This window comes from Mycobacterium sp. E3305, assembly GCF_001666785.1.
Taxonomy (GTDB): domain Bacteria; phylum Actinomycetota; class Actinomycetes; order Mycobacteriales; family Mycobacteriaceae; genus Mycobacterium.
This window is the reverse complement of sequence record NZ_LZJA01000244.1, coordinates 1-40,889: the sequence shown is the minus strand read 5'-3', so window position 1 is coordinate 40,889 and position 40,889 is coordinate 1. Positions and strand designations below refer to the sequence as shown.

At 69.2% G+C, this 40,889-nt stretch carries 40 protein-coding genes and 1 pseudogene; 26 read left to right on the top strand and 15 right to left on the bottom strand.

Translation table 11 applies throughout. From position 1 onward, the window contains the following. The 6 genes from A5701_RS28620 to A5701_RS22660 all read left to right on the top strand — a co-directional run. Positions 1 to 272: DUF6295 family protein (locus A5701_RS28620; RefSeq protein ID WP_067759323.1), on the top strand; the 272-nt coding region annotated here is incomplete at its 5' end. Further along, positions 269 to 1,039: a DUF427 domain-containing protein gene (locus A5701_RS22680; protein ID WP_067759315.1), complete on the top strand. Its 771-nt coding sequence runs from the start codon at positions 269 to 271 to the stop codon at positions 1,037 to 1,039. The genes A5701_RS28620 and A5701_RS22680, both read left to right, overlap by 4 nt. A gap of 378 nt (positions 1,040 to 1,417) precedes the next feature. Next, positions 1,418 to 2,473 carry a WD40 repeat domain-containing protein gene (locus tag A5701_RS22675; protein WP_067759307.1) on the top strand — a complete coding sequence of 352 codons (1,056 nt, stop codon included), beginning with the start codon at positions 1,418 to 1,420 and terminating at the stop codon, positions 2,471 to 2,473. A 144-nt stretch (positions 2,474 to 2,617) separates the two neighbouring features. Continuing rightward, positions 2,618 to 4,249, top strand: coding sequence for a long-chain fatty acid--CoA ligase (locus tag A5701_RS22670; protein WP_067759298.1), 1,632 nt, complete (start codon positions 2,618 to 2,620; stop codon positions 4,247 to 4,249). Between the two features lie 33 nt (positions 4,250 to 4,282). Then, the gene (locus tag A5701_RS22665; RefSeq protein WP_067759290.1) at positions 4,283 to 5,167 is read left to right on the top strand and encodes a class II glutamine amidotransferase; all 885 of its coding nucleotides are present in this window, start codon (positions 4,283 to 4,285) and stop codon (positions 5,165 to 5,167) included. A gap of 29 nt (positions 5,168 to 5,196) precedes the next feature. Then, a complete protein-coding gene (locus tag A5701_RS22660; protein WP_067759356.1) occupies positions 5,197 to 6,066 on the top strand; it encodes a patatin-like phospholipase family protein in 870 nt (289 codons plus the stop codon). Between the two features lie 20 nt (positions 6,067 to 6,086). Here A5701_RS22660 and A5701_RS22655 read toward each other — a convergent pair whose 3' ends face one another. Together A5701_RS22655 and A5701_RS22650 are read right to left on the bottom strand one after the other, a co-directional pair. Then, positions 6,087 to 7,166 carry a patatin-like phospholipase family protein gene (locus tag A5701_RS22655; protein WP_156670218.1) on the bottom strand — a complete coding sequence of 360 codons (1,080 nt, stop codon included), beginning with the start codon at positions 7,164 to 7,166 and terminating at the stop codon, positions 6,087 to 6,089. 92 nt (positions 7,167 to 7,258) lie between these two features. Then, complete coding sequence (locus A5701_RS22650) at positions 7,259 to 7,702, bottom strand: lipoprotein LpqV (protein ID WP_231972868.1); 444 nt, start codon at positions 7,700 to 7,702, stop codon at positions 7,259 to 7,261. Between the two features lie 112 nt (positions 7,703 to 7,814). Between A5701_RS22650 and A5701_RS22645 the strand changes: the two genes are divergently transcribed. Beyond that, on the top strand, positions 7,815 to 8,411 hold the full coding sequence (locus tag A5701_RS22645; protein WP_067759283.1) for a cysteine dioxygenase: 597 nt from the start codon (positions 7,815 to 7,817) through the stop codon (positions 8,409 to 8,411). Continuing rightward, positions 8,411 to 8,860 (top strand): rhodanese-like domain-containing protein, encoded by a 450-nt coding sequence (locus tag A5701_RS22640; protein ID WP_067759280.1) that lies wholly within the window; start codon positions 8,411 to 8,413, stop codon positions 8,858 to 8,860. Before A5701_RS22645 ends, A5701_RS22640 begins: the two co-directional genes overlap by 1 nt. Here the strand turns inward: A5701_RS22640 and A5701_RS22635 are convergent. From A5701_RS22635 to A5701_RS22625, 3 genes are read right to left on the bottom strand one after another with little or no spacing between them, the layout of a single operon-like run. Then, complete coding sequence (locus A5701_RS22635) at positions 8,857 to 10,602, bottom strand: alpha/beta-hydrolase family protein (RefSeq protein ID WP_067759277.1); 1,746 nt, start codon at positions 10,600 to 10,602, stop codon at positions 8,857 to 8,859. The two genes, A5701_RS22640 and A5701_RS22635, sit on opposite strands and share 4 nt — an antisense overlap. 7 nt (positions 10,603 to 10,609) lie before the next feature. Next, positions 10,610 to 11,401 (bottom strand): enoyl-CoA hydratase, encoded by a 792-nt coding sequence (locus tag A5701_RS22630; RefSeq protein ID WP_067759274.1) that lies wholly within the window; start codon positions 11,399 to 11,401, stop codon positions 10,610 to 10,612. A 13-nt stretch (positions 11,402 to 11,414) separates the two neighbouring features. Further along, positions 11,415 to 12,449: an enoyl-CoA hydratase/isomerase family protein gene (locus A5701_RS22625; RefSeq protein ID WP_067759340.1), complete on the bottom strand. Its 1,035-nt coding sequence runs from the start codon at positions 12,447 to 12,449 to the stop codon at positions 11,415 to 11,417. Between the two features lie 212 nt (positions 12,450 to 12,661). Here A5701_RS22625 and A5701_RS22620 point away from each other — a divergent pair, with 212 nt between their 5' ends. Further along, positions 12,662 to 13,519, top strand: coding sequence for a Bax inhibitor-1/YccA family protein (locus tag A5701_RS22620; RefSeq protein WP_067759335.1), 858 nt, complete (start codon positions 12,662 to 12,664; stop codon positions 13,517 to 13,519). Positions 13,520 to 13,671: 152 nt separating this feature from the next. Here A5701_RS22620 and A5701_RS22615 read toward each other — a convergent pair whose 3' ends face one another. Both A5701_RS22615 and A5701_RS22610 read right to left on the bottom strand, forming a co-directional pair. After that, entirely contained in the window at positions 13,672 to 14,889 is a 1,218-nt protein-coding gene (locus tag A5701_RS22615; RefSeq protein ID WP_067759271.1) for an acetyl-CoA C-acetyltransferase, read from the bottom strand. 83 nt (positions 14,890 to 14,972) lie between these two features. Further along, the gene (locus A5701_RS22610; RefSeq protein ID WP_156670219.1) at positions 14,973 to 15,935 is read right to left on the bottom strand and encodes an SGNH/GDSL hydrolase family protein; all 963 of its coding nucleotides are present in this window, start codon (positions 15,933 to 15,935) and stop codon (positions 14,973 to 14,975) included. Between the two features lie 243 nt (positions 15,936 to 16,178). Here A5701_RS22610 and A5701_RS22605 point away from each other — a divergent pair, with 243 nt between their 5' ends. The 4 genes from A5701_RS22605 (at position 16,179) to A5701_RS22590 (ending at position 20,658) form a co-directional block, all read left to right on the top strand. Beyond that, positions 16,179 to 17,246 carry an alpha/beta hydrolase gene (locus tag A5701_RS22605; protein WP_067759265.1) on the top strand — a complete coding sequence of 356 codons (1,068 nt, stop codon included), beginning with the start codon at positions 16,179 to 16,181 and terminating at the stop codon, positions 17,244 to 17,246. 67 nt (positions 17,247 to 17,313) lie between these two features. Next, positions 17,314 to 18,708 carry a cystathionine beta-synthase gene (locus A5701_RS22600; protein WP_067759260.1) on the top strand — a complete coding sequence of 465 codons (1,395 nt, stop codon included), beginning with the start codon at positions 17,314 to 17,316 and terminating at the stop codon, positions 18,706 to 18,708. Positions 18,709 to 18,810: 102 nt separating this feature from the next. Continuing rightward, the gene (locus A5701_RS22595) at positions 18,811 to 19,449 is read left to right on the top strand and encodes an RDD family protein (RefSeq protein WP_067759329.1); all 639 of its coding nucleotides are present in this window, start codon (positions 18,811 to 18,813) and stop codon (positions 19,447 to 19,449) included. 48 nt (positions 19,450 to 19,497) lie between these two features. Continuing rightward, complete coding sequence (locus tag A5701_RS22590) at positions 19,498 to 20,658, top strand: cystathionine gamma-synthase (protein ID WP_067759254.1); 1,161 nt, start codon at positions 19,498 to 19,500, stop codon at positions 20,656 to 20,658. Positions 20,659 to 20,730: 72 nt separating this feature from the next. On the opposite strand, the gene greA is transcribed toward A5701_RS22590, so the two are convergent. Beyond that, the gene (greA, locus tag A5701_RS22585) at positions 20,731 to 21,225 is read right to left on the bottom strand and encodes a transcription elongation factor GreA (protein WP_065442111.1); all 495 of its coding nucleotides are present in this window, start codon (positions 21,223 to 21,225) and stop codon (positions 20,731 to 20,733) included. A 222-nt stretch (positions 21,226 to 21,447) separates the two neighbouring features. Beyond that, a complete protein-coding gene (locus A5701_RS22580) occupies positions 21,448 to 21,873 on the bottom strand; it encodes a DUF4307 domain-containing protein (RefSeq protein WP_067759247.1) in 426 nt (141 codons plus the stop codon). Between the two features lie 115 nt (positions 21,874 to 21,988). Here A5701_RS22580 and mca point away from each other — a divergent pair, with 115 nt between their 5' ends. The 4 genes from mca to A5701_RS22560 are packed head-to-tail and all read left to right on the top strand — an operon-like array spanning position 21,989 to position 25,539. Next, on the top strand, positions 21,989 to 22,861 hold the full coding sequence (gene mca, locus A5701_RS22575) for a mycothiol conjugate amidase Mca (protein WP_067759231.1): 873 nt from the start codon (positions 21,989 to 21,991) through the stop codon (positions 22,859 to 22,861). After that, positions 22,858 to 23,157 carry a hypothetical protein gene (locus A5701_RS22570; protein ID WP_067759223.1) on the top strand — a complete coding sequence of 100 codons (300 nt, stop codon included), beginning with the start codon at positions 22,858 to 22,860 and terminating at the stop codon, positions 23,155 to 23,157. The genes mca and A5701_RS22570 overlap by 4 nt, the downstream gene beginning before the upstream one ends. After that, positions 23,144 to 25,156 carry a thioredoxin domain-containing protein gene (locus tag A5701_RS22565; protein ID WP_067759214.1) on the top strand — a complete coding sequence of 671 codons (2,013 nt, stop codon included), beginning with the start codon at positions 23,144 to 23,146 and terminating at the stop codon, positions 25,154 to 25,156. Before A5701_RS22570 ends, A5701_RS22565 begins: the two co-directional genes overlap by 14 nt. A gap of 11 nt (positions 25,157 to 25,167) precedes the next feature. Then, the gene (locus tag A5701_RS22560) at positions 25,168 to 25,539 is read left to right on the top strand and encodes a nuclear transport factor 2 family protein (RefSeq protein WP_067759205.1); all 372 of its coding nucleotides are present in this window, start codon (positions 25,168 to 25,170) and stop codon (positions 25,537 to 25,539) included. A 4-nt stretch (positions 25,540 to 25,543) separates the two neighbouring features. On the opposite strand, the gene A5701_RS22555 is transcribed toward A5701_RS22560, so the two are convergent. After that, positions 25,544 to 26,311, bottom strand: a complete 768-nt coding sequence (locus tag A5701_RS22555) for a hemolysin III family protein (protein ID WP_067759198.1) — start codon at positions 26,309 to 26,311, stop codon at positions 25,544 to 25,546. A gap of 156 nt (positions 26,312 to 26,467) precedes the next feature. Here A5701_RS22555 and A5701_RS22550 point away from each other — a divergent pair, with 156 nt between their 5' ends. From A5701_RS22550 to A5701_RS22540, 3 genes are all read left to right on the top strand, one after another. After that, entirely contained in the window at positions 26,468 to 27,256 is a 789-nt protein-coding gene (locus A5701_RS22550; RefSeq protein WP_067302187.1) for a (2Z,6E)-farnesyl diphosphate synthase, read from the top strand. Between the two features lie 44 nt (positions 27,257 to 27,300). After that, positions 27,301 to 28,671 (top strand): hypothetical protein, encoded by a 1,371-nt coding sequence (locus tag A5701_RS22545; RefSeq protein ID WP_067759195.1) that lies wholly within the window; start codon positions 27,301 to 27,303, stop codon positions 28,669 to 28,671. Between the two features lie 340 nt (positions 28,672 to 29,011). Continuing rightward, positions 29,012 to 29,437, top strand: coding sequence for a hypothetical protein (locus A5701_RS22540; RefSeq protein ID WP_067759191.1), 426 nt, complete (start codon positions 29,012 to 29,014; stop codon positions 29,435 to 29,437). 3 nt (positions 29,438 to 29,440) lie between these two features. On the opposite strand, the gene coaA is transcribed toward A5701_RS22540, so the two are convergent. Next, on the bottom strand, positions 29,441 to 30,379 hold the full coding sequence (gene coaA, locus A5701_RS22535; protein ID WP_067759188.1) for a type I pantothenate kinase: 939 nt from the start codon (positions 30,377 to 30,379) through the stop codon (positions 29,441 to 29,443). 113 nt (positions 30,380 to 30,492) lie between these two features. Here coaA and glyA point away from each other — a divergent pair, with 113 nt between their 5' ends. The 5 genes from glyA (at position 30,493) to A5701_RS22510 (ending at position 36,664) form a co-directional block, all read left to right on the top strand. Beyond that, positions 30,493 to 31,773, top strand: coding sequence for a serine hydroxymethyltransferase (gene glyA, locus A5701_RS22530; protein ID WP_067759186.1), 1,281 nt, complete (start codon positions 30,493 to 30,495; stop codon positions 31,771 to 31,773). A gap of 85 nt (positions 31,774 to 31,858) precedes the next feature. Next, positions 31,859 to 32,686, top strand: coding sequence for an acyl-ACP desaturase (locus tag A5701_RS22525; protein WP_067759183.1), 828 nt, complete (start codon positions 31,859 to 31,861; stop codon positions 32,684 to 32,686). Between the two features lie 219 nt (positions 32,687 to 32,905). Then, positions 32,906 to 34,207: a PhoH family protein gene (locus A5701_RS22520; RefSeq protein ID WP_067759180.1), complete on the top strand. Its 1,302-nt coding sequence runs from the start codon at positions 32,906 to 32,908 to the stop codon at positions 34,205 to 34,207. Positions 34,208 to 34,248: 41 nt separating this feature from the next. Continuing rightward, a complete protein-coding gene (locus tag A5701_RS22515) occupies positions 34,249 to 35,124 on the top strand; it encodes a polysaccharide deacetylase family protein (RefSeq protein ID WP_067759167.1) in 876 nt (291 codons plus the stop codon). A gap of 100 nt (positions 35,125 to 35,224) precedes the next feature. Further along, a complete protein-coding gene (locus tag A5701_RS22510; RefSeq protein WP_231972867.1) occupies positions 35,225 to 36,664 on the top strand; it encodes an adenylate/guanylate cyclase domain-containing protein in 1,440 nt (479 codons plus the stop codon). A 15-nt stretch (positions 36,665 to 36,679) separates the two neighbouring features. On the opposite strand, the gene A5701_RS22505 is transcribed toward A5701_RS22510, so the two are convergent. From A5701_RS22505 to glpX, 3 genes are read right to left on the bottom strand one after another with little or no spacing between them, the layout of a single operon-like run. Beyond that, positions 36,680 to 37,606 carry a hypothetical protein gene (locus tag A5701_RS22505; RefSeq protein WP_067759151.1) on the bottom strand — a complete coding sequence of 309 codons (927 nt, stop codon included), beginning with the start codon at positions 37,604 to 37,606 and terminating at the stop codon, positions 36,680 to 36,682. Positions 37,607 to 37,621: 15 nt separating this feature from the next. Further along, entirely contained in the window at positions 37,622 to 39,034 is a 1,413-nt protein-coding gene (locus A5701_RS22500; protein WP_067759143.1) for a class II fumarate hydratase, read from the bottom strand. A gap of 26 nt (positions 39,035 to 39,060) precedes the next feature. Beyond that, the gene (gene glpX / locus A5701_RS22495) at positions 39,061 to 40,113 is read right to left on the bottom strand and encodes a class II fructose-bisphosphatase (RefSeq protein ID WP_067759136.1); all 1,053 of its coding nucleotides are present in this window, start codon (positions 40,111 to 40,113) and stop codon (positions 39,061 to 39,063) included. A 55-nt stretch (positions 40,114 to 40,168) separates the two neighbouring features. Here glpX and A5701_RS22490 point away from each other — a divergent pair, with 55 nt between their 5' ends. Further along, the gene (locus A5701_RS22490) at positions 40,169 to 40,795 is read left to right on the top strand and encodes a DUF4245 domain-containing protein (RefSeq protein ID WP_082969811.1); all 627 of its coding nucleotides are present in this window, start codon (positions 40,169 to 40,171) and stop codon (positions 40,793 to 40,795) included. Here the strand turns inward: A5701_RS22490 and A5701_RS28355 are convergent. After that, positions 40,779 to 40,889: pseudogene (locus tag A5701_RS28355) on the bottom strand (DUF4245 domain-containing protein); the annotation flags it as partial. The gene A5701_RS22490 and the pseudogene A5701_RS28355 overlap by 17 nt on opposite strands.

Sequence of the window (40,889 nt, the reverse complement as noted above, 5' to 3'; positions counted from 1 at the left end):
TCACCTATCTCACCGAACACGTCGGAATCGACGGCAGCGGCAAGGGCGCCACGGGGTGGTTCGGCGCCAGCCGCGCGACGGTGTATGTCGATCACCCCGTGCACGCCCCCTACGGCCACACGGTCAACATCGACGTGATCAATCCGGAGCTCGGGCCGTCGGCGCGGGTGGCGCTGGAGCTCACCGAGGAGAGCGCCCTGGCGCTCGCCGATGCCATCCGTAGGGCGATCGCCCACGCGCCCGCCGGGCTGGCCGCCAAGGATCAGACATGACAGTCGAGCGTGATTACCCCGAAATGGCCGTCGCGCGCGGCAGGGTCGAGCCTGCACCGCGCCGGGTGCGGGGCTATCTTTCAGACGCGTTGGTCTTCGACACCACCGCGGCGCTCTACGTGTGGGAGGTTCCGTACTACCCGCAGTACTACATACCGCTGGCCGACGTCCGCCCGGAGTTCCTGCGTGACGAGAACCATTCGCAGAAGGTGCAATTCGGCGCATCGCGGCTGTACTCCCTGGAGGGCTCCGGTCACACTCATCCGTCCGCCGCGCGGGTGTTCGACGCCGACGGCGACGGCCCGGTGGCCGGGACCGTGCGATTCGAATGGAATTCGTTGCGCTGGTTCGAGGAAGACGAGCCGATCTACGGCCACCCGCGGAACCCCTATTCGCGCGTGGACGCGCTGCGGTCGCATCGGCATGTCCGTGTCGAGCTGGATGGAATTGTGCTGGCCGACACCAGGTCTCCCGTCCTGCTCTTTGAAACCGGTTTACCGACAAGGTATTACATCGACCCCACCGATATCTCTTTTGAGCATCTGGAATCCAGCGCGACACAGACGCTGTGTCCGTACAAAGGGGTGACGTCGGGATACTGGTCGGTGCGCTCCGGCGGTGCGCTGCATCCGGACCTGGCCTGGACCTATCACTACCCGTTGCCCGCGGTCGGCCAGATCGCCGGTCTGGTGGCCTTTTACAACGAAAAGCTCGATATCGTCGTCGACGGTGCCGCCTTGCCCCGGCCCAGAACCCAATTCAGCTAGTCGATAAGGTGTGATCTTTCCCTCTTCGCGGGATTGAGCCTGAGAATTTCTTAACTTGGACAATGCTGGGGCGCTGACCGGGCGCGTTAGCGGCTAAAGCGAAATCCGCCGGATGCGCGTTTGCGTCTCTTTCGCTGAGGGTAAGCGACTGCGGTACAGCGTTATTGCGAGCCTGAGCAGAACCTGAGCGCGGGGAGTGACGTAGCTAACGTCGGGGGAATTTGGCGCTCTTCGACGCGAATTTTGGCCGGTAAGATCGAAAAACCAGTCGGGTCAGTGCCTTTCGGTGCTGAGATCCTCCTGGGTCCGGAGACCTAATTGTCGCGCAATTTCCGACGATTTTGTCTCCGCGCCGACGACCAGCAAAGGCGGTGCAACGTGAGCGGTGTGAACGGCCGCAAGGCCTTCCCGGACGACCGAGAAGAGCCAAACTTCCGACTCGACGAGGGCTCGGTGGTCCGGATTCCGGTGCGATACGGTCCGATCAGCGATGCCTGCGTAAGCCCCGACGGCAGCCGGCTGATAGTCGCCAACCACGCCCGCGCATCGGTTTCGATCGTCGACACCGATGCGCGCCGGGTGGTGCAGACCGTCACCGGCCTCGGCGAGCCCTCCACGATCGCCCTCAGCGGTGCGACCAACCCGCGCGCCTATGTCAGCACGGCCACCACGGCGTACGACTCCGTCGACGTCGTCGACCTGGTCACCAACGCGTGGGTGGCGACGCATCCGCTGGCCAACACCGTCAGCGACCTTGCCGTGAGTGCCGACGGCAGGTTCGTCTACGTCGGCCGGAACGGCGTCTGCGGAGCCGACGTCACGGTCCTGGACACCACCACCGACGACTTCGAGGTGATCGACCTCGCCACCGCACCGGGGACCACCGTGGACTGTGTCCGCATCGCCCCGGACGGGCGTCACCTCTACGCCGCCACCAACGGCCCGTCGGGCGGCCAACTGGTCGAAGTCGACACTCGGCGCTTGCACATCGCCGGCGCCTACGAGCTCGGGTTACCCATCCGCGACGTCGCACTGAGCGACGCCGGCGGTACGGCCTACGTAGCCAGCTGCGGCCCCATTGTGGGCGCGGTGCTCGATGTCATCGACATCCGCACCCGCAAGATCACCGGCACGCGCAAGCTCAGCGAGGTCGCCGGTCCGCTGACCCGCCTCGCGCTCAGCCGCGACGGCCGCCGTGCCTATCTGGTCGGCGACGACCATGTCGCGGTGGTCTGCACGCGCACCCACGACGTCATCGGTGAGATCACGGCGGTCAAGGACCCGTCCTGCGTGGTGGAAAGCCCGGATGGCAGGTACCTCTACATCGGCGACTACTCCGGCGCGGTCACCGTGGCGCCGATCGCCGCGGGGCCGGCCGACGAGTCGACCACCGGGCTGCTCGCGCCGGCGCAGCGGGAACCCGTACTGGCTTAGGGTGATTGCCGACGCCGGCGCCGAACTCGGGCTTAGGGTGGAGGCTGCCGGCGGCCCCTCGCCTCCGGCGCGGCACCCGGCCACCCCGCATCCCGAGGGTTGACATCGGGCGCCGCTGCGCCGAGATCCAAGGGCGGTACCTCAATGGACAGCACCATGCAGGACTTTCCGTTGACGATCACCGCGATCATGCGGCACGGCTGCGGCGTGCACGGCGCTCGCACGGTTGCCACCGCCACCGGCGACGGCTACCGGCGAACCAGCTACCGGGAACTGGGCCGGGACGCCGCGCGGCTGGCGAACGGACTGCGCCGCCTCGGCGTCACCGGGGATCAACGGGTGGCGACGTTCATGTGGAACAACGCCGAACACCTGGCGACCTACCTGGCGGTGCCGTCGATGGGCGCCGTGCTGCACACCCTCAACATCCGCCTCTTCGCCGAGCAGATCGTCTACGTCGCCAACGAGGCCGAAGACCAGGTGGTGCTGGTCGACGCGTCGCTGGCCAAGCTGCTCGCGCCGGTGCTGGGCGACCTCAAGACCGTGCACACCGCGATCGTCGTCGGGGAGGGTGACACCGCGCCGTTCGAGGGTTCGGGCAAGACCGTGCTGCGGTACGCCGACGTGCTCGCTGGCGAGTCCACCGAGTTCGACTGGCCCGACATCGACGAGAAGTCCGCGGCCGCCATGTGCTACACCAGCGGCACCACCGGCAACCCCAAAGGCGTGGTGTACAGCCATCGTTCGAGCTACCTGCACACCATGGCGGCCTGCAGCACCAACGGCATCGGCGTGGGTTCGGTCGACAGCGTGCTGCCGATCGTGCCGATGTTCCACGCCAATGCGTGGGGCCTGCCTTATGCGGCGCTGATGGCCGGCGCCGACCTGGTGTTGCCCGACTGCCATCTGGACGCGCGGTCGCTGATCGGCATGGTGGAACACGAGCGACCGACCGTCGCCGGTGCGGTGCCCACCATCTGGAACGACGTGTTGCATCGCCTGGAGGACGAACCGGACCACGACATGTCGTCGCTGCGGTTGGTGGTCTGTGGGGGATCGGCCGTTCCGCTGTCGTTGATGCGCACGTTCGAGGAGAAGCACGGCGTGCAGATCCGGCAGCTGTGGGGCATGACGGAAACCTCGCCGATGGCCACCATGGCATGGCCGCCGCCGGGCACCCCCGAGGATCAGCACTGGACGTACCGCGCCACCCAGGGGCAACCGGTCTGCGGGGTCGAGATGCGGATCGTCGACGACGACGGCCAGGTGCTGCCCAACGACGGCGAGGCCGTGGGCGAGGTGGAAGTCCGCGGCCCGTGGATCGCCGGCTCCTACTACCTGACGGCCGACGACTCGAAGTTCGATTCCGGTTGGTTGCGCACGGGTGACGTGGGGCGGATCGACGAGCGCGGTTTCGTCACCCTGACCGACCGGGCCAAGGACGTCATCAAGTCCGGCGGCGAGTGGATCTCCTCGGTCGAGCTGGAGAACAGCTTGATCGGGCACCCGCATGTGGTGGAGGCAGCGGTGGTCGGCGTGCCCGACGAGCGTTGGCAGGAACGGCCGCTGGCGGTCGTGGTGGCCAAGGAAGGCGCGACGGTCAGCGCCGAGGACCTGCGAAAGTTCCTCGCGGAGAAAGTGGCTCGTTGGTGGCTGCCCGAGAGGTGGGCGTTCGTCGAGGAGATTCCGCGCACCAGTGTGGGCAAGTACGACAAGAAGGCGATCCGCGCGCGCTACGCCGAGCACGGCTATTGGGTGGTCGAGGCCCGCGACTGAGCCCGCCGGCTGGCGCTCGGTACCGTCGAGAACATGTGCCGACTATTCGGGCTCCACGCCGGGACGGACGTTTGCACCGCGACGTTCTGGTTGTTGGACGCCCCCGACAGCCTCGCCGAACAGAGCAGGAGAAACCCGGACGGCACGGGCGTGGGCGTCTTCGACGAGCGCGGCCGGCCGCAGCTGGACAAGCAGCCCATGGCGGCCTGGGAGGACGCGGCGTTCGCTACCGAGGCCCATGACCTGACCGGCACCACGTTCATCGCGCACGTGCGTTACGCGACGACCGGTTCCCTCGACGTCCGTAACACCCACCCGTTCCTGCAGGACGGCCGGATCTTCGCGCACAACGGCGTGGTCGAGGGGCTCGACGTTCTCGACGACCGGCTGCGCGAGGTCGGCACCGGGGATCTGGTTCTCGGCGACACCGACTCCGAGCGGGTGTTCGCATTGATCACCGCCTCGATCCGAGCGCTCGACGGCGACGTCACCGCGGGCCTGACCGTTGCCATGAGGTGGCTCGCGGCCAATGCGCCGATCTATGCGGTGAACGTGCTGCTGAGCACGGCCACCGACATGTGGGCGCTGCGCTACCCCGACACGCACGAGCTCTACATCCTGGACCGCTCCGACGATGCCGCCACCCAGACCCCGGCATTCGACATGCGCACCAACCGCATTCATGCGCGCTCGGAACATCTGTGCACCCGATCGTCGGTGGTGTTCGCCACCGAACGCATGGATGACGACCCCCGCTGGCGCCTGCTCGAGCCGGGCGAGCTGGTCCACGTGGACGCCACGCTGCGCGTCGACCGCCGGCTGATCCTGCCCAGCCCGCCCGCACACCTGCTGCGCCGGGCGGAGCTGAGCGCACCGGTCCAGGAGGCGCAACACGCGTTGCCGGGCGCCCCGCGCTAGCCGACGGCGGCCTGGCAGAGTGGGTGGGCGTGACAACCAGACGAGCCCTAGTCCTGGCCGGTGGGGGGATAGCGGGAATCGCCTGGGAGACAGGCATTTTGCGCGGCATCGCCGACGAGTCACCGGCTGCGGCCGGGCTGCTACTGGATTCCGACGTTCTGGTGGGCACCTCAGCGGGGTCGACGGTCGCCGCGCAAATCGGGAGTGGCGCCCCGCTCGATGAGCTGTTCGACCGGCAGGTCGCCGAGGTGTCCGCCGAGATCGATTCCGGGGTCGACGTCGAAACGATCACCAAAATGTTCCTCAGCGCCTTGGCCGAGCCCTATTCCGACCCGTCGGACCGGACCCGGCAGCAGATGCAGCGGATCGGCGCCGTGGCACTCGCGACCGAAACCGTTGCACCGCCGGTGCGCCGGCGGGTCATCGCGCAGCGCTTGCCATCCCACGACTGGCCCGACCGGGCGCTGCGGATCACCGCAATCGACGTTGACACAGGCGAATTGGCCGTTTTCGATCGCGAGTCCGGCGTCGACCTCGTCGACGCGGTCGCGGCCAGTTGCGCGGTGCCCGGGGCCTGGCCGCCGGTGGCGATCGCCGGCCGGCGCTACATGGACGGCGGGGTGGCCAGCTCGGTCAACCTCGGTGTGGCCGCCGATTGCGGCGCGGCGGTGGTGCTGGTGCCCTCGGGTGCGGACACGCCGTCGCCGTTCGGCGCCGGCCCGGCCGCGGAGATCTCCGCCTTCAGCGGCGCGACGGTCGCGGTGTTCGCCGACTCCGGCTCGCTGGCGGCGTTTGGGCCCAATCCGTTGGATCCCGCCTGCCGCGTCGCGTCGGCGCTGGCCGGCCGCGAGCAGGGCCGCCGCGAAGCCGAAGCCGTCGCGCGCTTCCTCGGGGCCTAACCCGTTGCGGCAGAGCGGTTTCAGTCCTCGATCGGGGGCGGCGCGGCGCGGTCGTTTTCGAAGGCGTCCAACGCCTCATCCGCCAGCGCACGCCCGACGGCGATCACCTCCGCCGCCCGGTGGAACTCCAGGCCCCGGCAGATCGAGCGCGGAACTTCGATCAGCAAGTCGGGCGGGTAGACGGCCAGCGTATGGCGCGCCAGCGCGGCCTGGGCGATGTCGATCGTGCGGTTCATCACCTCGAAGCTGCCCAGTTTCGGGATATCCGGTGCGGCGCCGGCCAATTCACCGGCCACCTCGTCCTCGGCCGCGTTCTCCTCGACGTCCGGGTCGTCCGGCCAGCTTTCGGCGTCGGCGGTGGACCCGCCGAACCTGCCGAGAACGGCCCGCGCGGTCGGCCGGTCGAGCAGCGAGCGGGCGGCCGTGGTGTCGAGCAGCGCCGAGGTGCTGCGCACCATGCGGTTCAGCCATTCGGCGGTGACTCCCGACTCCGCGTCGCGGTTGGCGATCGCCTCGCTGCCGGACAGGCTCACCGCGATGGTCACGTCGGCGTTGACCGCCGAAAGCGGCGCCATCGGCAGCGGGTCCAGGATGCCCCCGTCGGCCAGCAGACGCCCGTCGACCTCGTGCGGGGCGATCACGCCGGGGATGGCGATGGAGGCGCGGATCGCGGTGTCGACCGGCCCGCGCTGAAACCACACCGACTTGCCGGCCACCAGGTCGGTGGCCACCGCGGTGAACGGGATGGGCAGCTGCTCGATGGCGACCGGGCCGAGGATGTCACGCACCGCGTCGAGGATCTTCTCGGCGCGCATCACCCCCGCCGCGCTGATCGAGAAGTCCAGCAGCCGCAGGATGGTGCGCTGCGTGAGGGACTTCGCCCAGTCGGCGAACTCGTCGCGGCGCCCGGCCGCCTCGAGGCCGCCGACCAGCGCGCCCATCGACGAGCCCGCGATCCCCACGATCTCGTACTCGCGGGCGCGCAGCGCCTCGATCACCCCGATGTGGGCGTAGCCGCGCGCCCCGCCACTGCCCAGCGCCAACGCCACCCGGGTCGGTGACGATCGGCGCGCAACCGCTGCGGCGGGTTCGTCCGGCATCCTTTCATTTTGCGCGGCGGCGCCCGGCCGCACCGGCCGGGTCGGCAGTTTTTTCTAGCCGTGAATTCAATTGCCCGGGGGTTGAAAAAGCGCTAGCCGCATTCGTCGTTGGCGGCTGCGCGCGCGGCGGTGAGCACGGCCGCCTGCCGGGCCGGCGTCAGGTCCGCCCACCGGGCGTTCCAGCTGCCCGGGGTGCCCGACGGCGCGGCCTGCAGCATCGCCAAGTAGGGCTCGAACAGCGACTGACCGGTCCTGGGCTGGGCATCCATCCACACTTTCGCGGCGTGACAGGCCTGGTAATACTCTTCCTCGGTCGAATCCGCGGGCACGTCGACCCTGGTCGTCACGCCCCCCGGCGACAGCCCGACGGCGCCCGGGGGCGCCGTCCCGGGGCCACTGGGAATGCCGGCCGGACGCGTCGACGAGGACGCGGGCCTGCCGCTGGGGTGGTCAGCGGAGCATCCCGTTACGGCCAACAAACCGGCCGCCACGGCGAGCGTGCCGCACAGCAGGAGTCGACGAGCGCACCGGCGCACCCTCCCAATCTATGCAACACTGGCGGCCGTGATGGAGCGCTTCGGATTTTGCGAGTGTTGTCGGCCGTAACACGCCGCCGCCCGTCCGATCCGTTTTCTCTGGAGCTCCCCGATGTCTGTGCCCCTCGCCGCCCCGGCTGCGTTGCGCCCGCGCCACGTCTCGTCCCCATCGTCGGGACCGACCCGCCTGCGGGTGCCCGACCTCATGCACGCCACCGACCAGGCCGCCGACGACGTGCTGAGCGGGCGTTGCGACCACCTGCTGCCCCCGGGCGGGATACCGGAGACGCGGCGCTGGTTCACCCGCATCCACGGTGACGAGGAGCTGGACGTCTGGCTGATCAGCTGGGTGCCCGGCCATCACACCGAACTGCACGACCACGGCGGATCGCTGGGCGCGCTGACCGTGGTGTCCGGCTCGCTCAACGAATTCCGCTGGGACGGCCGCGCCCTGCGGCAGCGGCGGCTGGACGCCGGCGACCAGGCCGGGTTCCCGCTGGGCTGGGTGCACGACGTGGTGTGGGCCCCCCGGCCCGTGGCGGTGGCTGTCTCGGGCTTCGCGGGCGCCGGAGGCGGGGCGGTGCGTCCGTCGCTCAGCGTGCACGCCTATTCGCCGCCGCTGACCGCGATGTCCTACTACGAGGTCACCGGCCGTAATCGCCTGCGCCGCCAGCGCACCGAGCTGACCGATCAACCGGAGGGACCCTGATGAGCCGCATCGACGTTGTGTTGAGATCCGCCCGGCGCCGTTTCCGTCGCCTTCCCGCCGCCGAAGTGCCCGACGCGCTGCGGCGCGGGGCGGTGCTCGTCGACATCCGTCCGCAGGCCCAGCGGTTCCGCGAGGGTGAGATCCCCGGTGCGCTGGTGATCGAGCGCAACGTCTTGGAGTGGCGCTGCGACCCCACCAGCGACGCCAGGCTGCCCGAGGCGGTCGGCGACGACGTCGAATGGGTGATCGTCTGCTCGGAGGGTTATACCTCGAGCCTCGCGGCCGCCGCGCTGCTCGACATCGGCCTGCACCGCGCCACCGACGTCATCGGCGGGTATCACGCCCTCGCGGGTTCGGGTGTGCTGGAACAGCTTTCCGGTGCCGCGCCGGTGGACGCCGGCCCGGGGCTGCTCGCCAACTCCGGCACGCCGGGTCGCCGCTGGCTCTAGCCGGTGGAGGTCGCGTCCGAATGCAGCAGCGGCCGCAGCTTGTCGGTCTTCTCCTGCGACCAGCCGGGCGGTGACAGCACGGCGGCCCAGCCGTCGGCAGCGTCGGCGACGTAGTGGTGGCCGTGTCCCTCGGGCACGTCGACCGCCACTGCCATGTCCGCCGAAACCTGTAGGAACGTCACCACCGGGATCCAGCGCGTCTCGGGCAGCACGTCATAGCCCCGCCGCTCCCGCAGCCAGTCCGGTTCGCTGAACAGCAGGTCGGGCGACCACCAGGCGATCGGATCCGAGGCGTGCTGTAGGTAGACCACCCGCGGGTGGTCCCACGGCGAGTTCGGGCGGCCCAAGTTGGTTGGGCGAGCGACGAATCGGACGTTCTTGCCGTCGTTGTAAATCGGCAGCCACTCCGGGGAGCCGGCGTCGCGCGTCGACGTCAGGTCGGTCCAAATGGTGTTCTGGAATGTCGGTCCGCTGAACAGCGCGCCGTCGGTGCGGGCGAGGACGTTGTTGAGGCTCATGAACGGCGCCTCGCCGCCGAACGATCCCAGGCTCTCGCCGAACACGACGAGCTTGGGGCGTTGCGCCTCGGGCATCTGGCGGATGAGTCGGTCGACGGCCTCGAACAACGCCTGCCCGGCGTGGCGGGCGTTCTCCTTGTCCACCAGGAAGGACAGCCAGCTCGGCAGGAACGAATACTGCATGCTGACGATCGCGGTGTTGCCGTTGTACATGTACTCGAGCGCGTCGGCTTCGGCCTCGTTGATCCAGCCGGTGCCGGTGGTTGTCGCCACGGCGACGACGGCGCGTTGCAGCCCGCCGGTGCGCTGCAGCTCGCGGGCGGCGAGCTCGGCGGTCGCCGTGATGCCGTCCGCGGAGTTCAGCCCCGCGTAGGCCCGGATCGGTTCGGTGGCCGGCGCGCCGTTGAAGGCGGCGAGCTGGTCGACTCTGGGCCCGGCTTCGACGAAGATGCGGCCTTGGTGCCCAAGGGATTCCCATGACACCAGCGACTCGGGCCCGCCGGAACGCAGCGGCGTCTTGGGCGGCGCCGTGTCGGGGTTCATCTCGTTGTTCGCCGACGCGAAGGTGTTGTTCATGGTGCGCATGGCGAACTTGAGCACCACGCCGTTGAGCAGGGTGATGGTGAGCACCACGAGCAACGCCACCACGATGGTCGCCGACAGCCGAAACGGCGCGATGCGGTCGACCTCACCCACCAGGAAGCGGACCAGCCACCGGATGAACTGGCCGATTTCGACCAAGGTGAACAGCACCACGATCGACAGGCCCGCGGCGACCGGGTAGTCGTACCACTGCAGGTGCGCGACGCCCATCAGGTCACGCACGTTGTCCTGCCAGACGTGAAACCAGATGGCCATCAACACCATTCCGAGCGCGCCGATCGGGATCAGGACCATCCACGCCCACCGCGGCGGCGGGGGACTGTGGTCCTTGGCACGCATGTAGCGGACCAGCCACACGGCGAAGACGCCCAGCCCGTAGCCGATGGCGCCGGAGATCCCGCTGACCAGGCCCTGGAACAGCGCGCCCCGCGGCAGCAGCGACGGCGTCATGGAGAACCAGATGAAGATCAGCCCGACGGTGGTGCCGGTGAATGTGTAATGGCGCACCCACCAGGGCTTTTGGCTCCACCGTAGCCGGCGAGTCGCCGGACCGGCTTCCGGTTCGGCTGCCGGCTCGGCCTCGTCTTCCGGCGCGGTCGTCGCAGAACCCGGCTCGGTCATCGCAGGCCTACCGGTGGGTGAAGTTGGGAGCGCGCTTCTCGATGAACGCCGTCATTCCCTCCGACTGGTCGTCGGTCGCGAAGGTGGAGTGGAAGAGCCGACGTTCGTAGAGAAGTCCCTCGGACAAGGTGGATTCGAACGCGCGGTTGACGGCCTCCTTGGCCATCCGGGTCGCCGAGCGTGACATCTGCGAAATGGTGGTGGCGACGGCCTTGGCCTCGTCGAGCAGGTCGTCGGCCGGCACCACGCGCGAAACCAGGCCGCTGCGTTCGGCTTCGGCGGCGTCGATGGTGCGCCCGGTCAGGATGAGGTCCATGGCCTTGGCCTTGCCGATGGCGCGGGTCAGGCGCTGCGAACCGCCCATGCCGGGCAGCACCCCGAGTTTGATCTCGGGCTGGCCGAACTTCGCCGTGTCGGCGGCGATCAACACGTCGCACATCATGGCGAGCTCGCAGCCGCCGCCCAGCGCATGCCCGGCGACCGCGGCGATCGTCGGGGTGCGCACGGCGGCGAGTTTGGCCCAGGGGGCGAAGAAGTCGGCGCCGAACGCGTCGGCGAACGTCAGGGCGGCCATTTCCTTGATGTCGGCACCGGCGGCGAACGCCTTGGCCGAACCGGTGATGATGATCGCCCCGATGCCGGGATCGTTGTCGAGTTCCGCTGCGGCGCTGGTGACTTCGTTCATCACCTGGGTGTTCAGCGCATTGAGCGCCTTGGGCCGGTTCAGGGTGATGGTGCCGACGCGCCCGTCGCGTTCGACCAGGATGGTTTCGTAGCTCTTGGAGGTGGGGTCTGTCATCCAAATCGCCTTTCTAGAAACTCAAGTCGTCGTCGACCGGGGTGAAATACGCCTCGACGTCGGCGGCGGTCACCGCGCCCAGCGTCGCCGGCGACCACTTCGGGTTGCGGTCTTTGTCGATCAGCTGCGCCCGGATGCCTTCCACCAGGTCGTGCGACCGCAGCGACGCCGACGACACCCGATAGTCCTGAACCAGAACGTCTTTCACCGTCTCGAGTTTGGCGGCGCGCCGAACGGCCTCCAGCGTCACCGACAACGAGATCGGCGAGCGGGTGGAGATCAGGTCGGCCGCCTCCGCGGCCGGGCCGCCGTGTCCGCGCAGATTGGCGACGATGTCTTCGACCGTCTCAGCCGCATAGCAGTCGTCGATCCAATGACGTTGGGCCGCAAGCTCGCTCGGTGGCGGCTCGACGGCGTGCTTGGCCAGGGCGCCCTGCACCCCATCGGCGACGATCGACCGGGTGAACGCCTCGAGATCCGGGTGGGGCACGTAGTGGTCGGCGAACCCCATGGCGATGGCGTCGGCGCCGGAAAACGGCGCCCCGGTCAGCGCCGCGTGCAGCCCCAGCCCGCCGGGCGCCCTCGACAGCAGGAACGCCCCACCCACGTCGGGAACGAAGCCGATGCCGACCTCGGGCATCGCGACCTTCGAGGTGTCGGTCACCACGCGGATGTTCGCGTGCGCGCTGACGCCGACGCCGCCGCCCATCACGATGCCGTCCATCAGCGCCACGTATGGCTTGGAGAAGTCGGCGATCTGGGCGTTGAGCAGATACTCGTCGCGCCAGAACCGCCGCGCCTCGACGCCGTCCTTGCGCGCGCTGTGGTAGATGGAGACCACGTCGCCGCCGGCGCACAACCCGCGCTCACCGGCGCCGGAGAGCACGACCGCGCGCACCGCGTCGTCGTCCGCCCAGTCGGTGAGGATCGCGCCGAGCGCGTCCACCATCTGCTGATTGAGCGAGTTGATGGCCTTGGGGCGGTTGAGCGTGATCAGACCGACGTCGCCGTCGATGCGGGTGAGAACCTCGTCGGATTCGTCGGTCACGCCCAAACCTCCCATCGCCGGGTCACCCTCGACGAAAAATCTAGATCGTGACGACCGGCGCCCTACCCGCGGGTAAGGGTTATCTTTAACCCGACGCCAGCAGCAAAGGCTCTGGGCGCCGGAAAATGCCCAGTTCGGCTGGGAACCCGGACGGCACGCTGCTCGTTGAGATTGTGTTCGCACAGCTCGAAGCCAATAGAGAGGATCCGACGGTGCGGGAGACAAGCAACCCGGTATTTCGTTCGCTGCCCAAGCAGCAGGGCGGATACGCGCAATTCGGCACGGGCGCGCCCCCGATGCAGGGCTACGGCTACGGAGCCGACCCCTACGCGGCGCCCTACCCAGCTCCGTACCAGGAGGCCAGGGCTTCGCGTCCGCTGACCATCGACGACGTCGTCACCAAGACCGGCATCACGCTGGCCGTGCTGGCGGTGTCCGCCGTGGTCTCCTACTTCCTGGTGGCGTCCAACCTGGCGCTGGCGATGCCGCTGACAATGATCGGCGCGCTGGGCGGCCTGGGGCTGGTGCTGGTCGCGACGTTCGGCCGCAAGCAGGACAGCCCGGCCATCGTGCTCAGCTACGCCGTGCTCGAGGGGCTCTTCCTGGGCGCCATCTCGTTCGTGTTCGCCAACTTCTCCGTCTCGCACGCCAATGCCGGCGCATTGATCGGGGAGGCCGTACTGGGCACCTTCGGGGTGTTCTTCGGCATGCTCGTCGTCTACAAGACGGGGGCCATCCGGGTCACGCCCAAGTTCACCCGGATGCTGGTCGCCGCGATGTTCGGCGTGCTGTTCCTGATGCTCGGCAATTTCGTGCTCGCGATGTTCCACGTCGGCGGCGGTACCGGCCTGGGCCTGCGCAGCGGCGGACCGATCGCCATCATCTTCTCGCTGGTGTGCATCGGGATCGCGGCGTTCAGCTTCCTGATCGACTTCGACGCCGCCGACCAGATGGTGCGCGCCGGGGCGCCGGACAAGGCGGCCTGGGGCATCGCGCTGGGCCTGACCGTGACGCTGGTCTGGCTGTACATCGAGATCCTGCGTCTGCTCAGTTATCTGCAGAACGACTAACCCTCGTCGACGAAAAGACCGGCACGCCAAAGGCGTGCCGGTCTTTTCGTGCCGGGCGTCGAATGTGAACTGACGCCGCCGAGCGTGCGCTCATGGCGGGCCTTCCCGGCGTGTCGCCGCCCTGGGCGCACGCTTGACCTAGTGAAGAGCGGTCAGCTGAGCCGCTCGATGATCATCGCCATGCCCTGGCCGCCACCGACACACATGGTCTCCAGGCCGAACGTCTTGTCGTGCGTCTGCAGGTTGTTGATCAACGTGGTCGCGATCCGCGCGCCGGTCATGCCGAAGGGGTGGCCCAGCGCGATCGCCCCGCCGGACACGTTCAGCTTGTCCTCGTCCATGCCCAGCTCGCGGGCCGAGCCCAGCACCTGGACCGCGAAGGCCTCGTTGATCTCGTAGAGGTCGATGTCGTTGATCGACATGCCCGCCCGCGCCAGCGCCTTCTTGGACGCCTCGATCGGACCCAGCCCCATGATCTCCGGCGACAGGCCGCTGACGCCGGTGGACACGATGCGCGCCAGCGGGGTCAGGCCGAGTTCCTTGGCCTTGGTGTCGCTGGTGATCACCAGCGCGGCGGCGCCGTCGTTCAGCGGGCAGGCGTTGCCCGCCGTCACGGTGCCGTTGGGCCGGAACACCGGCTTGAGCTCGCTGACCTTCTCATACGTGGTACCGGGACGGGGGCCGTCGTCGGTGCTGACGGTGGTGCCGTCGGGCAGGGTCACCGGAACGATCTCGCGCTCGAAGAACCCACTCTTGATCGCTTCCTCGGCGCGGTTCTGGCTGCGCACGCCCCAGCGGTCCTGCTCCTCCCGGCTGACGCCGGTGAGGATGGCGACGTTCTCGGCGGTCTGACCCATCGCGATGTAGACGTCGGGCACGTTCCCGTCGGCCCGCGGGTCGTGCCATTCGTCGGCGCCGCCCGCCGCGGCGGCGGTGCGCTCCTGGGCCTCGTCGAACAACGGGTTCCTGGTGTCCGGCCATGAGTCGGAGTTGCCCTTGCCGAACCGGGACACGGTCTCCACGCCGGCCGAGATGAACGCGTCGCCCTCGCCGGCCTTGATGGCGTGGAACGCCATCCGGGTGGTCTGCAGCGACGAGGAGCAGTACCGGTTGACGGTGGTGCCGGGCAGGAAGTCATAGCCGAGCTCGACGGCGACCACCCGCGCCATGTTGAAGCCGGACTCGCCGCCGGGCAGGCCGCAGCCCAGGATCAGGTCGTCGATCTGGTGGGGGTTGAGCGCGGGCACCTTGTCCAGCGCCGCGCGCACCATCTGGGCGGCCAGGTCGTCGGGTCGCATGGAGACCAGCGACCCCTTCATCGCGCGGCCGATCGGCGAGCGGGCGGCGGAGACAATAACGGCTTCAGGCATGACGGTTCCCTTCAAATCCCTTCCGGATTCCGGCGAGCTCGCTTCACAAACCGTTGACTGGACGCCGACGGACTAGGACAAATCTAGTCGTTGCCAACCGGTGGGTACGAGGACGGGGCGGGTCCCGGCGCCGGGCGCCGCCACAGTCGCGACATCACGCTGGTTCGGGTGTGCCGCTGTCCGAGCACCGGCGGGGTCGTCGACGCCGCCAATTCCAGCGGCGGGATGTCGACCTCCTCGCCCAGCGCCTCGCACAGCGCGCGCAGCAGCGCGTCGGCCGCGATCGCGTACGCCGGGGCGGACGGGTGGAAGCCGTCGGGGGAGAACATCACGTGCGGCGTCGACCGGAATTGGGGTGTCAGCAACTGCCCGAGCGGTACCGGCATGCCGCCCGCGGCCCGGACCGCCGCGGCCTGGGCGCGCGCGAGCTGCGAGCAGCGCTCGTGCGCCAGCGACCGAAGCGGTTGCGGGATGGCGGTGATGACACCCAGGTCGGGACAGGTGCCGGCGACCACCACCGCGCCGCGGGCGCGGAGCTTGCGAACGCTGAGCCCCAGCCGCTGCGCCGACTGGCTCACGCCGTTGAGGGCCGTCACGTCGTTGGCGCCCACCATGATCACCGCCGCGTCCGGCGGCGCCCCGGCCACGAACATCGCATCCACCTGGCCGCACACCCCCTTCGACGTGGCGCCGACGATGGCCTTTGTGCTCAGCCGGATCCGCTTGCCGGTCTGCTCGGCGAGGCCCCGGGCGATCCGGACCCCCGGCACCTCCTCGGGGCTCACGCACCCGTACCCGGCGGCGGTGGAATCGCCGAAGATCATCAAATGCAGGTCGACGGGCATGCCGCGGTGCCAACGCTCCACCGGCCCGCCGCCGCGGGTGTACACCCCGTCGGCGCGCGGCGGGATGTCCCATGACTTGGGGATGACGGTGCGCGCGTGCGTCGCCTGACCGACGAGCAGGTTGCGCGCGCCCAGATAGGCAGTTCCTGTCGAGGCGAGGGCGCCTGCGGTGGCCAGGGCGATCGCCGAACGACGGGGCACCCGCATGGTCACGCAACCTATTTTAGATGGGCTTGCATGTTTGCGGGGTCGGGCGACGAACAATGTGGTCACGGGAGGAATCAAATTGGTAACGAATCAGACTTTTTAAATGTTCTCTTAAGAAGTGCCTGTCAAGCTGAGTCGGCGGGGTTGGCTGAGTGCCTTGGATGAGCGGCTGAACCAGACGCTTAGCTGCCTCGTCACATGCTGTATCGCACTACAACGGCGTAGGAAGTGTTGAGCATGAGCGCACCCGGTCAGGTATCCGGTTCCCCCCGGACTGCCCTTCGTCCTTATCAAATTCTCAAGGCGCGTCGCGCGGAAACGCGCCGGTACGCGATGAGCGACGGCGCGCCGGTCGAGGTCCTCGAGTCCGGGCCCAGCGTTGCTGCGCGGCTGGCCAACCTGACGTCGCGGGTGACCATCCGGCCGGTGCTGTCCGTCGGTAGCCACGTCCCCAACTTCCCCTGGCCCTGGGGGCTGATCGACCTGGCGGCCCGGGCGGTGCTGCCGGTGTCGGCCACCGTGCGCGAGACGGTGAAGCTGCCCAACGCCTCGGCGCAGCTGGTGCGCGCGCCCGGCGTGCTGCCCGCCGACGGCACCCGCCGGGTGGTCGTCTACTTCCACGGCGGCGCGTTCCTGACGTGCGGGGCCAATTCGCACGGCCGGCTGGTCGAGACGTTGTCGCAGTCCGCCGACGCGCCGATCTTGGTGGTCAACTACCGGCTGCTGCCCAAGCACTCGATCGGGATGGCCCTCGACGACTGCCACGACGGCTACCAGTGGTTGCGGCTGCGCGGATATCAGCCGGATCAGATCGTGCTGGCAGGCGACTCCGCCGGCGGCTACCTGGCGCTCGCGCTGGCGCAACGCCTCCAGGAGGAGGGCGAGGAGCCCGCGGCGCTGGTGATGATCTCGCCGCTGCTGCAGCTGGCGAAGGAAGACAAGCAGGCCCATCCCAACATCAACACCGACGCGATGTTCTCGCACCGGGCGTTCGACGCGCTGGCCGAGCTGGTCGCCAGCGCGGCCACCAAGCACAAGGTCGCGGGGAGGCCCGAGGAGATCTACGAGCCGATCGAGCACATCAAGCCCGGCCTGCCGCGGACGCTGATCCACGTCTCGGGATCCGAGGTGTTGCTGCACGACGCGCGGCTGGCGGCGAGCCGGTTGGCCTCGGTCGGGGTGCCGGCCGAGGTGCGGGTGTGGCCCGGCCAGATTCACGACTTCCAGTTGGCCGCGCCGATGGTCCCCGAGGCGGTCCGGTCGCTGCGCCAGATCGGCGACTACATCCGCGAGGCCACCGGCTAGCGCAACGCCGCGGGCGTCAGGGGGAAGCCGTCGTGCACCGCGGGAACGTGCCTGACACGATGAACGCATGCGGATCGCCCAGCACATCAGTGAGCTCATCGGCGGCACGCCGCTCGTGCGCCTGAATTCCGTCGTCCCCCAGGGCGCCGGCACCGTGGCGGCCAAGGTCGAGTACCTCAACCCCGGGGGCAGCTCGAAGGACCGGATCGCGGTCCGCATGATCGACGCCGCCGAGGCGAGCGGGCTCCTGAAGCCCGGCGGCACCATCGTCGAACCCACCTCCGGCAACACCGGCGTCGGCCTGGCGCTGGTCGCCCAGCAGCGCGGGTACAAGTGCGTGTTCGTCTGCCCCGACAAGGTCGGCGAGGACAAGCGCAACGTGCTGCTCGCCTACGGCGCCGAGGTGGTGGTCTGCCCGACGGCCGTGCCGCCCGAGCACCCGGACAGCTACTACAGCGTCTCCGACCGGCTGACCCGGGAGATCGACGGCGCCTGGAAGCCCGACCAGTACGCCAACCCCGAGGGCCCGGCCAGTCACTACGCCAGCACCGGCCCGGAGATCTGGGCGGACACCGACGGCAAGGTCACCCATTTCGTCGCCGGCATCGGCACCGGCGGCACGATCACCGGCGCGGGCCGCTACCTCAAGGAGGTGTCGGGCGGCGCCGTGCGGATCATCGGCGCGGACCCCGAGGGGTCGGTGTACTCCGGGGGCACCGGCCGGCCCTACCTGGTCGAGGGCGTGGGCGAGGACTTCTGGCCCGCCGCCTACGACCCGACCGTGCCCGACCAGATCATCGCGGTGTCCGACTCCGACTCGTTCGACATGACCCGGCGGTTGGCCCGCGAGGAGGCGATGCTGGTCGGGGGGTCGTGCGGGATGGCGGTGGTGGCCGCGCTGAAGGTCGCCGAGGAGGCCGGCCCCGACGCTCTGGTGGTCGTGCTGCTGCCCGACGGCGGCCGCGGCTACATGGCGAAGATCTTCAACGACGCCTGGATGTCGTCGTACGGGTTCCTGCGCAGCCGCCTCGACGGTTCCACCGAGGAGTCCACGGTGGGCGACGTGCTGCGCGGCAAGTCCGGCGCCCTGCCCGACCTGGTGCACACCCATCCGTCCGAAACCGTGCGCGACGCCATCGGCATCCTGCGCGAGTACGAGGTGTCCCAGATGCCCGTGGTCGGCGCCGAGCCGCCGGTGATGGCCGGCGAGGTCGCGGGCAGCGTCTCCGAGCGCGAGCTGCTGTCGGCCGTCTTCGAGGGCCGGGCCAAGTTGGCCGACGCCGTCGCGCTGCACATGAGCCCGCCGCTGCCGATGATCGGCGCGGGGGAGTTGGTCAGCGCGGCGGGCAAGGCCCTGCGCGACTGGGATGCGTTGATGGTGGTCGAGGAGGGCAAACCCGTCGGGGTGATCACCCGATATGACCTGCTCGGCTTCCTTTCGGACGGGCCGCGGCGACGCTGACGACGCGCCCGTCCGGCGCGTGACGATGTCTCGCCCGGCCGCTGTGCGCTCGGGTACTGTAATGGCGCCTGGTTCAGCTGGTCCGCAGTGGAAGGGGTGCTCGTGACCGATCAACCGCCGCCCGGCGGCGCCTACCCGCCGCCGCCGCCCGGATCACCCGGCGGTCAGCAGACCCCGCCCGCGTCGTCGACACCGGCCGGCGGTTCCTATCCGCCGCCCCCCGGACCGGCGATCCGCACGTTGCCGACGGAGTCCTACACGCCGTGGCTCAGCCGGTTCCTGGCGTTCGTCATCGACATCCTCCCGTACGCCGTCGTCCACGGCATCGGCACCGGGATCCTCGTCGCCACGCAGCAGACGGCGTGCGTCACCGACGTGACGCAGTACGCCGTCAACCAGTACTGCGCGACGCAAAACTCGACCATCGGCCTGGCCGCGCAGTGGCTGGCCTCGCTGGTGGGTCTGTTCTATCTGATCTGGAACTACGGCTACCGCCAGGGCACCACCGGGTCGAGCGTCGGCAAGTCGGTGATGAAGTTCAAGGTGGTCAGCGAGGTCACCGGCCAGCCCATCGGTTTCGGGATGTCGGTCGTGCGTTCCCTGGCGCACTTCGTCGACGCGATCATCTGCTTCATCGGTTTCCTTTTCCCGCTGTGGGATTCGAAGCGGCAAACGCTGGCGGACAAGATCATGACGACCGTCTGCCTGCCGTCCGACGGAACCGAGCAGCTGCCGGGCTAGTCGTGCGGGCGCGGTAGCCGGGGCGGCCGTCGCCTAGGCTGATCGTCGATGAGCGCCGACCGCACCGGACACTTCACCGGACTCGCCACCAAAGCGATTCACGCCGGCTACCGGCCGGACCCGGCGACCGGGGCGGTCAACGCCCCGATCTACGCCAGCAGCACCTTCGCCCAGGACGGCGTCGGCACGCTGCGCGGAGGATTCGAATACGCGCGCACCGGAAACCCGACGCGCGCCGCGCTGGAGGCCTCGCTCGCGGCGGTCGAAGAAGGCGGCCACGGGCGGGCGTTCGCCTCGGGCATGGCCGCCACCGATTGCGCCCTGCGGGCGATCCTGCGGCCCGGCGACCACGTGATCATCCCCAACGACGCCTACGGCGGCACCTTCCGGCTGATCGACAAGGTGTTCACGCAGTGGGGCGTTCACTACACGCCGGTCGCGCTGTCCGACCTCGACGCCGTCCGCGCGGCCATCACGCCGCAGACCCGCCTGATCTGGGTGGAGACGCCGACCAACCCCCTGCTGTCCATCGCCGACATCGCGGCCCTCGCCGAAGTCGGTCAGGAGTCCTCGTCAAAGGTGTTGGTGGACAACACTTTTGCCTCACCTGCGCTGCAGCAGCCGCTGACGCTGGGCGCCGACGTGGTGCTGCATTCGACCACCAAGTACATCGGTGGCCACTCCGACGTGGTGGGCGGCGCGCTGATCACCAACGACGCCGAGCTGGACGTGGCTTTCGCGTTCCTGCAGAACGGAGCCGGGGCGGTGCCCGGCCCGTTCGACGCCTACCTGACCATGCGCGGGCTGAAGACCTTGGTGCTGCGGATGCAGCGGCACAGCGAAAACGCCTCGGCCGTAGCCGAATACCTCGCCGGGCACCCGGCGGTGAGCGCCGTGCTGTATCCCGGCCTGCCGGGCCATCCCGGGCACGAGGTCGCCGCCCGGCAGATGCGCGGGTTCGGCGGCATGGTGTCGGTGCGCATGCGGGGCGGCCGGCAGGCCGCGCGGGATCTGTGCGCCCGCACCGAGGTGTTCATCCTGGCCGAATCGCTCGGGGGGGTCGAGTCGCTGATCGAGCACCCCAGCGCCATGACGCACGCGTCGACGGCCGGTTCCCAACTGGAAGTGCCCGACGACCTGGTGCGGCTGTCGGTCGGCATCGAAGACGAGGCGGACCTGCTGGCCGACCTCGAGCAGGCCCTCGGCTGACCAGCGCGAGCAGACGCAGAATTGCACGCGCAAGGCGCGTTGGATGCGATTGTGCGTCTGCTCGCGGTTGGGTTACGAGTGGTACGGCTCCGCGCTGACGAGCGTGACCTCGACGGTGTTGCCGTTGGGCACCACGTAGCTGCGGGTCTCGCCCACCTTGGCGTCGATCAGGGCTCCGCCCAGCGGTGAGTTGGGCGAGTACACCTCGAGCTTGCCGTCGTTGACGCCCTCCTGGCGGGTGGCGATCAGGAAGGTCTCGCTGTCCGACTTGTCGCCGTTGTAGTAGACCTTCACCACCGAACCGGGCAATGCGACACCGGACTGCTTGGGCGCTTCGCCGACCTTGGCGTTGTTGAGCAGGTCCTGCAGCTGACGGATGCGGGCCTCCTGCTGGCCCTGCTCCTCGCGGGCGGCGTGGTAGCCGCCGTTCTCGCGCAGGTCGCCTTCTTCCCGGCGGTCGTTGATCTCCGCGGCGATGACCGGACGATTCGCGATCAATTGATCGAGCTCCGCCTTCAGCCGGTCATGTGACTCCTGGGTCAGCCACGTCACCGAAGTGTCCGTCATCTCGTCGTGCTCCTCGTGTTGTCGTTCCGCGAAACCGCGTAAGCCTGTTAAACCCCACCGCCGGAGGTATCCGGGTTCTCTCCCCGAGTGCTGCCGATCCGTTGTGCTCACGGCCTTAATGCAGCAATACACGGTCCCATCAGGAACCGTGCATTCACCCATGTTACCACCGCGCAAACAATTGATGACCCCAAATTCGCAGTTCGGCTGTTGTCCGGGGGCTCACGCCGGCCGCAGATAGGCGGGCACGTCCGTTCCGCACCCGTAGATGTCGGCCATCACCGGCGGTTTGCTGGACTTCACCGTGGTGGTCAGCTGCACCGTGGCCGCCTCGGACGGTGGCACCAGCACCTCCCGGCGGCCCGTCTCGCTGCCGTCCTTGGCCCGGACCCGCACGATGCAGTCCACCGGTCGCGACGGATCGGATCGCGTCACGCTGATCGTTACCGACGCGGTCTGGTCGTCGACCAGCCGATAGCCGGCCAGCGTGCCCGTCACGGCGCTGGTGCCCAGCCGGTGGTAGCCGACGACCGCGATGACCAGGCCGGCGGCGACCACCAGCGCGCCGAGGCCGACGATGACCCAGCGCCGGGGCACCCGGGAGCGGCCGTAGCGGCTCTCCGGGCGGGAGGCGGAAGTTTCGGTCATCTGGTGGGTATGCCTGGATGGTCGGCTGCCGGGCGGTGGCCGGCAGCATGCAACGATCTGAAGAACTGGAATTATAGGTTCGCAACCGGCGACCAGTTGACCGACAAGGGGGCACGTGAGCGAGCTGCGGTTGATGGCGGTGCACGCCCACCCCGACGACGAGTCCAGCAAGGGCGCGGCCACCCTCGCCCGGTACGCCGACGAGGGGCACCGGGTGCTGGTGGTGACGCTGACCGGTGGTGAACGCGGCGACATTCTCAACCCGGCGATGGACCTGCCCGAGGTGCACGGCCACATCGCCGAGATCCGCCGTGACGAGATGGCGAAAGCCGCCGAGATCCTCGGTGTCGAGCACACCTGGCTCGGCTTCGTGGATTCCGGCTTGCCGCAGGGGGACCCGCCGCCCCCGCTGCCGGAAGGATGCTTCGCGCTGGTGCCGCTGGAGGAGTCGGTCGAGGCGTTGGTCCGCGTGGTACGCGAGTTCCGCCCGCACGTGATCACCACCTACGACGAGAACGGCGGCTACCCGCACCCCGATCACATTCGCTGCCACCAGGTTTCGGTCGGCGCCTTCGAGGCGGCCGGCGACTATCGGCGTTTTCCCGATGCGGGCGAGCCGTGGACGGTGTCCAAGCTCTACTACATCCACGGGTTCCTGCGGGCCCGGATGCAGTTGCTGCACGACGAAGCCGTCAAGCACGGCCAGGAACCCCCGTTCAAGAAGTGGCTCGAGCATTGGGACGCCGCGCACGACCCCTTCGAGTCCCGGGTGACGACGCGCGTCGAGTGCTCGAAGTACTTCAGCCAGCGTGATGACGCGCTGCGGGCCCACACCACCCAGATCGACCCCGAGCACGACTTCTTCGCCGCGCCCATCGAATGGCAGCAGCGGCTGTGGCCGACGGAGGAATTCGAGCTCGCGCGCTCGCGGGTCCCCGTCCGGCTGCCCGAGCACGACCTGTTCGCCGGAATCGAGAGTGACGGGTGAACCACGTTCTTCTGATGGCGAGCGCGCTGGCGGACGGCGCGCCGCAGCACACCGGGCCCGATTTCGGCAAGGCCAGCCCGATCGGGCTGCTGATCGTCGTGCTGCTGCTGATCGCCACGCTGTTGCTGCTGCGGTCGATGAACCGGCAGCTCAAGAAGGTGCCCAAGTCGTTTGAGCCCGAGCCCGACCAGGCCGCCGACGAGAGGACCGAAGGGGTCGACGGCGCCGACGGACAGCCGCCGGGCCAGGCCAAGGGATCGCAGCGGCCCCCGGGACCCGGCGATGAGCCGGGCTGACGCCGCTACGACCAACACCCTCGGGCTGGCCACCAGCCCATATTTGCGCCAGCACGCCGACAACCCGGTGCACTGGCAGCAGTGGACTCCGCAGGCCCTGGCGGCCGCGGCCGAGCGCGACGTGCCGATCCTGCTTTCCATCGGCTACGCGGCCTGCCACTGGTGTCACGTCATGGCCCACGAATCGTTCGAGGACGACGAGGTGGCCGCCGCCATGAACTCCGGATTCGTCTGCATCAAAGTCGATCGGGAGGAGCGCCCGGATCTCGACGCCGTCTACATGAACGCCACCGTCGCGCTGACCGGGCACGGCGGTTGGCCGATGACGTGTTTCCTGACGCCGGACGGCCGGCCGTTCTTCTGCGGCACTTACTACCCGAAAGAGGGCTTTCTGCAACTTCTTTCGGCCGTATCCGCCACCTGGCGCCAGCGCCGCGGCGAGGTGGAGGAGGCGTCCGACGCCATCGCCGGCGAGCTGCGTGCGATGTCGGCGGGCCTGCCCTCCGGCGGCCCGGACGTCGCGCCCGCGCTGTGTGACCACGCGGTGGCCGCGGTGCTCCACGACCAGGACACCGCACGCGGCGGCTTCGGCGGCGCACCCAAATTCCCGCCGTCGGCGATTCTCGAGGCGCTGCTGCGCAACTACGAACGCACCGGATCCCAGGCGGCGTTGGATGCGGTCGCGCGCACCTGTACCGCGATGGCCCGCGGCGGCATCTACGACCAGCTCGCCGGCGGCTTCGCCCGCTACAGCGTCGACAACGCCTGGGTGGTACCGCATTTCGAGAAGATGCTGTACGACAACGCGTTGCTGCTGCGCGCCTACGCGCACTGGGCCCGGCGCACCGGGGACCCGTTGGCGTGCCGGGTCGCCGCCCAGACGGCGCGGTTTCTGCTCGACGACCTGGCCGACGGCGCCGTATTCACGTCGTCGCTGGACGCCGACGCCGACGGCCGCGAGGGCTCGACGTACGTGTGGACGCCCGAGCAGCTGACCGAGGCGCTCGGCCCCGACGATGGCCCTTGGGCCGCAACGTTTTTCGCGGTCAACGCGACCGGCACGTTCGAACACGGAACCTCGGTGCTGCAAGCCCCCGCCGATCCTGACGACCCGCAACGGCTGGAGCGGGTGCGGGCCGCCCTGCTGACCGCCCGCCTGGCCCGACCCCAACCCGGGCGTGACGACAAGGTCGTCACGTCCTGGAACGGCCTGGCGATCACCGCGCTGGCCGAAGCCGCCGTCGCGTTGGACGACCCCGACCTCGCCCGCGCCGCGCGGAACTGCGCGACCGCGCTGCTGGGCTGGCACCTCGTCGACGGGCGGCTGCGGCGGGCCAGCCTCGGCGGCGTGGTCGGCGACAGCGCCGCCATCCTCGAGGATCACGCGACGCTGGCCACCGGCCTGCTCGCGCTCCATCAGCTGGACGCCGACGCCGGGTGGCTGACCGCCGCGACCGAGCTGCTCGACACCGCGCTGCGGCACTTCGCCGACCCGGAGCAACCGGGTCGCTGGTTCGACACCGCCGACGACGCCGAGCGGCTGATGGTGCGGCCCGCCGACCCGCTGGACGGCGCGACCCCGTCCGGCGCGTCCTCGATCACCGAGGCGCTGCTGACCGCGGCGCACCTGGTTGAGGGGCAGCGCGCGGAGCGGTACCTGCGGGCGGCGGGCGAGGCGCTCGGCGCGCATTCGCTGTTGCTCGAGCGCGCGCCGCGCTCGGCGGGCCACTGGCTGGCGGTCGCCGAAGCCGCCATCCGGGGGCCGCTGCAGATCGCCGTCGCCTGCGATCCGTCGCGGTCGCCGCTGCTGGCCGAGGCGCGACGGTTGGCGCCCGGCGGGGCGATCGTCGTGGGCGGCGAAAAGGACTCGTCGGCGCTGCTGGCCGGCCGCGACCGGGTGGCCGCCGCCGACGCCGCCTACGTGTGCCGCGGCCGGGTGTGCGACCTGCCGGTCACCACCGCCGAAGACCTCGCGGAGGCGCTGGCGGCGCCACGGTAGCGTGACGTTTCATGCCGAGCGCCGAACAGATCACCGACACGGTCAACCGCTACATCGAACTGGTCGCCAAGGGCGGCGCCGACGAACTGGTCGAGCTCTACGCCGATGACGCCACGGTCGAGGATCCCGTCGGTGGCGAGGTGCACATCGGGCGCCAGGCGATCCACGGCTTCTACTCCGCGGTCAACGACGTCCAGCGCGAGTGCGAGTTGGTTACGCTGCGGGTGGCCGGCAACGAGGCGGCCTTCCATTTCCGCCTCACGATCACCGCCGGGGAGCACCGCATGGTGATCGAGCCGATCGACGTGATGGCGTTCGACGAGGACGGCAAGGTCGCCCACATGAAGGCCTACTGGTCAGCGGCCGACGTCACCCACTCCTAGCCGCTCAGTGCAGCCACGCCTGGTTGCCGACGTAGAACACCGCGAACCACATGGCGATGTAGTGCAGGATCGCCGCTACGGCGGTGAAAGCGTGGAAGAACTCGTGGTAGCCGAACGTGCTGGGCCACGGGTCGGGCCAGCGCAGCGCGTAGAAGATGCCGCCGACGCTGTAGAAGACGCCGCCGACGGCCAGCAGCACCATCGCGGCCACCCCGGCCTTGTGCAGGATGGTCGGGCAGTACCACACGGCCACCCAGCCCAGCACGATGTACAGCGGCACGCCCAGCCAGCGCGGCGCCGACGGCCAGCACACCTTGAGCAGGATGCCCGCCACCGCGCCGCCCCAGACGATCCACAGCACCTCCATCCCGGTTTGCTGCGGCATGGCCAGGCGGGCGAACGGTGTGTAGCTGCCGGCGATGAACACGAAGATCATCGAGTGGTCGAGCCGCTTCATCAGGTTGCGGGCGGCCGCCGACTTCCACTGCACCCGGTGGTAGGTGGCGCTGACGGCGAACATCGCCACCGTGGCCGCCGCGTAGACCAGCGTCGAGTGCCCTGCGCGCGGCGAGGACGCGGCCCACGACACCGAGACCAGGGTGGCACCGGTGATGATCGCCAGCCAGGCGGAGACGAAGTGGATCCAGCCGCGCATGCGGGGCTTGGTGAGGACGCTGGCCGCGCCTTCGACAAGCTGTTCGACCGTATTGCCCGGCGTGATCGCCTCGGCTCCGCGCTCTGGGGTGGCGGGTGTGCTCGTCTGGCTACTCATATCTCCTGGGGCCTCGTCGTGCAGGTCGGGAAACTGCCAGTGGCTGCTTACCCGCCACAGTAATCGGCAACCGCCGCGGAGGGGTGTTCGCATCGCGGTGAGATCGCCGGATCAGCAGGGGGGAATTTGGTGTAGCTCACAGTAGGCTGAGTCTCCGTGGAAATTATCCCGCCGCGTCTCAAAGAGCCGCTGTATCGCGTCTACGAGCTGCGGCTGCGGCAGGGTCTGGCGTCGTCCAAATCCGACCTGCCCCGCCACATCGCGGTCCTGTGCGACGGCAACCGGCGGTGGGCCCGCGACGCCGGCTACGCCGACGTCAGCTACGGCTACCGCATGGGCGCCGCGAAGATCGCCGAGATGCTGCGCTGGTGCCAGGAGGCCGGCATCGAGATGACCACGGTCTACCTGCTGTCCACGGAGAACCTGCAGCGCGATCCCGAGGAACTGGCCGGTCTGATCGAGATCATCACCGATGTCGTCGAGGAGATCTGCGCGCCGGCCAACCGCTGGAGCGTGCGCACCGTCGGCGATCTGGAGTTGCTCGGCGAGGAACCGGCCCGGCGGCTGCGCGGCGCGGTGGAGTCGACGCCCGTCGTGGCGCCGTTCCACGTCAACGTCGCGGTGGGTTACGGCGGCCGTCGCGAGATCGTCGACGCGGTGCGGGCGCTGCTGAGCAAGGAGCTCGCCAACGGTGCGTCCGCCGAGGAGCTCATCGACGCGGTGACCGTCGACGGCATCTCCGAAAACCTGTACACCTCCGGGCAACCCGATCCCGACCTGGTCATCCGAACGTCGGGGGAACAACGCCTCTCCGGGTTCCTGCTGTGGCAGAGCGCGTATTCGGAGATGTGGTTCACGGAGGCGCACTGGCCCGCATTCCGCCGGGTCGATTTCCTGCGTGCGCTGCGCGACTACAGCCAGCGGCACCGCCGGTACGGCAAGTAGCCGAGGGGCTCAGCGGTCGTTCGACTCCGTGACAAACTAGGTTCATGGCTGCGCTGTCGGCGGTGGTGTTCACGCTGAGCGGCTGGCTCGGGTTGTACCTGCTGGCTCGCGATCCACGTAAGCCGGTTCTGGTGTTGGCGGCGATCGGGCTCTGCGGCTTCGCGTTCGTGGTGGGGCTGGACGGCGTGCGGACCGTCAGCCCGGCGTCCGCGCACCTGCTCGCCCGCGTCGAGATCTACCTGGTGGCGATCCCCGGTGTGGCGTGGTTCGCGGTGCTCGTCGAGCTGTGCCGGCCCAGCGACGGTTCGAGGGCGCGCACCCGAGAGGTGCTGCTGGTCGCCGGGGTCGCGGCGCTCACGCTGGTCGGGGCAATGCTGGCCGGCAGTGTCGACGGGCCGCTGCGCACGGGCCACTGGGTGATGTTCGCGGTGATCTCGGTGTCCACCTTCGGCGCGATGGCGGTCGCGTTGCGGCAGCCCCGCCGGCCGCGGTCGGCCGTCGGGCTCGCCGTCGTCGCGACCCTGTTCTTCGCGCTGGGCAACGCCATCCTGATCATTCCGCTGGGCCTGGTGCCCAGCTGGGTTGCGCTCGCATCGACGAGCCTCGACGTCCTCTCCCTCGGGATCGCCGTGGCCCTGTGGGACGCGTTCGACGAGGGCCAGGCGTTGCGCGCCGACATGCTCCGCTCGTTCGCCGGCTCGGTGGCGGTGGCGGTGCTCTTCGGCGCCCAGGCGCTGATCGGCCTGGCGCTGACGCGCGACGACCGCGCCGCGCAGACCGCGCTCACCGTGCTGCTGTTCACCAGCCTGGCCGTCGCGATCGCCGTGCAGGTGCTCGCGGATCCGCTGGCAGGGGTTCTCGACCGGCTGGCGTTCTCGAAATCGCCTGCGCTGCGCGAGGATCGGGCGGCGCTGCGCAACACCGGCGCGGCGCTGCCGCTGCGGTCGGTGGATCCGCTCAACCACGTCGACGACGCCACGTTCGCCAGGCTCACCCGCCGGGCCCTGACGCACTACGCCGACCTGAGCAAACTGGTCGCCAGCCCGTTGACCGCGCTGCCCGTCATCGACGAGCGGCTCGCCGCGCGGGGCGCACCCGACCATCCGCTGGAGCGGGCCAACGAGCTCAAGGCGGTTCTCGCCGAGGCGATCGGGCGGCTCAAACCGCGCGACGCCGGCGACTTCGGGACCACCGAGCAGTGGCGGCACTACAACTCGCTGTACTTCCCCTACGTCGTCGGGGTGCGCGCCTACGCGCAGAATGCCACCGCCGCGGGACTGGATCCGATCGCCCGGCAGGCCTGGCAGTGGTTGGTGACCGACGTGCCGCAACGCTCGCTGCACAACTGGCAGAACGCCGCCGCCCGGTTGATCGCCGCGGACCTGCGGGCCCGGGTCCCCGTGACCAGCGACTAGCCGCTCGACCCCGGCGTCCGTCACTTCCGTCACCGGCGCGGGCGGCGTCGTGCCCGACTCGCAGCGACACCGCGGTCGGACACCCGCCGGAGGCGCGACTGTCGCGCTGAGGCGGGCACACCGCGTGTCCCCGAAAATGTGTGACTGCTGGGGCTGCTGAGCGCCAGGCTGGCGTCTGTCGAATAACAATCGGGATTCGGGACCGCAAACGGGAATAGCCGAGTGAACTCGCTGGTCTGTGTATGCGTGGCAGTAGTTGGCAGTGCCACGAGTCGATATGGCAGTGGGCCGGCGGCACGCTGATGTTCGACCCCCAATCGCCATCGCGAGGAGTAATCACATGATGTATGCATCTGGCGCACCCGGTCTGGCGACCCGACCCCTGTACGACGCGACCGACTCGCTGCTGCGTTTCGCCATGCGCGCCGACGCCACCCTCACGGGACTGTGCGGTTTGGCCATCGCCTTTCTCGCCGACCCACTTTCATCGCTGACGGGCCTGACGTCGTTGCAGGAGTACAGCCTCGGCGCCCTGTTCGTGTTCAGCGGCTTGGCCGTGTTCCTCGTTGCGGCGGCGCCGAACCTGCGCCGCGTCGGCATCGGCGTCATCGTGGCCAACGTCGTGTTCACGCTGGCAGCGATCGTGGCCGCGGGCGTGTTTCCGCTGTCCGCCACCGGGATCGCTGCCACGCTGGCCGTCGGCGTGTACACCGCGGCGTTCGCCGGGCTGCAGTACCTGGGGGTGCGCCGCCTCGAAACGGCGTGACCGCTAGAGCTTGCGCAACCGGAGCCGGTTGATGGAATGGTCGGCGTCCTTGCGCAGCACCAGGGTGGCCCGGGGCCGCGTGGGCAGGATGTTCTCGACCAGGTTCGGACGGTTGATGGATCGCCAGATCTCGCGCGCCGCGGCGACGGCCTTGGTGTCGTTGAGCGCGGAGTAGTGGTGGAAGTGCGATTCGGGGTCGGCGAAGGCGGTGCCCCGCAACGACAGGAACCGCGACACGTACCACTGCTCGATGTCCTCGATCCGGGCGTCCACGTACAGCGAGAAGTCGAACAGGTCCGACACCATCAAGGTCGGCCCGGTCTGCAGCACGTTGAGGCCCTCCAGGATCAAGATGTCGGGATGGCGGACCACGTGCTTGGCCCCGGGAATGATGTCGTATTTCAGGTGCGAGTAGACCGGCGCGCACGCGTAGTCCGAGCCGGACTTGACCGACGTCACGAACCGCATCAGCGCCCTGCGGTTGTAGCTCTCCGGAAAACCTTTGCGGTGCATCAGGTTTCGCCGGCCGAGTTCGGCGTTCGGGTACAGGAAGCCGTCGGTGGTCACCAGGTCGACCCTCGGGTGGTGATCCCAGCGGGCGAGCAGGGCCTGCAGCACGCGGGCGGTGGTGGATTTGCCCACCGCGACACTGCCGGCCACGCCGATCACGAACGGCACCGGCCGGTCCGGATTTTGCTGCGGCTCACCGAGGAACTCCGCGGTGGCGGCAAACAACCGCTGGCGGGCGGCGACCTGAAGGTGAATGAGCCGGGCCAGCGGCAGGTAGACCTCTTCCACTTCGAGGAGGTCAAGCTGCTCGCCGAGACCGCGCAGGCCAACCAATTCCTCTTCGGTGAGGGCCAGCGGCGTCGACATGCGAAGCGCGCGCCATTGCTTTCGGTCGAACTCCACATAGGGGCTCGGCTCGCTAAGCCGCGGCATGGTGCAAGTGTTGCAGGGGCGGACGCGCGCCCGACGGCTGGGCTGGCTAAACCGTCGCTGGATAGACTGGCGCCGTGACTGCTGCACCCGACGCCCGGCCCTCGACCTCTGTGATGTCCTCCCCGCTCGCCGAGGTCGACCCCGACATCGCCGAGCTGCTCGGCAAGGAGCTGGGCCGCCAGCGCGACACGCTGGAGATGATCGCCTCGGAGAACTTCGTGCCGCGCTCGGTGCTGCAGGCCCAGGGCAGCGTGCTCACGAACAAATACGCCGAGGGGCTGCCCGGCCGGCGGTACTACGGCGGCTGCGAGTACGTCGACGTCGTGGAGAACATCGCCCGCGACCGGGCCAAGGCGCTGTTCGGGGCCGACTTCGCCAACGTGCAGCCGCATTCGGGCGCGCAGGCCAACGCCGCCGTCCTGCACGCGCTGATGACCCCGGGGGACCGCCTGCTGGGCCTCGACCTGGCCAACGGTGGTCACCTGACACACGGGATGAAGCTGAACTTCTCCGGCAAGCTCTACGAAACCGGCTTCTACGGTGTGGATCCCACGACCCACCTGGTCGACATGGACGCGGTGCGGGCCAAGGCGCTCGAGTTCCGCCCCGCGGTCATCATCGCCGGATGGTCCGCCTACCCGCGGATCCTGGACTTCGCGGCGTTCCGCTCGATCGCCGACGAGGTCGGCGCCAAGCTGTGGGTGGACATGGCGCACTTCGCCGGCCTGGTCGCCGTCGGACTGCACCCCTCGCCGGTGCCGCACGCGGACGTGGTGTCCACGACGGTGCACAAGACGCTCGGCGGCCCACGTTCCGGCCTGATCCTCGGCAAGCAGGAATACGCGAAGTCCATCAACTCCGCGGTCTTCCCCGGCCAGCAGGGCGGACCGCTGATGCACGTCATCGCGGGCAAGGCCGTCGCGCTCAAGATCGCCGGCACCCCCGAGTTCGCCGACCGCCAGCAGCGCACCCTGTCGGGCGCCCGCATCATCGCGGACCGGCTGACGGCCCCCGACGTCACCAAGGCCGGCGTGTCGGTGGTCAGCGGCGGCACCGACGTCCACCTCGTGCTGGTCGACCTGCGCAACTCCCCGCTCGACGGCAAGGCCGCCGAGGACCTGCTGCACGAGATCGGCATCACGGTCAACCGCAACGCGGTTCCCAACGACCCCCGGCCGCCGATGGTGACCTCGGGCCTGCGGGTGGGGACGCCCGCGCTGGCGACCCGCGGCTTCGGGGATGCGGAGTTCACCGAGGTCGCCGACGTCATCGCCACGGCGCTGGCGGCGGGCACCGCGGCCGACCTGACGGCCCTGCGCCAGCGGGTGACCCGCCTCGCCCGTGACTTTCCGCTGTACGACGGCCTCGAGGAGTGGACGCTGGTCGACCGCTGAGGCGGATCAGGGACCAAAGTCACCAGTTGTCACGACACGGGCCGGGCGATTTCACGAACCTGTGTATGCGAGTTACAGTAACCGCATGGCACAGAAACCTGTAGCTAACGCGCTGACCCTGGAACTCGAGCCGGTGTGCGAGGCCAACATGGACCGCCACCTCAACACCGAGGAAATCTGGTTCGCCCACGACTACGTGCCGTTCGACCGCGGCGAAAACTTCGCCTTCCTCGGTGGACGGGACTGGCAGCCGTCCGACGCGACGCTTCCCCGCGAGTACACGGACGCCTGCGAGATCCTGCTGCTGCTCAAGGACAACCTGGCCGGACACCACCGCGAACTCGTCGAGCACTTCATCCTCGAAGACTGGTGGGGTCGCTGGCTGGGCCGGTGGACCGCCGAGGAGCACCTGCACGCCATCGCGCTGCGCGAATACCTGGTGGTCACCCGTGAGGTCGACCCGACCGCCAACGAGGAGGCCCGGGTCGAGTACGTCATGAAGGGCTACCGTGCGGACACCTACACGCAGGTCGAGACCCTGGTGCACATGGCTTTCTCCGAGCGCACCTACGCCATCTTCTGCGAGAACCTGGCCGCGAAGCTCGAAGAGCCCATCCTGGCCGGGCTCATCGACCGCATCGCACGCGACGAGCGTCGGCACGAACTGTTCTTCTCCAACCTCGTCGAGCACTGCCTGCAGTACACCCGCGACGAGACGATTGCCGCCATCGCGGCCCGCGCCGCCGACCTGCAGGTGCCCGGCGCGGACATCGACTCCTATCAGGACAAGCTGCGCAATGTCGCCGATGCGGGCATCTTCGACCAACAGCAGCTGCGGCAGGCGATCTCGGATCGCATCACCGCATGGGGTGTCGCCGACGAGCCCGCCCTCAAGCAGTTCGTCATCAGCTAGCCGATTCTCGCGCGTGAGCGCTTAGACCTCGGCGCGCCTGCGCTGCTGCAAAGCGGCGACGAGAGTAGCGTCGTTCTCGATGGTCAGCGTCATGCTCAGCTGCCAGGGCGGCACCTCCCGTCATCACAACGGAAGGACCGGCCCCGGTCCTGGTGCCGCAGTTCCCGCCGACATGCCTGTGCGGGTCCGCGCGGGCTTACCCCGCTCGAGGAGCGCTACGTGACCGAAATCCGGACCTACGTGATCGACACCTCCGTGCTGCTGTCCGACCCCTGGGCGTGTAGCCGGTTCGCCGAGCACGAGGTGGTGGTCCCGCTGGTGGTGATCAGCGAACTGGAGGCCAAACGGCATCACCACGAGTTGGGGTGGTTCGCCCGTCAGGCGTTGCGTTTGTTCGACGATCTCCGGCTCGTGCACGGACGGCTTGATCAGCCTATTCCCGTTGGGGCGCAAGGCGGTACGCTGCACGTCGAGCTCAACCACACCGATCCCGCGGTGCTGCCCGCCGGGTTCCGAAGCGACAACAACGACTGCCGGATCTTGAGTTGCGCCGCCAACCTCGCCGCCGAGGGCAGGCGAGTCACGTTGGTGAGCAAGGACATTCCCCTTCGCGTCAAGGCCGCCGCGGTCGGCCTGGCCGCCGACGAGTATCACGCGCAGGATGTGGTGGCCTCCGGATGGTCGGGGATGCGCGAGATCGAGACCGCGACCGAGGACATCGACGCGCTGTTCGCCGAGGGTGAGATAGACCTGGCCGAGGCGCGGGACCTGCCCTGCCACACCGGCATTCGGCTTCTCGGCGGGAGCTCGCACGCGCTGGGCCGGGTGAACGCGGACAAGCGCGTCCAGTTGGTGCGCGGCGACCGCGAGGCGTTCGGCCTGCGCGGCCGGTCCGCCGAGCAGCGCGTGGCGCTCGACCTGCTGCTCGACGAGTCCGTCGGCATCGTGTCGCTGGGCGGCAAGGCGGGCACCGGCAAGTCGGCGCTGGCGCTGTGCGCCGGCCTGGAGGCGGTGCTGGAACGGCGGACCCAGCGCAAGGTGGTGGTCTTCCGCCCGCTCTACGCCGTCGGCGGCCAGGAGCTGGGCTACCTGCCGGGCAGCGAGAGCGAGAAGATGGGCCCCTGGGCGCAGGCGGTCTTCGACACGCTCGAGGGCCTGGCCAGCCCGGCGGTGCTGGAGGAGGTGCTCTCCCGGGGCATGCTCGAGGTGCTGCCGCTGACCCACATCCGGGGCCGCTCACTGCACGACTCGTTCGTGATCGTCGACGAGGCGCAGTCGCTGGAGCGCAACGTCCTGCTGACGGTGCTGTCCAGGCTGGGCGCCGGTTCGCGGGTGGTGCTGACGCACGACATCGCCCAGCGGGACAACCTGCGGGTCGGCCGGCACGACGGGGTCGCCGCGGTGATCGAGAAGCTCAAGGGGCACCCGCTGTTCGCCCACATCACGCTGCTGCGCAGCGAGCGGTCGCCGATCGCCGCGCTGGTCACCGAGATGCTCGAGGAGATCGCCGGCCCGCAGTGACGGCGCATTTCGCCTGGCCACGCGTTCGATAAACTTCGACGGTGCCGAAACGACCCGACAACCAGGCCTGGCGCTATGGGCGCATGGTGGTCGGTGTCGTCGCGGCCGTCGCCGTGCTGGTCATCGGCGGGCTGACCGGCCATGTGACCCGCGCCGACAACCTGAGCTGCTCGGTGGTCAAGTGCGTCGCGCTGACGTTCGACGACGGGCCCGGGCCCTTCGACGAGCGGCTGCTGCAAATCCTGAAGGACAACGACGCGAAGGCGACCTTCTTCCTGATCGGCAACAAGGTCGCCGCCAACCCGGTGGGCGCCAAGCGGATCGCCGATGCGGGGATGGAGATCGGCAGCCACACGTGGGAGCACCCCAACATGGCGACCATCCCGCCGGAAGACATCGCCCCCCAGTTCGCCAAGGCCAACGACGCGATCACCGCCGCGACGGGGCGCACGCCGACGTTGTATCGCCCCGCGGGCGGCTTGTCCAGCGACGCGGTGCGGCAGACCGCGGCGAAGTTCGGCCTCGCCGAAATCCTCTGGGATGTCATCCCGTTCGATTGGGCCAACGACTCGAACACGGCCGCGACGCGCTACATGCTGATGACGTACATCAAGCCGGGTTCGGTGGTGTTGTTCCACAACACCTACTCGAGCACCGTCGATCTGGTCTACCAATTCCTTCCGGTGCTCAAGGCCAACGGCTACCGGATGGTGACGGTCAGCGAACTGCTCGGCCCGCGGACGCCCGGTAGCAGCTACGGCAGCCGCGAGAACGGGCCGCCCGCCAACGAGTTGCACGACATCCCGGCGAGCGACATCCCCACCCTGCCGAACACGCCGTCGCCCAAGCCGATGCCCAATTTCCCGATCACCGACATCCCGGGCCAGAACTCGGGCGGACCCAACAACGGTGCCTAGCACAAGCGTTGGGACGCGTACGGCCGCCTGGCTTCGGAACGCCGGCCCCCACACGGCATTGCAGCGAAAGTCCCTCCGCCGGTTAGCCATTCAATACGGGTTGGATCTTTCCCTGTCCTACTTTCTGGCCGTCATCGAGGCGGCCGCCATCTTGATCCCGTTGCGGGGCCACACCTCCATCGGCGAGAATGCGGACTTCGCGAAGAACAACACGGCGGCAGTGTTGGTGCTCGTCACGCTCGGCGTCGCCGGCGTCGCGGCGGCGGGCGTCGTGAGCGCGACCCCGACGCTGCGCTGGTTTGTCGCCGGGGCCGAGCCCACCCAGGAGCAGCGGGAAGCGGCACTGAAGCTGCCAGGTCGCCAATCGACGATCCTGTTCGGGGCCTGGGCCGTCACCGGCACCATCTTCATGTTGCTCAATCTTCGCGGCGGGGCGCAGCTGTTGTTGCCCATCGCCCTGGGCGCGCTGCTGGGCGGACCCGCGGCCGCCGGCACGGCGATGCTGCTGGCGCAGCGCGTCCTGCGGCCGATCATGCGCGCCGCCACGCTCGGCTGCGAACCGCGGATGACCGTGCCGGGCGTGTATGCGCGGCTGGTGCTGCTGTGGTTCCTGTGCAGCGCCTTCCCGATCGGGGTAATCGCGACGCTGGTCGTGCTCCGTTCGTACGGCTGGCTGATCGAGAAGTCGACGTCGCTGGATATACCGATCCTGGTGGTCGCGCTGGCGGCGCTGGTGCTGGGACTGCCGACCATGATCCTGACGTCACGATCCATCTCTGATCCGCTCGGCGAGGTCGTCGACGCGATGGCGGAGGTCGAGCATGGCCACATGGAAACCTACGTCGGGGCCTACGAACGCTCCCAGATCGGGCGACTGCAAACGGGTTTCAACCGCATGGTGGCCGGGCTGGCGGAGCGAGACCGGTTGCGCGACCTGTTCGGGCGCCACGTCGGGGCCGACGTCGCCCAGCGCGCCATCAACCAGGGCGCCTCGCTGTCGGGAGACGTGGTCGAGGCGGCGGTTCTCTACATCGACCTGGTGGGATCGACGCAGCTGGCGGAAAACCTTCCGCCCCAAGAGGTTGCCGAAATCCTCAACGATTTCTTCCGCATCGTCGTCGACGCCGTCGACGAACACCACGGGCTGATCAACAAATTCGCGGGGGATGCCGCGCTGGCCGTCTTCGGAGTGCCGTTGGCCACCAGCGAGCCTGCGTCCGCCGCACTGGCGACCGCCCGCGCCCTGGGTACCCAATTGCGGCGCCTGCCCGTCGATTTCGGCATCGGCGTCTCGGCGGGCCGGGTCTTCGCCGGCAACATCGGCGCGGAGAACCGTTACGAGTACACGGTGATCGGCGACGCGGTCAACGAGGCCGCGCGGTTGGCCGATCTGGCCAAGACCGCCGACCGGCGGATTCTGTGTGCGGCGGGAGCAATCGAGCGGGCCGGCGAGGCCGAGCAAACGCATTGGGCCGAGTGCTATTCCACCGTCCTGCGGGGACGCTCGGAAGCTACCCAGGTCTCGGCGCCGACGAGGTAGGGCGCCGGAACCGCGTCAGGACTTGTTCACCTTGAGCGCGGCGATGATCTTGCCGATGATGCCCGCCGACGCGGCGTCACCGATCGGGGTGCTGCCGATGAAGGCGGTGACCGGCTTGGTGTCGACGGTGATCACCGTGACCGAGTCGCCCTTGACGTTGCGGGTGGGGTCGGCGATCGTGATGTCGGCGTCGGCGCGGGCGGCCTTGGTTCCGTCGACCGTGATCGACGACGACTTCACCGGGCCGAGTGTGGGCTGCGCGTTCGCGTAGCCGGGTCCGTTGGCGATGCACTGCAACAGCTTCGACGCCTGCGCGGTGACGTCCATGCTGGCGACGAAGTTGGTGACGCCGACCTCGGCCGTCATCATCCACTGGCTGGCCCCGGGCACTTCCTGGGCGACGCCGACGGCGCCGATCAGGTTCGGGTTCTGGTCGTCGGAGAACACGGTCCAGTTGGGCGGCACCGAGCTCGCCGGGAACGAGAGCTTGCCGGCCGTGATCGAGTCGGTCCGCGGCATCTCACCGCCGGAGACGTTCGGGGTGCAATCGGTGGCGGTCTGCTGGCCCCTCGGTTGGCTGCTGGTGCTGGTGGACGTCGAGGGCGCAGCGGTCGGGGACTTGCCGTGGCTGCCGCCCCGCATCACGATCAGGGTCGCCACCAGTGCGATGACGGCCAGGATGACGAGGCCACCGACGATCAGCCAGGGCAGCTTCGAGCCAGGTCCGCGCGGTGGCGGCCCCGGCGGATACGGCCCGGGCGGGAATGGCTGTCCCGGTTGCGGATAGCCCTGGGGCGGGTACGGGTAGGGACCGGTCGGCGGGTACGGTTGCGGGCCGCCCTGCGGCGGGCCGCCCTGCGGCGGGCCGCCCCAATAGGGTTGCTGCCCATAGGGGTTTCCGTAGGGTCCCTGACCGTAGGGGCCGCCGGGCGGAGTCGTCATCGCTGCAACACCCGCCTACTTCGCCGGCTTGACCTTGGCCATCGCCAAGACGTCGAGGCGGCGGTCGAGTTCTTCCTCCGAAAGCTTGTCGCCGATCAGCCCGCGGTCGATCACGGTCTGGCGGATCGTCTTGCGCTCCTTGAGCGCCTGCTTGGCCACCGCGGCGGCCTCCTCGTAGCCGATCGCCGAGTTCAACGGCGTCACGATAGAAGGCGACGACTCGGCCAGCTCCCGCAGGTGGTCGACGTTGGCCTTGAGCCCGACGATGCAGCGCTCCGCGAACAGCCTCGATACGTTGGTCAGCAGCTTGAACGATTCCAAGATGTTGCGGGCCATCATCGGGATGTAGACGTTGAGCTCGAAGGCGCCCGACAGACCGCCGACGGCGACGGCCGCGTCGTTGCCGATCACCTGCGCGGCCACCTGCGTAACCGCCTCGGGCAGAACGGGATTCACCTTGCCCGGCATGATCGAACTACCAGGCTGCAGGTCCGGCAGCTGGATCTCGGCCAGGCCGGTCAGCGGGCCCGAGCCCATCCAGCGGATGTCGTTGGCGATCTTGGTCAAGGACACCGCGATGGTGCGCAGCGCGCCGGACGCCTCGACCAGGCCGTCGCGCGCGGCCTGTGCCTCGAAAGAATTTGTGGCCGTGCGCAATTCGTTGAGGCCCGTGGAGGCGATCAACGTCTCGACCACCTTGGCGCCGAAACCGTCGGGGGCGTTGAGGCCGGTGCCCACCGCGGTGCCACCGATCGCCAGCTCGCCCAGCCGCGGCAGCGTGGCGCGCACCCGCTCGATGCCGGCTTCGATCTGGCGGGCGTAGCCGCTGAACTCCTGGCCGAGCGTCACCGGGACGGCGTCCATCAGGTGCGTGCGGCCCGACTTGACCACCGTCTGCCACTCGCGGGCCTTGCTCTCCAGCGCCTCGTGCAGCACCTCGAGCGCCGGGATCAGGTGGCGCACCGCGGCCTCGGTCGCCGCGATGTGAGTCGCGGTCGGGAAGGTGTCGTTGGACGACTGCGACATGTTCACGTCGTCGTTGGGGTGCACCGTGACACCGTTGGCCGCCGCGATGCTCGCGATCACCTCGTTGGTGTTCATGTTCGAGCTGGTGCCCGAACCGGTCTGGAAGACGTCGATGGGGAATTGGTCGTCGTGCCGGCCGTCGGCGATCTCGGCCGCCGCGGCGATGATCGCGTCCGCCTTCTCCGGTGCCAGCAGCCCGAGGTCCTTGTTGACCTGCGCGCAGGCGCCCTTCAACAGGCCCAGCGCGCGGATCTGGGTGCGCTCCAGTCCGCGGCCCGAAATGGGGAAGTTCTCCACCGCACGCTGGGTCTGCGCGCGCCACAACGCCTTTGCGGGCACCCGGACCTCGCCCATGGTGTCGTGCTCGATGCGGTATTCGGTGTCGGTGGCGCTATCGGCCATAGGTTGCAGTCCTCGCTGGTTTTCGGTCAGGGCAGGGGATAGGCGGCAGTGCTGTCGCCGGTGAAGTCGATGGCGGAGTACTCGTTGAGTTTCGAGAGCCGGTGGTAGGCCTCGATCATGCGCACGGTGCCCGACTTCGACCGCATCACGATCGACTGCGTGGTGCAGCCGCCGGGGTAGTACTGCACGCCCTTGAGCAGGTCGCCGCTGGTGACGCCGGTGGCGCAGAAGAAGACGTTCTCCCCGGACACCAGGTCCTCGGTGGTCAGCACCCGATCGACGTCGTGGCCGGCGTTGATCGCCTTCTGGCGCTCCTCGTCGTCCTTCGGCGCCAGCTGCGCCTGGATGGCGCCCCCCATGCACCGGATCGCGGCGGCGGCGATGATGCCTTCCGGGGTGCCGCCGATCCCGGCCAGCATGTCGGTGCCCGAGTCGGGCCGGCAGGCCGAGATCGCGCCCGCGACATCCCCGTCGGTGATCAGCCGGATGCGGGCGCCGGTCAGCCGGACGTCTTCGATCAGCTGCGCGTGCCGCGGCCGGTCCAGGATGCACACGGTCATGTCCCGCACCGACAGCGCCTTCACCTTGGCGACGGCCTTGATGTTCTCGGCGATCGGCGCGGTGATGTCCAGCACGTTGGCGGCCTCGGGCCCGACCGCGATCTTGTTCATGTAGAACACCGCCGACGGGTCGAACATCGCGCCGCGGTCGGCGACCGCAAGCACCGAGATGGCGTTGGGCATGCCCTTGCTCATCAGGGTGGTGCCGTCGATCGGGTCGACGGCGAAGTCGCAGTCCGGCCCGTCGCCGTTGCCGACCTCCTCGCCGTTGTAGAGCATCGGCGCGTGGTCCTTCTCGCCCTCGCCGATGACCACCACGCCGCGCATCGACACGGTGTTGACCAGCTCACGCATGGCGTCGACGGCCGCGCCGTCGCCGCCCTCTTTGTCACCGCGGCCCACCCAGCGGCCCGCGGCCATGGCCCCGGCCTCGGTGACGCGCACCAGTTCCAGTGCCAGGTTGCGGTCCGGGGCTTCACCACGTGGCCGCCCGGCCGGGCGGTCGCCCTCAACTGTCATGGTTGGTGATTGTCCCAGAAGCGGATCGGTCTGCTGGAACTGGGATACTCGGGGGATGACCGAAGAGCTGCCGCCGAATGCCGAGGTAGCCGGCGAGCCGGCCCCGGTGGCCGGACCTGCTGCCAGGCCGGCCAAACCGCGGTTGCTGCAGGACGGCCGCGATATGTTCTGGTCGCTGATGCCGTTGGTCCTCGGCTGTATCTTGCTGGCCGGCCTGGTGGGCATGTGCTCCTTCCAGCTCGGCAGTCACCAGGGCGCGGTCCCGTCCTACGACGCGTCGGGCGCCCTGCGTGCCGACGCCGCGACGCTGGGCTTCCCGATCCGGCAGCCCAAGCTGCCCGCCGGCTGGCAGGCCAACTCCGGCAGCCGGGGCGGGATCCAGGGCGGCCGCGCCGACCCCGCGACCGGCCAGCGGGTGAACGCGGCCACCTCGACCGTCGGCTACATCAGCCCGACCGGGATGTATCTGAGCCTGACCCAGAGCAACGCCGACGAGGACAAACTGGTGGGCTCGATCCACCGGTCGGCCTATCCCGCCGGAACGGTCGACGTCGCCGGGACCACCTGGGTCGTCTACAACGGCGGCGGCCAAAGCGGGGCGGACGCCGAGCCAGCGTACGGAATTGATCGGTGTCACCGGCACCGGTTATCGCAATCTGGGTGGCTCCGGACGGGCCGGTGAGCCGGGTGGTCCACACCGGCTCGGCGTCCGCCCCGCTTTGGCCGCCGCCGTTGTAGACGACCCAGGTGGTCCCGGCGACGTCGACCGTTCCGGC

What these genes read in the sequence shown, in the direction of transcription:
- glpX (WP_067759136.1), bottom strand. Translation starts at nt 40,113, where the DNA reads ATGACAGTTGAGGGCGACCGCCCGGCCGGGCGGCCACGTGGTGAAGCC.
- A5701_RS22580 (WP_067759247.1), bottom strand. Translation starts at nt 21,873, where the DNA reads ATGACCGAAACTTCCGCCTCCCGCCCGGAGAGCCGCTACGGCCGCTCC.
- A5701_RS22525 (WP_067759183.1), top strand. Translation starts at nt 31,859, where the DNA reads ATGGCACAGAAACCTGTAGCTAACGCGCTGACCCTGGAACTCGAGCCG.
- A5701_RS22490 (WP_082969811.1), top strand. Translation starts at nt 40,169, where the DNA reads ATGACCGAAGAGCTGCCGCCGAATGCCGAGGTAGCCGGCGAGCCGGCC.
- A5701_RS22605 (WP_067759265.1), top strand. Translation starts at nt 16,179, where the DNA reads ATGAGCGCACCCGGTCAGGTATCCGGTTCCCCCCGGACTGCCCTTCGT.
- A5701_RS22560 (WP_067759205.1), top strand. Translation starts at nt 25,168, where the DNA reads ATGCCGAGCGCCGAACAGATCACCGACACGGTCAACCGCTACATCGAA.
- A5701_RS22655 (WP_156670218.1), bottom strand. Translation starts at nt 7,166, where the DNA reads ATGCCGGACGAACCCGCCGCAGCGGTTGCGCGCCGATCGTCACCGACC.
- A5701_RS22545 (WP_067759195.1), top strand. Translation starts at nt 27,301, where the DNA reads ATGGCTGCGCTGTCGGCGGTGGTGTTCACGCTGAGCGGCTGGCTCGGG.
- A5701_RS22500 (WP_067759143.1), bottom strand. Translation starts at nt 39,034, where the DNA reads ATGGCCGATAGCGCCACCGACACCGAATACCGCATCGAGCACGACACC.
- A5701_RS22665 (WP_067759290.1), top strand. Translation starts at nt 4,283, where the DNA reads ATGTGCCGACTATTCGGGCTCCACGCCGGGACGGACGTTTGCACCGCG.
- A5701_RS22600 (WP_067759260.1), top strand. Translation starts at nt 17,314, where the DNA reads ATGCGGATCGCCCAGCACATCAGTGAGCTCATCGGCGGCACGCCGCTC.
- A5701_RS22590 (WP_067759254.1), top strand. Translation starts at nt 19,498, where the DNA reads ATGAGCGCCGACCGCACCGGACACTTCACCGGACTCGCCACCAAAGCG.
- A5701_RS22630 (WP_067759274.1), bottom strand. Translation starts at nt 11,401, where the DNA reads ATGACAGACCCCACCTCCAAGAGCTACGAAACCATCCTGGTCGAACGC.
- coaA (WP_067759188.1), bottom strand. Translation starts at nt 30,379, where the DNA reads ATGCCGCGGCTTAGCGAGCCGAGCCCCTATGTGGAGTTCGACCGAAAG.
- A5701_RS22505 (WP_067759151.1), bottom strand. Translation starts at nt 37,606, where the DNA reads ATGACGACTCCGCCCGGCGGCCCCTACGGTCAGGGACCCTACGGAAAC.
- A5701_RS22680 (WP_067759315.1), top strand. Translation starts at nt 269, where the DNA reads ATGACAGTCGAGCGTGATTACCCCGAAATGGCCGTCGCGCGCGGCAGG.
- glyA (WP_067759186.1), top strand. Translation starts at nt 30,493, where the DNA reads ATGTCCTCCCCGCTCGCCGAGGTCGACCCCGACATCGCCGAGCTGCTC.
- A5701_RS22670 (WP_067759298.1), top strand. Translation starts at nt 2,618, where the DNA reads ATGGACAGCACCATGCAGGACTTTCCGTTGACGATCACCGCGATCATG.
- greA (WP_065442111.1), bottom strand. Translation starts at nt 21,225, where the DNA reads ATGACGGACACTTCGGTGACGTGGCTGACCCAGGAGTCACATGACCGG.
- A5701_RS22555 (WP_067759198.1), bottom strand. Translation starts at nt 26,311, where the DNA reads ATGAGTAGCCAGACGAGCACACCCGCCACCCCAGAGCGCGGAGCCGAG.
- A5701_RS22540 (WP_067759191.1), top strand. Translation starts at nt 29,012, where the DNA reads ATGATGTATGCATCTGGCGCACCCGGTCTGGCGACCCGACCCCTGTAC.
- A5701_RS22635 (WP_067759277.1), bottom strand. Translation starts at nt 10,602, where the DNA reads ATGACCGAGCCGGGTTCTGCGACGACCGCGCCGGAAGACGAGGCCGAG.
- A5701_RS22615 (WP_067759271.1), bottom strand. Translation starts at nt 14,889, where the DNA reads ATGCCTGAAGCCGTTATTGTCTCCGCCGCCCGCTCGCCGATCGGCCGC.
- A5701_RS22645 (WP_067759283.1), top strand. Translation starts at nt 7,815, where the DNA reads ATGTCTGTGCCCCTCGCCGCCCCGGCTGCGTTGCGCCCGCGCCACGTC.
- A5701_RS22640 (WP_067759280.1), top strand. Translation starts at nt 8,411, where the DNA reads ATGAGCCGCATCGACGTTGTGTTGAGATCCGCCCGGCGCCGTTTCCGT.
- A5701_RS22565 (WP_067759214.1), top strand. Translation starts at nt 23,144, where the DNA reads ATGAGCCGGGCTGACGCCGCTACGACCAACACCCTCGGGCTGGCCACC.